This is a genomic window from Comamonas sp. UBA7840 (genome assembly GCF_002501455.1).
GTDB lineage: Bacteria > Pseudomonadota > Gammaproteobacteria > Burkholderiales > Burkholderiaceae_C > Comamonas > Comamonas jiangduensis.
Genome location: NZ_DLTI01000016.1, coordinates 56,804 through 112,035, shown reverse-complemented (window position 1 = coordinate 112,035; position 55,232 = coordinate 56,804). Strand labels below are relative to the sequence as shown.

Annotated in this window: 40 protein-coding genes and 1 pseudogene (1 of these 41 cut by a window edge); 18 read left to right on the top strand and 23 right to left on the bottom strand. The window is 61.9% G+C overall.

The window, feature by feature from the left end; translation table 11 throughout:
• The first annotated feature begins 117 nt into the window (after positions 1 to 117).
• The 5 genes from recC (at position 118) to B3R00_RS05045 (ending at position 10,504) form a co-directional block, all read left to right on the top strand.
• Positions 118 to 3,651, top strand: a complete 3,534-nt coding sequence (recC, locus tag B3R00_RS05065; protein ID WP_286997816.1) for an exodeoxyribonuclease V subunit gamma — start codon at positions 118 to 120, stop codon at positions 3,649 to 3,651.
• Positions 3,648 to 7,349: an exodeoxyribonuclease V subunit beta gene (gene recB, locus B3R00_RS05060; protein ID WP_286997815.1), complete on the top strand. Its 3,702-nt coding sequence runs from the start codon at positions 3,648 to 3,650 to the stop codon at positions 7,347 to 7,349. The genes recC and recB overlap by 4 nt, the downstream gene beginning before the upstream one ends.
• Positions 7,346 to 9,427 (top strand): exodeoxyribonuclease V subunit alpha, encoded by a 2,082-nt coding sequence (gene recD, locus B3R00_RS05055; protein WP_286997814.1) that lies wholly within the window; start codon positions 7,346 to 7,348, stop codon positions 9,425 to 9,427. The genes recB and recD overlap by 4 nt, the downstream gene beginning before the upstream one ends.
• A gap of 107 nt (positions 9,428 to 9,534) precedes the next feature.
• Positions 9,535 to 9,921 carry a hypothetical protein gene (locus tag B3R00_RS05050; RefSeq protein ID WP_286997813.1) on the top strand — a complete coding sequence of 129 codons (387 nt, stop codon included), beginning with the start codon at positions 9,535 to 9,537 and terminating at the stop codon, positions 9,919 to 9,921.
• Between the two features lie 73 nt (positions 9,922 to 9,994).
• Positions 9,995 to 10,504 carry a copper chaperone PCu(A)C gene (locus B3R00_RS05045; RefSeq protein WP_284214361.1) on the top strand — a complete coding sequence of 170 codons (510 nt, stop codon included), beginning with the start codon at positions 9,995 to 9,997 and terminating at the stop codon, positions 10,502 to 10,504.
• 88 nt (positions 10,505 to 10,592) lie between these two features.
• Here B3R00_RS05045 and B3R00_RS05040 read toward each other — a convergent pair whose 3' ends face one another.
• The 3 genes from B3R00_RS05040 to B3R00_RS05030 all read right to left on the bottom strand — a co-directional run bounded on the left by B3R00_RS05040 (position 10,593) and on the right by B3R00_RS05030 (position 14,335).
• Positions 10,593 to 11,750, bottom strand: a complete 1,158-nt coding sequence (locus B3R00_RS05040) for a CMD domain-containing protein (RefSeq protein WP_286997812.1) — start codon at positions 11,748 to 11,750, stop codon at positions 10,593 to 10,595.
• A 12-nt stretch (positions 11,751 to 11,762) separates the two neighbouring features.
• Positions 11,763 to 13,226 carry an NAD(P)-binding domain-containing protein gene (locus B3R00_RS05035; protein ID WP_286997811.1) on the bottom strand — a complete coding sequence of 488 codons (1,464 nt, stop codon included), beginning with the start codon at positions 13,224 to 13,226 and terminating at the stop codon, positions 11,763 to 11,765.
• An 80-nt stretch (positions 13,227 to 13,306) separates the two neighbouring features.
• Entirely contained in the window at positions 13,307 to 14,335 is a 1,029-nt protein-coding gene (locus B3R00_RS05030; protein WP_286997809.1) for a Bug family tripartite tricarboxylate transporter substrate binding protein, read from the bottom strand.
• 249 nt (positions 14,336 to 14,584) lie between these two features.
• Here B3R00_RS05030 and B3R00_RS05025 point away from each other — a divergent pair, with 249 nt between their 5' ends.
• The 4 genes and pseudogenes from B3R00_RS05025 (at position 14,585) to B3R00_RS05010 (ending at position 19,261) form a co-directional block, all read left to right on the top strand.
• The gene (locus tag B3R00_RS05025) at positions 14,585 to 15,475 is read left to right on the top strand and encodes a PhaM family polyhydroxyalkanoate granule multifunctional regulatory protein (protein ID WP_286997807.1); all 891 of its coding nucleotides are present in this window, start codon (positions 14,585 to 14,587) and stop codon (positions 15,473 to 15,475) included.
• Between the two features lie 61 nt (positions 15,476 to 15,536).
• Complete coding sequence (locus tag B3R00_RS05020) at positions 15,537 to 16,805, top strand: FIST N-terminal domain-containing protein (protein ID WP_286997806.1); 1,269 nt, start codon at positions 15,537 to 15,539, stop codon at positions 16,803 to 16,805.
• A pseudogene (locus tag B3R00_RS05015) lies at positions 16,802 to 18,133 on the top strand (MFS transporter); the annotation flags it as partial. The gene B3R00_RS05020 and the pseudogene B3R00_RS05015, both read left to right, overlap by 4 nt.
• Positions 18,134 to 18,178: 45 nt before the next feature.
• On the top strand, positions 18,179 to 19,261 hold the full coding sequence (locus B3R00_RS05010) for a serine endopeptidase (RefSeq protein ID WP_286997804.1): 1,083 nt from the start codon (positions 18,179 to 18,181) through the stop codon (positions 19,259 to 19,261).
• Positions 19,262 to 19,349: 88 nt separating this feature from the next.
• On the opposite strand, the gene B3R00_RS05005 is transcribed toward B3R00_RS05010, so the two are convergent.
• Both B3R00_RS05005 and tgt read right to left on the bottom strand, forming a co-directional pair.
• Positions 19,350 to 20,786, bottom strand: a complete 1,437-nt coding sequence (locus B3R00_RS05005; RefSeq protein ID WP_286997802.1) for a GGDEF domain-containing protein — start codon at positions 20,784 to 20,786, stop codon at positions 19,350 to 19,352.
• 177 nt (positions 20,787 to 20,963) lie between these two features.
• Positions 20,964 to 22,136 (bottom strand): tRNA guanosine(34) transglycosylase Tgt, encoded by a 1,173-nt coding sequence (gene tgt / locus B3R00_RS05000; RefSeq protein WP_286997834.1) that lies wholly within the window; start codon positions 22,134 to 22,136, stop codon positions 20,964 to 20,966.
• Positions 22,137 to 22,249: 113 nt separating this feature from the next.
• On the opposite strand from tgt, the gene B3R00_RS04995 reads away from it, so the two are divergent.
• Complete coding sequence (locus tag B3R00_RS04995; protein ID WP_286997800.1) at positions 22,250 to 22,726, top strand: universal stress protein; 477 nt, start codon at positions 22,250 to 22,252, stop codon at positions 22,724 to 22,726.
• 14 nt (positions 22,727 to 22,740) lie between these two features.
• On the opposite strand, the gene B3R00_RS04990 is transcribed toward B3R00_RS04995, so the two are convergent.
• The 3 genes from B3R00_RS04990 to B3R00_RS04980 all read right to left on the bottom strand — a co-directional run bounded on the left by B3R00_RS04990 (position 22,741) and on the right by B3R00_RS04980 (position 26,864).
• Positions 22,741 to 23,166: a hypothetical protein gene (locus tag B3R00_RS04990; protein ID WP_219163570.1), complete on the bottom strand. Its 426-nt coding sequence runs from the start codon at positions 23,164 to 23,166 to the stop codon at positions 22,741 to 22,743.
• Positions 23,167 to 23,425: 259 nt separating this feature from the next.
• Positions 23,426 to 24,619, bottom strand: a complete 1,194-nt coding sequence (locus B3R00_RS04985; protein WP_376747658.1) for a phospholipase A — start codon at positions 24,617 to 24,619, stop codon at positions 23,426 to 23,428.
• A 163-nt stretch (positions 24,620 to 24,782) separates the two neighbouring features.
• Positions 24,783 to 26,864, bottom strand: a complete 2,082-nt coding sequence (locus B3R00_RS04980; RefSeq protein WP_286997797.1) for an ATP-dependent helicase — start codon at positions 26,862 to 26,864, stop codon at positions 24,783 to 24,785.
• Positions 26,865 to 27,088: 224 nt separating this feature from the next.
• Here B3R00_RS04980 and B3R00_RS04975 point away from each other — a divergent pair, with 224 nt between their 5' ends.
• The 6 genes from B3R00_RS04975 (at position 27,089) to B3R00_RS04950 (ending at position 33,814) form a co-directional block, all read left to right on the top strand.
• Positions 27,089 to 28,036, top strand: a complete 948-nt coding sequence (locus B3R00_RS04975) for an AEC family transporter (RefSeq protein WP_286997795.1) — start codon at positions 27,089 to 27,091, stop codon at positions 28,034 to 28,036.
• Between the two features lie 147 nt (positions 28,037 to 28,183).
• Positions 28,184 to 29,716, top strand: coding sequence for a glycosyltransferase family 39 protein (locus B3R00_RS04970; RefSeq protein WP_286997794.1), 1,533 nt, complete (start codon positions 28,184 to 28,186; stop codon positions 29,714 to 29,716).
• Between the two features lie 142 nt (positions 29,717 to 29,858).
• Positions 29,859 to 30,869, top strand: coding sequence for a glycosyltransferase family 2 protein (locus B3R00_RS04965; protein WP_286997792.1), 1,011 nt, complete (start codon positions 29,859 to 29,861; stop codon positions 30,867 to 30,869).
• Entirely contained in the window at positions 30,866 to 31,285 is a 420-nt protein-coding gene (locus B3R00_RS04960) for a GtrA family protein (RefSeq protein WP_286997790.1), read from the top strand. The genes B3R00_RS04965 and B3R00_RS04960 overlap by 4 nt, the downstream gene beginning before the upstream one ends.
• Positions 31,282 to 32,118, top strand: a complete 837-nt coding sequence (locus B3R00_RS04955) for a ChbG/HpnK family deacetylase (protein WP_286997789.1) — start codon at positions 31,282 to 31,284, stop codon at positions 32,116 to 32,118. Before B3R00_RS04960 ends, B3R00_RS04955 begins: the two co-directional genes overlap by 4 nt.
• 175 nt (positions 32,119 to 32,293) lie before the next feature.
• A complete protein-coding gene (locus B3R00_RS04950; protein ID WP_286997788.1) occupies positions 32,294 to 33,814 on the top strand; it encodes a sulfatase-like hydrolase/transferase in 1,521 nt (506 codons plus the stop codon).
• A 160-nt stretch (positions 33,815 to 33,974) separates the two neighbouring features.
• Here B3R00_RS04950 and priA read toward each other — a convergent pair whose 3' ends face one another.
• Both priA and hemE read right to left on the bottom strand, forming a co-directional pair.
• Positions 33,975 to 36,143 carry a replication restart helicase PriA gene (priA, locus tag B3R00_RS04945; protein ID WP_286997787.1) on the bottom strand — a complete coding sequence of 723 codons (2,169 nt, stop codon included), beginning with the start codon at positions 36,141 to 36,143 and terminating at the stop codon, positions 33,975 to 33,977.
• A 414-nt stretch (positions 36,144 to 36,557) separates the two neighbouring features.
• On the bottom strand, positions 36,558 to 37,673 hold the full coding sequence (hemE, locus tag B3R00_RS04940) for a uroporphyrinogen decarboxylase (RefSeq protein WP_286997786.1): 1,116 nt from the start codon (positions 37,671 to 37,673) through the stop codon (positions 36,558 to 36,560).
• A gap of 278 nt (positions 37,674 to 37,951) precedes the next feature.
• Between hemE and gltS the strand changes: the two genes are divergently transcribed.
• On the top strand, positions 37,952 to 39,172 hold the full coding sequence (gene gltS, locus B3R00_RS04935) for a sodium/glutamate symporter (RefSeq protein ID WP_286997785.1): 1,221 nt from the start codon (positions 37,952 to 37,954) through the stop codon (positions 39,170 to 39,172).
• A 117-nt stretch (positions 39,173 to 39,289) separates the two neighbouring features.
• On the opposite strand, the gene B3R00_RS04930 is transcribed toward gltS, so the two are convergent.
• The 3 genes from B3R00_RS04930 to B3R00_RS04920 are packed head-to-tail and all read right to left on the bottom strand — an operon-like array spanning position 39,290 to position 43,350.
• Positions 39,290 to 39,445, bottom strand: a complete 156-nt coding sequence (locus B3R00_RS04930; protein ID WP_286997783.1) for a hypothetical protein — start codon at positions 39,443 to 39,445, stop codon at positions 39,290 to 39,292.
• Between the two features lie 50 nt (positions 39,446 to 39,495).
• Positions 39,496 to 41,781 (bottom strand): protein-disulfide reductase DsbD family protein, encoded by a 2,286-nt coding sequence (locus tag B3R00_RS04925; RefSeq protein WP_286997781.1) that lies wholly within the window; start codon positions 41,779 to 41,781, stop codon positions 39,496 to 39,498.
• Between the two features lie 60 nt (positions 41,782 to 41,841).
• Positions 41,842 to 43,350: an MATE family efflux transporter gene (locus B3R00_RS04920; protein ID WP_286997779.1), complete on the bottom strand. Its 1,509-nt coding sequence runs from the start codon at positions 43,348 to 43,350 to the stop codon at positions 41,842 to 41,844.
• 58 nt (positions 43,351 to 43,408) lie between these two features.
• Between B3R00_RS04920 and B3R00_RS04915 the strand changes: the two genes are divergently transcribed.
• Complete coding sequence (locus B3R00_RS04915; protein ID WP_286997778.1) at positions 43,409 to 44,305, top strand: creatininase family protein; 897 nt, start codon at positions 43,409 to 43,411, stop codon at positions 44,303 to 44,305.
• On the opposite strand, the gene B3R00_RS04910 is transcribed toward B3R00_RS04915, so the two are convergent.
• From B3R00_RS04910 to B3R00_RS04865, 10 genes are all read right to left on the bottom strand, one after another.
• Entirely contained in the window at positions 44,287 to 44,913 is a 627-nt protein-coding gene (locus tag B3R00_RS04910; protein ID WP_286997777.1) for a hypothetical protein, read from the bottom strand. The genes B3R00_RS04915 and B3R00_RS04910 overlap by 19 nt on opposite strands.
• A gap of 108 nt (positions 44,914 to 45,021) precedes the next feature.
• The gene (locus B3R00_RS04905; RefSeq protein ID WP_286997776.1) at positions 45,022 to 45,693 is read right to left on the bottom strand and encodes a histidine phosphatase family protein; all 672 of its coding nucleotides are present in this window, start codon (positions 45,691 to 45,693) and stop codon (positions 45,022 to 45,024) included.
• A gap of 273 nt (positions 45,694 to 45,966) precedes the next feature.
• Positions 45,967 to 46,902 carry a PhzF family phenazine biosynthesis protein gene (locus tag B3R00_RS04900; protein ID WP_286997775.1) on the bottom strand — a complete coding sequence of 312 codons (936 nt, stop codon included), beginning with the start codon at positions 46,900 to 46,902 and terminating at the stop codon, positions 45,967 to 45,969.
• Between the two features lie 105 nt (positions 46,903 to 47,007).
• Positions 47,008 to 48,192 (bottom strand): PLP-dependent aminotransferase family protein, encoded by a 1,185-nt coding sequence (locus B3R00_RS04895; RefSeq protein WP_286997774.1) that lies wholly within the window; start codon positions 48,190 to 48,192, stop codon positions 47,008 to 47,010.
• Between the two features lie 223 nt (positions 48,193 to 48,415).
• The gene (locus B3R00_RS04890; RefSeq protein WP_286997773.1) at positions 48,416 to 49,015 is read right to left on the bottom strand and encodes a LysE family translocator; all 600 of its coding nucleotides are present in this window, start codon (positions 49,013 to 49,015) and stop codon (positions 48,416 to 48,418) included.
• Positions 49,016 to 49,274: 259 nt separating this feature from the next.
• Positions 49,275 to 50,501 (bottom strand): HDOD domain-containing protein, encoded by a 1,227-nt coding sequence (locus B3R00_RS04885; RefSeq protein ID WP_286997772.1) that lies wholly within the window; start codon positions 50,499 to 50,501, stop codon positions 49,275 to 49,277.
• 34 nt (positions 50,502 to 50,535) lie between these two features.
• Positions 50,536 to 51,741: a flagellar hook-associated protein FlgL gene (flgL, locus tag B3R00_RS04880; protein ID WP_286997771.1), complete on the bottom strand. Its 1,206-nt coding sequence runs from the start codon at positions 51,739 to 51,741 to the stop codon at positions 50,536 to 50,538.
• Positions 51,742 to 51,762: 21 nt separating this feature from the next.
• Positions 51,763 to 53,739 carry a flagellar hook-associated protein FlgK gene (flgK, locus tag B3R00_RS04875; protein ID WP_286997770.1) on the bottom strand — a complete coding sequence of 659 codons (1,977 nt, stop codon included), beginning with the start codon at positions 53,737 to 53,739 and terminating at the stop codon, positions 51,763 to 51,765.
• 20 nt (positions 53,740 to 53,759) lie between these two features.
• Entirely contained in the window at positions 53,760 to 54,713 is a 954-nt protein-coding gene (gene flgJ / locus B3R00_RS04870; RefSeq protein WP_286997768.1) for a flagellar assembly peptidoglycan hydrolase FlgJ, read from the bottom strand.
• Positions 54,710 to 55,232 carry the end of a flagellar basal body P-ring protein FlgI gene (locus B3R00_RS04865; protein ID WP_219163588.1) on the bottom strand. 623 nt of this gene lie beyond the right edge of the window, so only the last 523 of its 1,146 coding nucleotides appear in the window; its start codon lies off the right edge, out of view; the stop codon is at positions 54,710 to 54,712. Before B3R00_RS04865 ends, flgJ begins: the two co-directional genes overlap by 4 nt.

Genomic DNA, 55,232 nt, shown 5'->3' with positions numbered 1-55,232 from the left:
CGCTACATGCTCATTTTTTTATTTGTCTGTGGGTGTGCATTACGCTTGCTGGTCTGTGGCTGCCGTGGCAGTCTTGGCAACTTCACGCAAGCAACGACATTCTGAGGGAGAGCCTTCTTGGCAAGCTCAATCGCACCGGGTCTGGTGGCCCTGCATGGCAACTGCACCGAAACCCTGGCTGACACACTGATGGCATGGATGCGCGCGCATCCGCTGGCGCCGCTGGAGCAAGAAATCGTGCTGGTGCAAAGCAATGGCACGGCCGAGTGGTTCAAGATGCGCATGGCCGAGCAACTGGGTGTGTGTGCTGCCGCTAAGGTGGAGTTGCCTGCGCGCTTTATCTGGCGCACCTACCGGCAGATTTTGGGCAAGCAGGCGGTGCCACCAGCGTCACCCCTGGAGAAAGTGCCGCTGACGTGGCGCCTTATGCGCTTGCTGCCTGCTTGCCTGCACGAGCCCGCCTTTGCCCCGATTGCGAATTACTTGCGTGCCGAGGAGCCAGAGCGTTTGTTGCAACTGGCAGAGCGGCTGGCCGACCTGTTCGACCAGTACCAAATCTACCGTGCAGACTGGTTGCAGGCGTGGGAGGCCGGGCATGATGTGCTGCCCCAACTGGGCAAGCCGGAGCAAGCCCTGCCCGCTGGGCAGCAGTGGCAACCCTTGCTGTGGCGCGCGATTGTGCAAGACCTGACGGAGTCGGAAAAAGCCGCAACGCGCACCGCCTTGCAAGCCTTGGTACTGCGCACCTTGCGCGAGGCGCCGCCCGCCAGTGTGCAGGTGGCTTCGCGCGTGGTGCTGTTTGGCCTCAGCCATGTGCCGCTGGCCATGCTGGGCTTTTTGGATGCACTGGCACGCCACACCCAAGTGGTGCTGGCCGTGCCCAACCCGTGCCGCTACCACTGGGCCGATGCCATTGACGGGCGCGAGTTGCTGCGCATGCAGCGCCGCCGCCAGCCGCTGAAGCACGGACGTGATTTGGCCCTGGTGCCGCTGGAGGCCATGCACGCCCATGCCCACCCGCTGCTGGCCGCCTGGGGCCGCCAAAGCCGCGACTATGTGCGGTTGCTGGATGAGTTCGATCAGACCTTGGATACCGTGCACCCGTCGGTGTGGCCCCGTGTAGATGTGTTTGACGATGCACCAGCCAACCAGGGCACGCTGCTGCAGCAGGTGCAGCGCAGCATGCGCGATTTGCTGCCGCTCCAGGAGCACCCGCGGGTTGCGCAGCCTGAACACCGCATTCCCGCCAGCGATGGCTCCATCGTTTTTCACATTGCCCACAGCCTGGTGCGTGAACTGGAGGTACTGCACGATCAACTGCTCAGTTTGCTGGCGCAGCCGCCCGCGCCGGGGCAAGCACCGCTGCAGCCGCGCGATGTCATCGTCATGCTGCCGGACATTCAAAAAGCCGCGCCCTCGATTCGGGCGGTGTTTGGTCAGTATGGCCGCACCGATGCACGTTTTATCCCGTTTGATATTGCTGACCTGAGCGCCCGCGCCGCCAGCCCCATGCTGGTGGCGCTGCAATGGCTGCTGCGCCTGCCACAGCAGCGCTGCCGCCTGAGTGAGCTGTGCGATTTGCTGGATGTGCCTGCCGTGGCGGCCCGCTTTGGGCTGGCCGCGCAAGATGTACCCCAACTCACGCAGTGGATGGCGGGTGCCGGTATTCGCTGGGGCCTCAGTGACGCACAGCGCAGCAGTTTGGGGCTGGCGGCGTGTGGCGACCACAACAGCGCATGGTTTGGCCTGCGCCGCATGCTGCTGGGCTATGCCACAGGTGGTCGCAGCATTACCGCTGACAACGGCATGCAGCAAACCCCAGCGTGGGGAACGATTGAGCCGTATGACGAAGTCGGCGGACTGGATGCCGAGTTGGCCGGTGTGCTGGCCGCCGTGCTGGAGCGCCTGATGCGCTGGTGGAGCGATGCGCTGCAAGACGCGCAGCCCGATGTGTGGGTCCAGCGCCTGCGCCAGCTGGCGCAGGACATGTTTGCGCCGCAAGACGATGTGGAGCAGGCCTTGCTCGACGGGTTGGAGCAATCGCTGGCCCGCTGGCAAGAAGCCTGCGACCAAGCTGGCTACGCGCAGCCAATTCCACTGGCTGTGGCGCAGGAAGCCTGGTTGCAGGCGCTGGAGCAGCCGTCGCTGGAGCAGCGTTTTCGCGCAGGCGGTGTGACCTTTGCCACCCCCATGCCCATGCGGGCGATTCCGTTTGAAGTGGTGTGTTTGCTGGGCATGAACGATGGCGACTACCCGCGCCGCGCCACACGCAATGACTTTGACCTGATGCAGCAAAGCGGGCAGTACCGCCCCGGTGACCGTGCGCGGCGTGACCACGACCGCCAATTGATGCTGGAGGCCGTGCTGTCAGCGCGGCGCACGCTCTATATCAGCTGGGCCGGTCACCATGTGCGCGACAACAGCGAACAACCGCCGTCGGTGCTGGTGTCGCAGTTGCGCGAGTATCTTGCCGCGGGTTGGCAAGGCGAGGAAGATTTGCTGCAAGAGCGCACCTGGAGCCATCCGCTGCAGCCCTTCAGCCGCCGCTACTTTGAGGCAGATTCCAAGGTGCACACCTATGCCCGCGAGTGGCGTGCCGCGCATGCGCAGATGCAGGCGCAGCCCGGTGATGTGCTGGCCGCTGTGCCCAAGGTGCCACCGTTTGTGCCCGATGCCCAAGTCCCTCTGACGGTGGCGCAGCTCACGCAGTTTGTGCGCAACCCCGCCAAGTCTTTTTTCCGCCAGCGATTGAGCGTCTACTTTGAAGAAGACGACAGCGCGGTGCCCGATGACGAGGTCTTTCAGCTCGAAGGCCTGCAAGCCTATGGACTGGTGCAGACGCTGCAGCAGCAGTTTGTGGCCGATTGGGAGGCCCGTGCAGGCCAGCGCGCCGATGGCGATGTGGCCGTGCAACTGCTGCAACAACGCATTCACAGCCTGCAGCGCGCAGGCCAGCTGCCTTTGGCCGGTCTGGGCCAGCGTGAGGCGCAGCAGTTGCAGGACAGCGTACTACCCGGCCTGCAGGCGTGGCAACGTGTGCGCGCCGCGTACCCCCAAGCCGCGCCGCGCCAGCGCCTGCACTTTGTGCACGGCGGCGCAGTTCTGGAAGACTGGCTGGATCCACTGTGGCTGCCCGCCAGCCCTGTGCCGGGGGTGCTGCCGCTGTGGCTGCTGCTGGATCCGCGTGATGTGCGGGACAGCAAAGGGCAGGTACGCCGCGATCGACTGCTGCCGGTGTATATCCGCAGCGTGGTCGCTGCAGCCTGTGGTGTAGAGGTGCAGGGCACCGTGATTGGGCGCGATGCCAGCGTGCACGTGCAGGCCATGCCGCAAGCACTGGCGCAGCAGGCGCTGCAAGACTTGCTGGCCTTGTGGCAGCAAGGCATGAACCAGCCGCTGCCGCTGCCCTACAAAACGGGCTTGGCCTTGGCAGCCCCCATGGGCGATATGCAAGCCGCTGCCAGTGCTTATGAGGGAGGTTTTAAACACCATGGTGAGTGTGAAGATATGAGCTGGCAGCGCTTGTTTGCGGACTTCGCCGCGCTGACCGAGGACGGTCAGCTGCCCGGTTTGGCACAGACGGTGTATGTGCCCCTGCATGCATGGTGCGACAGCTGCGTACAAGTGGTGTGCGAAGGGCAAGTCGTATGAGCACGCGCCACCGCTTGGATGCCGCCACGTTCCCCCTGCATGGCAGCCGTTTGATTGAAGCCAGCGCAGGCACCGGCAAGACCTGGACGATTGCGGCCCTGTACCTGCGCTTGGTGCTGGGACACGGGGGGGAGCAAGGCTTTAGCCGGCCGCTGATGCCCGCTGAGATTTTGGTGATGACCTTCACGCGTGCCGCCACGCGGGAGTTGTCAGACCGTATTCGTGCACGGCTGGTAGACGCCGTGGCTTGCTTTCGAGGGCAGCAGCCCGTGGCCGCCCATGATGCGCTATTGCAGACACTAATGGCGGCCTACCCCGAAGGGGTGCAACGCGAACAAGCTGCATGGCGCCTGGCCAGGGCGGCGGAGAGCATGGACGATGCCGCCATCTTCACCATCGATGCCTGGTGCCAGCGCATGCTGCGTGAGCATGCGTTTGACAGTGGCAACCTGTTTGAAGAAACGCTGGAAAGCGATGAAAGCCAGCGCCTGCTGGATGCCGTACACGACTACTGGCGCCAGCAGTGCTACCCCTTGAACGGCGCGCAGCTGGAAGTGGTGCTGGGAGTGTGGAAAAACGTCGATGCCTTGCTGGCGGATATGCAGCGGCTGGGGCAAGACAGGGTGCCCGCAGCGCATGGCGCCGGCAGTTTGGCCGAATGTGTAGAACGCGCGCAGCATGACTATGACGCGGCTGTGCAAGCCCTGGCCCAAGGCTGGGAGGCCAAGGCCCAGCGGTTGCAGCATTGGCTGGACGCGCAGTTGGATGGCGCAGCGTATTTGTGGGACAAGCGCAAGCTACAACCTGCGCGCTACACAGGCTGGCTGCGCGACGTGGCTGCGTGGGCGCAAGACCCGCAGCACACGCCCCTGAAGTTGAGTGATGCCGCCGCGCACCGCCTCAGCCCCGAAGGCATGGCCGAGGCTTGCAAGGGCTCCTCCATGGATGTGCTGTTGCCCGAGGAGTTTGCACAACTGCAGCAGTTGCTGGTGCAACTGCAGAATGTGCAGCAGCCTGCGATTGCCCTGCGCCTGCATGCGGCTGCGCAGGTGCAAGCCCGCCTGCAATGGCTCAAACGCCAAGCGGGCACCTTTGGCTTTGCCGACATGCTGCAGCGCCTGGATACGGCGCTGGGCAGTGACAACGGTGCCAATTTGCGCAGCGGCATCGTGGCGCAATACCCAGTGGCGCTGATTGATGAATTCCAAGACACCTCGCCGCTGCAATACCGGCTGTTTGACCGCGTTTACCGCACGTCCGACAACGACCCGGCCAGTGCACTGCTGCTGATTGGTGACCCCAAACAATCCATTTACGGTTTTCGGGGCGCAGACATTTACAGCTACTTGCGCGCCCGCGAGGCCACCGAAGGCCGTCACTATGTGCTGGATGTGAACTACCGCTCCACGCAGGGCGTGGTGCAGGCAGTGAACGAATGGTTTGTGCAGGCTGAGCAGCGCGCGGGCGAGGGTGCCTTCATGTTCCGCGAGTGGGAAGACGGCAAGGTGCGCAACCCCTTGCCGTTTGACCCGGTGCGTGCGCATGGGCGCAAGGAAGTGCTGCAAAGCCATGGCGAGGTATTGCCCGCCTTGCAGATGTGGTGGTACGACACACAGGGGGACAACGACAGCCGTGCGCCGGTCAGCAGCGATGCGCTGCGCCAGCACATAGCCGCAGCCTGTGCCGAGCAGATCGTGCAGTGGCTCAGCGATGCCCACGTGGGTTTTGCGCAGACAGGACAGCCTTTGCAGCGGCTGCGCCCGCGCGATATGGCGGTGCTGGTGCGCACAGGCAAGGAAGCGACGGCAGTGCGCCAGCAACTGCAGCGTCGGGGTGTGGCCTCGGTGTACTTGTCGGACCAAGATTCGGTGTTTGCCAGCGCTGAGGCGCAAGACCTGCAGCTGTGGCTGCGTGCCGTGGCAGCGCCCTTGGAAGTGCGCGGTGTGCGCGCTGGACTGGCCACGCGCATGATGGGCCTGAGCCTGGACGAGCTGGCGTGGCTTGCCAGCAATGATGAAGCCTTTGACGGCTACAGCGAGCAACTGCGCAAGCTGCACGGTGTCTGGCAGCGCCAGGGCGTTCTTGCCATGCTGCGCCAGACGCTGCATAGCATGCAATTGCCCGCGCGCTGGCTGGCCGAGGCCGGTGGTGAGCGCCGCTTGACCAATTTTTTGCACCTGGCGGAATTGCTGCAAAACGCGGCCGCAACGCTGGAGGGCGAGCAGGCGCTGATCCGCTGGCTGGCCACGCAGATCGAAACACCAGGCAAAGGCGTGGACGAGCAGGTGGTGCGGCTGGAAAGCGATGCGGACCTGGTGAAAATTGTGACCGTGCACAAAAGCAAGGGGCTGGAATATCCGGTCGTGTTTTTGCCATTCGCGTCGGACTTTCGGGCCTACGGCGATGACCTGGTGCGCGTGCCGCAAAGCGATGGCAGCCGCCATTTGGAGCTTTCGCCCAGTGATGCCGAACTGGCGCAGGCGGATACCGAGCGTTTGCGTGAAGACCTGCGCCTGCTGTATGTGGCGCTGACCCGCCCGCGCCATCTTCTGTGGATGGGCTTGGGGGCGCTGCGCAAAGGCAATAGCAAGCATTGCGTCAACCATGAAAGCGCCAGCGGCTATTTGCTCAATGGGGGCGAGGCAGCTACCGCACAACAGTGGTGGCAGGCGCTGGAAGTGCTGGCCCAATCGTGCCCCGACATGCAACTGCAGCGGCTGCCGCAGGAGATCACGCGCAGCCTGTGGCGCTCGCAAGAATCAGAGCAGCCACTGCAGGCAGCATCTGCGTATACGGCAGATTTTGATCGCAACTGGGGCATTGCCAGCTTCTCTGCGCTGGTGCGTGGAGCCACAGGCAAGGCTCAGGTCGTGCTGCCCGTGGCTGCGATGCGACCTGCCGATGATGAACGCATGGCCGGTGAGGTGCTGGCCAGCAAGCCCAGTTTGCACAAGGCCGCCGCCGATGCACCCGTGTGGCACCGCTTCAAGCGCGGGGAACTGGTTGGTAATTTCATCCATGACCAGCTCGAGTGGCTGGAGGGCGAAGACTTTGCCCTGCCTGCCGATGGCCAAGGGCCGCTGGCCCAGCGCTTGCTGCGCCGCTGTGAGCGTGCAGGCCGCAGTGATGAGGCGCAAGACGTAGTCAGCTGGCTGGCTGCCGTGGTGCACCACCGCTTGCCCCTTTTGGAGTGCAGCTTGGCGCAGCTGGCGTTGCGCCTGCCTGAAATGGAGTTTTGGCTGCCCTTGGCACAGTTGCCTGCCGACCGCGTCGATGCCTTGTGCCGTGAACATATCTTGCCCGGGCAAGACCGCCCGGCCTTGCCCGGGCAGCGCAGCCTGCACGGTATGTTGATGGGCTTTGCGGACTTGGTGTTTACGCACCAGGGGCGGTATTGGGTGCTGGATTACAAAACCAACCACTTGGGGGTGGAGGCCGCAGCGTATACCGATGCCGCGCTGGCGCAGGCCATGCTGCAGCACCGCTATGACGTGCAGGCTGCGCTGTACATGCTGGCCCTGCACCGGCTGCTGCAAAGCCGCCTGGGGCAAGGCTATGAACCTGCGCAGCATTTGGGTGGTGCGGTGTACTACTTTTTGCGTGGGCTGGATGGCCCTGCGCAGGCCGTGCACCATGTGCCCCCTGTGCTGGCGCTGTTGCATGCCCTGGAAGCTTTGTTGGAAGAGGTGAGCGCATGAGTCGCAAACGCACACGCGATACCACCACGCTGGATATGTTTGCGGAAGCTGTGGCGCATCAACCGTTGACACCAGCGCTGACCTTGGACGTGCTGCGCGACTGGGCCGATGCGGGCATGCTGCGCCGCTTGGATGTGGCACTGGCTGCCTGGGTGCAGGAGCAAGATACACAGGCAACGCCTTGCACCTTGGTGGCAGTCGCTGTGCTGGCGCAGATGGAGGGGCGGGGCCACAGTTGCTTGCCACTGGTGCAACTGGTGAACGCCCCCAACGCCGTGTTGGGCTGGGAGGCGCAAGAGCAGCCTGCGCTGCAGGCTCTGTGGGCGCAACTGCCCGTGCACTGCCACGACTGGCTGGTGGCGCTGCAAGCCAGCCCCTTGGTGCGGGTGGTGGGCAGGCACGCCGACCACGGTCAGCCCCTGGTACTGGCCGCCAGCGACAGTGCGCAGCCCCTGCTGTATTTGCGCCGCTACTGGGACCATGAACGCACCGTAGCCAGCCACATCCTGCAGCGCAGCCAGGCACACCCTGTGGCGCTGGATGCAACGGCTGCGCGCAAGTGGCTGGATGCGTTCTTTCCCCCTTCGGGCGCCGAAGACTGCAATTGGCAGAAAGTGGCTTGCGCGCTGGCGCTGCGAGGACATTTCTCGGTCATCACCGGCGGCCCCGGTACCGGCAAAACCTATACCGCCGCGCGCTTGCTGGCGCTGCTGTTTGCCACGGCGCCGAATGCCGCCCAGCTGCGGGTGGCGCTGGCTGCGCCCACGGGCAAAGCGGCTGCGCGCCTGAAGCAATCGATTGAATCGGCCTTGCACGGCTTGCAAGCCAGTGTGGGCGATGCGCTGGACTTGCCCGGGCTGGTGCAGCGCGTGGGCGCAGCGCGCACGCTGCATGCCTTGCTGGGCGCGCGGCCCGATACGCGCCACTGGGGCTACCACGCAGGCCGCCCGCTGGATGTGGATGTGCTGATCGTGGACGAAGCATCCATGGTGCACCTGGAAATGATGTCAGCCCTGCTCGAAGCCTTGCCGCCCACCGCACGGCTGATTTTGCTGGGAGACAAAGACCAGCTGGCCTCAGTGGAAGCCGGTGCAGTGCTGGGCGATCTGTGCCGTGATGCAGCAGCAGGCCGCTATGGCGCAGACACCGTGGATTTTGTCGAGCGTGTGGCGGGTGAACGCATTCCTGCGGATTTCCATGCGCCAGCGGCGGCCCCCGCCTTGGCGCAGCACACCGCCATGCTGCGTGCCAGCCGCCGTTTTGCGGGGCCGATTGCGGCCTTGGCCACGGCCGTCAATTCCGGTGATGCCGCTGCCAGCGTGCAGGTGCTGCAGACAGAAATGGCTGCGCAGGGTGATGCAGCGCGCATTGCCATGCGGGAAGATGGCCGGCTGCCTTTTGTGCATGCGCTTGCCTGGCATGGCCGGGGTGATGCGCCCGGTTACAGCGCCTACGCACAGGCTTTGCAGCGCTGGGCACAGGTGCAGCCAAGGAGCGACCTTGCCACCGCCCACCCCCTGTGGGTGCGCGAGGTGTTGCAGGCCTTTGACCGCTTTCGCCTGCTGTGCGCCGTGCGCGAAGGTGCGTGGGGCGTGGCAGGCCTGAACCAGGCGGTGGTGGCTACGCTGCGCGCACAAGGCGTGATTGCCGCTGAGGGCGAGTGGTATGCCGGGCGGCCGGTGATGGTGCAGCGCAATGACGCAGCGCTGGGCGTGTTCAACGGTGACATTGGCATGGCCCTGCCAAGTGCAGCGCCGGGCCATGGGCTGCGGGTGTACTTCTTGCAGGGGGAGGAACTGCGCTCTGTCAGCGTGGCGCGGCTGGCCCATGTGGAAACGGCGTTTGCCATGACGGTGCACAAAAGCCAGGGCTCAGAGTTTGAGCACACGGCGCTGGTACTGTCTGCGCAAGCGGGTGGTGTGCTGGGGCGTGAGCTGGTCTACACCGGCATCACACGCGCACGCCAGCACTTCACGCTGATGGCAGAGCGCCCCGGCCTGCTGGCGGCGGCCATTGCCAGCCCCACCCGCCGCTCCAGCGGATTGTTGCGTTTTCTGGAAGGGGAATTCAATTCCTGAAATGAGAGCTTGTAGCGCTTGCTGCATAAGCGTTAGAGCCTTATTTTGCATAAATTCATGGGGTGCTACTTGCTGCGGCAAGGGGTGGCGTGCCTAGAATGCGCACCATGTTGTCTCAGCCTGCATCGCCCCCAGCACGCAGCGCCATCACTGCGGTGTTGGTGCTGTGGCTGTGCGTGCTGGCTGCGGGCGTCTGGGCCCCTGTGGCGCGGGCGCAGCTGGCCGCCCAAGGGGTGGAGCGCTTGTGCTCTGGGGAGATGGCGCCGCAATGGGCGCCTAGCCCGGCAACCCATGCGGGTCACGGTGACGCCCTGGGCACGGCGCTGCACCACCAGATTGACTGCCCTTTGTGCATGCCCGTGCTGGCGCCACCCACCAGCGCACAGACCAGTTGCGTGCACAGCCTGCCAGCGCAAGCCCCGGTTGCGCTGGCGCAGGTGCGGCTTTCGCACCTGGCCTTTCACTGGCCGCCGCCGCGTGGCCCGCCGCTGTAAACATCCTGCTTTTCTTGCCCCTTCTCACCGCCAAGCGCGGTGGAGCTTGTGTATTTTGTGAAAGAAATTTGAGATGTTGAAAGCCAGCAACTGGATCTTGGGCGCGCTGATGGGCGCCACTGTCATCACTTCTGCCTGGGCGCACCCCGAGGCCGCGCACGTCGAGGCGCACAACGTCTGGGCGCGCGCCAGCGTTCCAGGCCAGCAGGCCAGCGGCGCCTTTATGCAACTGACCGCGCGCGAGCCGTTGCGTTTGGTGGGGGTGGAGACGCCTGCCGCTGCATCGGGCGAGATCCATGAAATGAAAATGGAAGGCGATGTGATGCGCATGCGCCAGATTGAGGGGCTGGACTTGCCCCAAGGCCAGATGGTGGAACTCAAACCCGGTGGCTATCACCTGATGTTCCAGCAGCTCAAAGCGCCTTTGCAAGACGGCAGTGAAGTGCCTGTCACGCTGGTGTTTACCGATGCCAAGGGCGAGACTTCGCGCTTGCACCTGCAAGTGCCGGTCAAGCGCCTGGCACCCAAACCCGCACATGGCGCGGCAGCGGCCCCCGGCCACGGCGCAGCGCACAACCACTAAGGGTGTGAAGCCCTGAAAAAAACAAGCCCTGCACTGCAGGGCTTGTTTTTTTGCGGGGCACAGCGTGCGGCTGGCGCTGCGTGTGGCCTCAGGCGGCGGCTTGGGGCCAGATTTCCACACCCAGGTTGAGCATCAGCCGGTTGGCCCAGCCAAACAGCGCTGCGGAGTGCAGCATGTCCAGTACCTCCAAATCGCTCAAGCCTGCGTCGCGCAGCGCTTGGATATGGCCGGCACCCAGCTGGGCCGGGGTGCGCGTGAGCACCAGGCTGGCTTGGATGATGGCGCGCTCACGGGCGTTGGTGCCTGCGGTGTCGGGGTCATCGAACAGCTGGGCCATCACGTCATTGCGCTTGGCCAGTTGTTCAAAACGCTGGGCGTGTACCGAGGCGCAGTACACGCAGCGGTTGCTGCGCGAAACAGCGGTGGCAGCCACCTCACGCTCCGCCCGCGACAAGCCGCCGGGCGCATACATGATGGCGTTGAAGGCTTGCGAGCGCTCCAGCAAGACCTCGGGTTGGCGGCCCAGCAGCAGGTAAAAGTCCATGGTTTTGGCCTTGGGGTGGCTGACTTCCAGTACTTTTTGTTGCGCGGGTGTGGCTGTGGCGGGGTCGAGCACGGGCAGCCATGCTTTCCAGTCCAGCGTTTCGCTTGTAAAGCCATTGCGGCGCAAAGGCTCGCCAGGGGCGGGCAAGTTGGCGGGGTGCACAAACGGGGCTGCTTCTGTGGTTGCAGCCATGTGCTGTGCCACACCGCCCAAGGTCACCATAGCCTGCACACCTGCCAGCAAACGTGCCTGGTAGGCCACAAAGCCAATTAGTTGTGCCAGCAGCACGGTGCCATCCACCGACAGGCCTGCCGCAGGAATTGCCAGCAAGGTGGCTTGATCGCTGTGGGCTGGGTTGAGTGCCAGGGTGCGCACAAAGTGCAGCATGGCATCCAGACGGGTGTTGCCGGTGGTGCTGCCGGCGGTCTCCAGAATGCGGCGCAAGGCAGGCGATACTGCATCACCCAACGCGATGGCGCGGGCGCGGTACTCTGCTTCCAGTGCGGGAATGCCGCTGACTCGGGCTTGCTCGGCCGCGAAGACCAGGCGCTCGGCTTGGGACAGGTCTCCCGCCAGGGAGTCGCCCAGCAACAGGTCTTCGCAAGCCTGGGTGGCGAGGGCCACTTTGCTGCGTTCGTGGCGGGTGGCAAACAGGGGGGTGTCGGCGCGCAGCCCCGCCAGGCGGTCAATGGTGTCGGTCATGGAAAACTCTTTTCAAGATTGCAGTTGGCGGATACGGGCGCTGCTGTCGGCGGGCTGCCATTCATGGCCTTCCAGTTCAGGCTCTGCATAGCGTTGCAGCTGGGCAAAGTGCTGCGCAATATCGGCTTGGTAGAACAGCGCGGCCAGCCCTTGGGCCAGCTTGCGTGCACCATCGCTGATGGCGGGAATATCGCCCGATACCGTGCCGTGCGAGAGGGCTGCGGGGTAGCAAAAGCAGTGGATATGCTGCAGGCCGGGCAGGTCGCCCTGGAATTCGAACAACGGGCCCAGATCGGGAGATGCGGACAGCTCGGCATCTTCTTGCCCGGCTTCGGGTGTGAAGCGTTGGCCCCACAGGCGCACATGGGGTGCAATGTCGGCAAATTCGGGGCGCAGGCGCCAGTCAATCGCAAAGCCGGTGGAGACAATCAAAAAGTCCAGCACGAACACACCCTGCGTGGTGTGGACATGCAGCTTGTCTTGCACCGGCTCCACACGTTGTACGGCGCAGCCCAAGTTAAAGTGGGCATTGGCGTGGCGCGACACCCGCAGGGTGCTGCCTTGCGGCGGCGGCACTTGCTGGGCATTGATGTAGTGGCGGATGCGCCATTTCCAGTCGTCGGGCAGCAGGTACTGTCCGTGCGTCAGCCCGGGGGTGCCTGAGCCTTTGGATTTGTTGATGCGCGGCAAATCGGTGCGGCGCACCAGCAGGTCGACGCTGGCGGCCCCGTTTTCAAGCGCAGTGGCGGCGCTGTCCATGGCGGAAGCGCCTGCGCCCACCACGCCGACATGCTGGCCCGCGAGCTGGGCGTAATCCATGGCGTCTGAAGAGTGCGCCCAGAACTGGGGGGGCACGCCTTGCAAAAAAGCGGGAAGCTGCGCGCCACCCAGTCCGTCGCGGCCCGTGGCCACAACCAGGCGGCGGGTATACCAGGTGGTGGTGCTGCCGTGGGCCTGCACATCCACTTCAACGATACCGCTGGCTTGCGGGCGCACGGCCAGCACGGCGTGGTTGTTGCGCACATCTGCACCAGTGACGCGGCGGTACCAGCGCAGATAGCCCATCCATTGCAGGCGCGGTATTTTGTCCAATGCAGCCCATGCGGCGTTGCCAAACTGGGCGATAAACCATGCGCGAAAGCTCAGCGAGGGAATGCCCATGGCTGGGCCCGTCAGCTCTTTGGGGGAGCGCAAGGTTTCCATGCGCGCGGTGGTGGCCCAAGGCCCTTCAAAGTCCTGGGGCGCGCGGTCCAGCAGTACGGGGCGGATGCCCACCTGCCCCAAGGCCACATGCAGTGCCAGGCCGGCTTGCCCTGCCCCGATGATGAGTACATCGTGCACTGCGTGGCCCTGGTGCGAGGTGGCGGGAATCCACGCCTTGGCAGGCCAGCCTAGGGTGATGAAATCATCTTGCAGGCGTTCTTCCAAGGCCTGCAAGCCTGGTGCTTGTGGGGTTTGAGGGGCAGTCGTGGACATAAACAAAACTTCAAAAAACCAAAAGCGCCTACCAGCAAAGGGCTAGCAGGCGCCGCAACCGGAGTAGCCAGAGTGCCAGATCAATCGATCTTGATCTGCGCATCCTTCACCACTTGTGCCCACTTTTTGCGATCGGTGTGCACGGTTTGCTTGAACTGCTCGGGCGATTCGATGCGCAGCGTATTGCCCTGTGACACAAACCGCTCTCGCACTTCAGGCAGTTGCTGGGCTTCGTGGATGGCTTGGCTTAGCTTCTGGATGATGGGAGCGGGAGTGCCCTTGGGGGCAAAAATGCCAAACCAGATGGAGCTGTTAAAGCCTGCAGTGCCGGGGATGCCACTGGATGCAATCGTGGGCACTTCTTTGACAGCATCCACCGGGGTTGAAGTGGTGACGCCCAGCAACCGTACCTTGTCAGCCTTGTAGTGCGGCAGCACGCTTTGCACCTGGTTCATGATGCAGCAAGTCTCGCCGCGCACGACCGAACCAATCGCCTCGGGGCCACCTTTATAGGGCACATGCACCATCTCCAAGCCCAATCGGGCATTGAGTTCTGCAAATGCCATGTGCGTACCCGCACCATTGCCGGTGGAGGCGTAGTTGTACTTGCCCGGATGGGCTTTAACCTCGGCCACGAACTCTTGCAGGTTCTTCACGTCAATCACCTTGGGATTGATGGTCAGCACGTTGGCCACGTCGATGATCGGCGCCACGGGGACAAAGTCGGCCTCCACATCAAAAGGCAGGTTTTTGTACAGGGCCGCGTTGCTGCCGTGGGTGGCAGCGGTGCCGAAGTAGAAGGTATAGCCGTCAGGTTTGGCACGGGCGACGTATTCGCTGCCGATGTTGCCAGCGGCACCGGGCTTGTAATCAATGATGACAGGCTGACCCAAACGCTTGGACAGGGGCTCTTGCACCTGGCGCCCCACCATGTCCACCCCCGAGCCTGCGTTAAAGCCCATGATCAGGCTGATGGGCTGTTGAGGCCATGCCTTGGCATCGGCGGCTGTGGCGCTGCTCAAAGGCAGTGCGCAGAAACTGGCCACGGCCGCCATCGCGACCGCGGTGGACAATGAAATGCCAGGCAAAGAACGGGGCAGCAAACGCATGGTGTGGGTACTCAAAAAGCCTTGAATTTCTTTATTGTGGTTTAAAAATAATTACGGACTTTTATATGCTTATATCGAATAAAGAAGTGGCGTTGTGGGCAGCCAGTCCGGGTGTGTAGCGCAGAGGCACGCCAGTGTGCGATGCAAATGACAAGCGCTTTGTCATGCGGTGCATTAAGCTGCGTCTTACGTCGCCCAAGCTTTGCGTGGCTTGGGTTTTTTAGGGGTTTTGACTGCACAGGGGTGGGTATGACTGATTCATCAGCTTTTGGGTTTGGTAAATTCATTCCGGGGTTCGACTTTCTGCAAAACCTGGGTAAATCAGGGGCGACACCTTCGGGCTTGCCGCCGTTTTCGCACTGGGTGGCTCCCACGGTCAGCGTAGAAGAAATTGACAAGCGCATTGAGGAGTTGAAAGCGGTGCACTTTTGGCTGGAGCAAAACAGCAAGGCCTTGGCTGCCACCGTGCAGGCGCTGGAAGTGCAAAAGATGACGCTGTCCACGCTCAAGGGCATGAACGTGAACCTCTCCGAAATGGCCAAGGCATTTCCGTTTGCGGCGGCAGCCACGGCGCCCGCCAAGAATCCGCTGACTGACTGGCCGATGTCTGCCGCAGCGCAGCCTGCAGAACCAGTGGCGCAGCCCTCCCAACCTCAGCCTCAGCAAGCGCCAGAAACACCCAAGGCACAGGCCGCATCGTCCAGCGCGGAAACGGCAGAAGGCCCCAGCGATGCTGCACAAACCGCCAATATGGCAACGGCAATGCAGTGGTGGGGCGCTTTGACCCAGCAGTTTCAGCATATTGCGCAACAGGCCATGCAAGACCCTGCCCAGCAGCAAGCCATGCTCAAGGCCACGCAGATGTCCACAGACTTTGCGAAAACGGCGGTAAAAACCACCAGCGACTTGGTGCGCCAAGCCGTGGCGCAGGCCAAGCCACAAAAATCTGCGGCAGCCCCGGCCAGCAAAGCGGCTGCCACTGCCCGTCAAAGCGCACCAGCCAAGAAAAAGCCAGCTGCATCCCCACCAGCGGCGGGCAAAAAAGTGGCATCTGCTGCCACGAAAGCGCTCGCCCCAGCCGCCAAGACGCAGCGCGTAGCCGCGAAGAAACCCACGGTGCGCAAACCCCGCACCGCTTGAGTTCCCGAAAGCAGGTGCTGCGCCAACGCATGTGCAAGCTGGGACAAGGAGCTGCTGCTTGATGCCATTTTTCCCCTGTGCCCACGCCGGCCATGCGGTGTGGCAACAAGCCGTCCAGCAGGTCGTGGTGCAACTGCATGCGCAGATCAGCATGCAAAAGCTGCAGGCGCAATGCCCGCTCGGGGTGATTTATGTGTCTGCGTGCTATGCCAGCCACGCGCGTGAAATTGTGGCCATGCTGTCGCAGGCTTTGCCGCAGGTGCAGGACTGGGTCGGCTGCGCTGCCCATACGGTGCTGGCCGGTGACATGGATTACGGGCAGACCGGCGCAGTGGCAGTCATGTTGCCTCGGTTGCAAACGCATGAGTACCAAGTGTTTTCCGGGGTGACGCCGTGGCATACCAGGCAGTTGGTGCCGCATTCAGTCTTGGTCCATGGCGATGCCACCGCCGCGCTGCACACTGCGGATATGCAACTGCTGCGAGATCAACTGGGCGATGCCTGTCTGACCGGTGGTCTGTGTGATCTGCAGGGCCACCACGCGCAGTGGGCATGGAGCGCTGGTGAAGCACAGCATATGCCGCGCAGCATTGGGGGCGGCGGTGTCCAAGTGGGCGGTTTTTCCGGGGTGGCTTTTGCTGCCGGTGTGGAATGTATCGCTGTGGGCATGCAGGGCTGCAAGCCCATAGGGGCCAGCCACACCATCACCAGCGTGGATGGTGATGTGGTGCTGGAGCTGGATGGTCAACCAGCGTTGGAAGTGTTTTTCAGCCATGTGGATTGGGGCGATGTGTTTGCACAGCGCAACCCGGATGCGGATGCGATTTGGCGCAAGGTGCAGCAGACGATGATTGCCATGGCTGCGCCCGGAGACTATGTACAGGGCGCATGCATTGCTGCCCAGGCCCGTGTGATGCGCGTGGCAGGCATTGATCTGCTGCGCCAAGGAGTGGTGGTGCAGGGCACGCCCCTGCTTGGCGAGACCATGACGCCCTGCCAGGCCGATGAGCAGGCAATGCGCACGGACATGCGCCGCGCATGTGCGCAGCTGTGGGAGCTGCTCACGGCTGCGGCGTTGCAGCCAGCAGCGTCAGACGCGGTGGCGCCGATGGGGCGCAGCATCTGCGGTGCCGTTTACATTCGCAACCAACGCCGCCATGCCCCAGCGCGACTGCCGCAGGTGGATGCCGAGTTGCAGCTGATTCGCCATGCACTGGGCCCCATTCCTTTGCTGGGTTTTACGTCCAGCTATGAAATTGATGCTGGCCAGTTGCAAGATATGAGTGCGCAACTGCTCGTTTTTACCCAGCCGCTACAGGCTTTGATATGAGTGACTCCAGTCCGCAGTTTGCCTTGCTGCGTCAACAACGATTTGGCCCATTTTTTTGGACCCAGTTTCTGGGGGCAGCAAACGACAACCTGTTCAAGTTCGCCCTGACGGTGTTGGTGACCTACCAGTTGCAGGTGGCATGGTTGCCAGCGCCGGTGGCGGGCTTGGTGATCGGCGCGCTGTTCATTACGCCCTTTGTGCTGCTGTCTGCAACGGCTGGGCAACTGGCAGATCGCATGGACAAAACGGTGCTGATGCGCCGTGTCAAAGACTGCGAAATCGCCATCATGGCCGTGGCTTTGCTGGGGTTGGTCATGCAGTGGCCTGCGTTGCTGCTGCTGTGTCTGGTGGGCATGGGGGTGCATTCCACCTTTTTTGGGCCGGCGAAGTTTGCGTACCTGCCGCAAGTGCTCAAACCTTCGGAGCTGACGGGTGGCAACGGCATGGTGGAGATGGGCACGTTTGTCGCGATCTTGCTGGGCAATGTGGCGGGAGGCTTGCTGATTGCCACACCCCAAGTCGGGCGCATTCATGTGGGCGTGGTGTGCCTGTTGCTGGCCTTGCTGGGGCGTTGGAAGGCGCATGCGATTCCGGCCCAGGGCCACCCCCCAATGCGCCATCAGATGAACTGGAATCCATGGAGTGAAACCATGGCCAATTTGCGGCTGGCACGTACCGACGGCATGGTGTTTCGGGGGCTGCTGGGCATCAGCTGGATGTGGTTTTTTGGCGCGGTGTTTTTGGCGGAATTTCCAGTGTTGGCCAAGGATGTGCTGCATGGCAACGAGCAAGTGGCCGCCTTGCTGCTGGTGGTGTTTTCTTTAGGGGTGGGGGTCGGTGCGCTGTTGTGCGAGTCGCTCTCGCGCGGACGTGTAGAGCCGGGATTGGTGCCCTTGGGGGCCGTGGGCATGACGGTGTTTGCCGTGGATTTGTGGTGGACGCTGGAGAGCCTGCCGCCCGTTGCACAGCTGTTGGGCCTGGGTGATTTCCTGCATGCACCGGGGCGCTGGCATGTGTTGCTGGACTTGTGGGGCCTGTCGCTGTCTGCGGGGGTGTACAGCGTGCCCTTGTATGCCCTGATTCAGCAGCGCAGCCCGGTCACACACCGGGCGCGCATTATTGCGGCCAACAATATTTTGAATGCCTTGTTCATGGTGTCTTCGGCGCTGCTGGCGGGCGCCTTGCTGGCGGCGGGGCTGAATGTGCCGCAGCTGTTTTTGAGCATGGGTATTGCCAATGCCTTGTGGCTGGCGTTGATGTGCTGGCGTGATCCGCAGTATCTGCGTCGCAGTAAAAACTGGTTACTACGGATTGTGGGCCGTATCCGCACGCCTTCCGCATAATGCGCGCACAGCAGCAAAGGGAGGTTTTTCATGGCTAAGTCAGCGCGTTGGTCGGAAACATGGTTTCGCCGCGGTCTGTGGCTGGTGGCGGTAGTGTTTGCCAGCTTTTTGATCGGATTGGGTTCTTCGGTGGTGGACGATCTGCCGCGCGTGGAGCAGCGGCTGGAGACCGATGATTTTTTGGATCTGGCCCAGGTGCAGCCTTTGCGTGCCCAGCAACAGCGTTTGCAAACCGCACAGCGCCAGGCCATTGAGGCGCGCGATCAGGCGCAGCTGCAATGGCAGCAAGCGCGCAGCGACACGCAGGTGGCGCGGGACAGCTTTAATAGCTGGATTGCCACGCGTTCTGCCACGCAGCGCAGCGAGCAAGACCCCGAGGTGATGCAGCGCAACCAGGCGCTAGAGCAGTTGCGCCAGGCTGAGCGCACAGCCCAGCAGGCGCTGCAGGATCAGGAGCAGGCGCTGCTCAATGCGCGCCAGCAGGCGGCGCGGGTCAGCCAGCAACTGGTCGAAATGGAAGATGCGGCACGGCAAAAGCTGCACCAGGCGGAACGTGCGCAAGAGCTGCGTGTGTTTTTGTACCGCCTGGCAATCACGCTGCCCTTGCTGGTGCTGGCAGGCTGGCTGTTTGTGAAGAAGCGCAAGAGCACCTGGTGGCCTTTTGTCTGGGGCTTCATCTTCTTTGCGCTGTTCGCATTTTTTGTCGAGCTGGTGCCCTACCTGCCCAGCTATGGCGGCTATGTGCGCTCGCTGGTCGGGATTGTGCTGACGGTACTGGTGGGGCGCTGGGCCATTGGGGCGCTGCAACGCTATCTGGAGCGCCAGCGCCAGGCCGAATCCTTACCCGCCAATCAGCGCCGCACCCAGCTGACCTACGACAAGGCCTGGGCGTACCTGAGCAAAGGCGTGTGCCCCGGGTGCGAGCGTGCGGTGGATTTGAAAGACGGCGTGACGGACTATTGCCCGCACTGCGGCATTGGCCTGTTTGAAAAATGCTCCGCCTGCCAGGCACGCACCAGCAGTTTTGCCAAGTTCTGCTACCGCTGTGGCGCTGCGGCCCCCGCACCTGTTGCGCTGGAACCAGAAGCACCTCCGGCATCTGCAGACCGATAAAACAGGAGCGATAGGCGTACGTATTTTCTGGGTTTCCAATGCTTTTCTGTCGAAAACCATTGTTAAACAAGCACCGCTAGCTATGGTTTTAAATGGATGACGGGGCCAGCTCCGGCCCGTACTGGCGCACTTGGTTGCGGCCGCTGCGCTTGGCCAAGTACAGCGCAGCGTCGGCCTTGGACAGCAGCTGCTCAATGCTGTCCTGCTTGCCAATTGACATCACAGCGTGCAGGCCGATGCTCAGCGTGACCTGGAAGGGGGCACCGTCCTCCAGCGGAAAGCGGTAATCGCGCAGGCGCTCACAGATGCGCTGGCCCACAGCCAGGGCCTGTTCGCGCTGGGTGCGCGGCAGCAAGATGGCGAATTCCTCGCCGCCCAGGCGGCCCAGCAGGTCGTCGGGGCGCAGCGCCTCGCTGGCCAGCTGGGCAAAGGTCTGCAGCACCACATCACCCTGGGCATGCCCGTAGTGGTCGTTGACCTGCTTGAAATGGTCAAGGTCCAGCATCAGCACGGCGACGGACTGACCTTCTTCCTCCAGGCGCGAGAGCAGCTTCTGGCCACGCTCCAGCAGCGCACTGCGTGCTAGCACCCCGGTCAGAGAATCATGGTGCACTGCGTGGTGCAGCTTCTGCAGGGCCTGCATGCGCAGCGTGTAGGCACAGGCCACCGCCAGGGGCGCCAGCGACAGCATGGCCAGCCCGGTGCGGTAGGACAGCACATCGTCCAGGTGCTCCGGGACAAAGTCGAAGGAGCTGACGGCCAGCAGCCCGGTTTTCCACAGACAGACCAGCAAGCTCAGCACGGTGATCGGAAAGACGCCGTAGCTCATGGCGCACCAGACCATGGCGGGCATGCTGAAGGCCATGGCGCCGTTGCCCCCGATCAGCTGGCTGAAGGCCTCGCTGAGAATCAGGGCCAGCAGGGGCAGTGCGTCGTTCCAGGAGCGCTGCTGCTTGGGCAACTGCCAGGTCCAGGGCCAGCCGCTGGGGGCGGCCAGGAACACCGGCAGGATCAGCACGTAGTTGTAGAACTCGGCTGACAGCCACAGCAGTGCTGACTGCCACAACGGCAGGTGGAAGGCGAGGGCGCTGGGCCAGGCCCCCGCCAGCGTGCAGACCGTGGATGCCAGCAGGCAAGCCAGAAAGACGGTCATCACCGAGCGCTGGTGCTTAAACCCCAGCACCTGGTTGCGCACGCGCGCCAGGAACAGCCAGCCGGCCAGCACCCCGATCAGATTCGCCAGGTTCAGCGAGAAGGCCGCGAATGGGGTGGAGCCGGTCAGCAGGTCGGCGGCGATGTAGGCCAGCAGGGCGTACAGCCAGCTGCCCGGACGGCGTGCCAGCTCGGGGTGGCGCAGCAGCAGGCCCAGCAAGATGGCATTCGCCGGCCAGAAGGCCGCCATGAACCCCAGCGGGCGGCTGTAGATGCCCAGCAGGCAGGCCACCAGGATGCTGGCGGACAGCGCAGCCTGCCCGCGCCAGACGGACGGGGGCTGGACAGAAGGGGGGGAGACATCCAGGGGCACGGTGGGCGCAGGGGCTGCAGGAGTAGGGACGCTCTCATTCTCAGCGTTTCATGCAGCGCCCAAGTAGGACACCGGACCGGCCTGCTGCCGTTCGTCGACCTGTGCAGGGCGCGTACCCCGCCGGAGGGCAGTAAAAAGCCTCCTGCAGGAGGCTGGGGAGGATAGCGCGCAGCGCGCTCAGACGCCGCGTGCGCGGTCGGCCTTGAACTGGGCGCGGAACTGCGCGAAGGTGCCGGCGTCCAGCGCGTTGCGCACTTCCTGCATCAGGTTCAGGTAGTAGTGCAGGTTATGGATGGTGGTCAGCATGGGGCCGAGCATCTCGCCGCAACGGTCCAGGTGGTGCAGGTAGGCACGGCTGAAACCGTCGCGCCCGCCGTTGTCCCAGCTCACGCCGCTGGCGCCAGCGCAGGCGTGGCAGGTGCAGGTGGTATCCAGCGGCTGGTGGTCGCTCTTGTGGCGGGCGTTGCGCAGCTTCAGGTCGCCATAGCGGGTGAACACCGTGCCGTTGCGCGCATTGCGCGTGGGCATCACGCAGTCGAACATGTCTACACCGTCGGCCACGCCTTGCACCAGGTCTTCGGGCGTGCCCACGCCCATCAGGTAACGCGGCTTGTTGGCGGGCAGCAGGTGGGGCGTGTGCGCCATGATTTCCTGCATCTCGTCCTTGGGCTCACCCACCGAGACACCGCCCACGGCGTAGCCGGGGAAATCCATCTCCACCAGCGCCTGCAGCGACTCTTCACGCAGGTTGGTGAACATGCCGCCTTGCACGATGCCGAACAGCGCGTTGGGGTTGCCCAGGCGCTCGAACTCGTCCTTGGAACGTTTCGCCCAGCGGCGGCTCATCTCCATGGACTTGCGCGCTTCGGCTTCCGTGGTCTTGTGGCCGTTGGTCTCGTACGGGGTGCACTCGTCTAGCTGCATCACGATGTCGGAGTTCAGCACCGTCTGGATCTGCATGCTCACTTCAGGCGACATGAACAGCTTGTCGCCGTTCACGGGGCTCTGGAAGTGCACGCCTTCTTCGGTGATCTTGCGCATGGCGCCCAGGCTCCACACCTGGAAACCGCCGGAGTCCGTCAGGATGGGCTTGTTCCATTTCTCAAAGCCATGCAGCCCGCCAAAGGTCTTCATGATGTCCAGGCCGGGGCGCATCCACAGGTGAAAGGTGTTGCCCAGAATGATCTGCGCGCCCATCTCTTCGAGGCTGCGGGGCATCACGCCCTTGACGGTGCCATAGGTGCCCACGGGCATGAAGATGGGGGTCTGGACCTTGCCGTGGTTCAGGGTCAAGGTGCCACGGCGCGCGTGGCTGGTGGGGTCGGTGGTGAGAAGTTCGAACTGCAGCATGATGGCGCGCATTGTCCCAGAAGGCGGGTTGTGCTGCCGCAGATGTCAGCGTGCCGTGGTGGTCTATAGTGGAATCCAACCCACTGGGCTCACAAACACACAAGGAGAACACCATGTACACCAACATCATGATTGCCGTCGATGGCTCAAACGAATCGCTGGAAGCTGTACGCCAGGCCTTGTCGCTGGTGGCGCGCGGGCTGCGGGCAGAAATTGCTCTGGTGAATGTGCAAGAACCGGCCTCATTGCTGGAGCTGGCTACCCAGGATTCGGATGCCATTGCGGCCGCTGCGGTGGAGGCGGGCGAACACCTGATGGCAGCTGGCGCTGCCTTGCTGGATGCCGCAGGTGTGGGCTACTCCATGGAGGTGGTGCTGGGCGAGCCCAGCATCGTGCTGGTGGACATGGCCGAGCAGCTCAATGCGGATCTGGTGATGCTGGGCGCGCGCGGGATGGGAGCGATTGAGAGCGTGCTGGTCGGGTCGGTGTCCAAGGCTGTGATTCACCGCTGCACGCGTCCGGTGCTGATTGTGCGAGAGCCAGAACAGCCCGATGCCGATGTATCAGAGGAAGAAGACGAGGCCGCGTAATACGCAGCCGGGGCTTAGGCAGCTTGGCGCTGCCAGCCCTTTTGGCTGTTGTAGCTGCCGTAGCCCGTATGTGATGCGGGGCGCGCTTGAAGTTTGCCGTGGGGCAGCTTGGACAAACGCTGCAGCAGGCGGCGGCAGTAGCCTTTGATCCACAGGCATTTGTTGATTTCTTCCACCGGGAAGGGGCCGCTGATGACGATGATGTCTTCCGCCTCTTGCCACAGGCCCTTGGCGCGCAGGCGGCGGCGGGTGGTGGTGGCCCATGACTGGATGCGTGATGGGGTGCCGTGCTGGTGCACTTCGCCCGTGTAATTGTCGAAGGCAATGGCCAGCAAATCTGTTTTGAGCTTGAAGCGGCGCTCGCCTGTGACTGCGCTGGGTGTGTCGCGCATGTCGTACAGGTAGTAGCTGCCTGCTTTGAGCTGGTATTGCAAATTCATGGTCATTCTTGGAGCCGCATTGTCCGCGACCTTGGTGGCATCCAAACACATGAAATGGTGGGCCTGAGCCTGCCAGTTCTTGAGAGCGCTTGGAGCGTTTTGTCAGCGCCCCAACGTGGGAATGATTCTGAGCGAAGAACACTGCTGCCACAAGCGCTGATTGTGGACGAGTGTTAGCAATTGCAGTTTATGCATAAAAATAGCTTCTAGCGCTTAACCGGTAAGCGCTAGAAGCTATGAATTTTGATGATTGTGTGCCTTAAAAATCGAGCAGGCTCAAGCCGACAGAAAGTGAAGTTCGCTTGCGGTTGTAATCAATCAGGCTTTCTCCATAACCGCTAAAAAGCTGAACGTGCAGCCGCAAATTGCTTTTGGCGCCATTCCAGCCTTGGCCGATGGTGCGCATCCACTCCAGGCGGCCTGAGCCATAGCCTCGGCCCAGGCTGCCGCGTGCGGTCAGACCCAGCATGTTCTTCTCATTGGGCTGCCAAGCCAGTTTGATCTCGGCGCGGCCCCAGTAGTTTTGAATGCCGGGGTTGTCGTCAGCCGTGGTGCTTTCCGCCATGCGTTTCCACCACTTGGCGTGCAACTGCCAGCGGTGGTCAAGCTCTGCGCCTGCCATCACATACCAGCGGTTCCAGCTGCGCGAGAGCGGATCGCTTTGGCCGTTGGAGTGGTGCACCATGCCTGCACCGCTGTAGCGCAACTGCCAACCCCAGGGCAGCGCGGCCTGCGTGGGGTAGACGTAGAAAACCTCGGGCTCGTGGTCGGTGGTGCGGAAAGGCCGTGACAGGTCGGGGCTGAACACCTGCCAGTACGACTGCTGGGTGTAGCCCACCCACAGCGAGTCTTGCAGGCCTGAAGTGGGGCTGGTCAGCAGGCCCGAAGCCAGCTTGGTGCGGGCGGAGAGCTGTATGCGCAACTCTTGCTTGCGGTAGTCCTTGAAGTCGGCGGGCGCTTTGCCGGGGCTGCTGGGCTGCTGGTTCACGCTGTCGGCGGCGACGACAGAGACCGACAACGGCTTGTAGCCACGGAAGGTGAAGGTGCCGCAATCGGTGCCGTTTTCCAGCTCAAAAAAGCGGGAGATTTCGCTGTAGCGCGGATCGCGGCAGCCCCCATTGGTGGGCACCAGGCCTTGGCCTGCGACCACATCGGCCTGCACCATTGGTGCTTGGGCAGCTTGCTGCACCATGGCCTCAGGGCTGGCGCTGGTTGCCGAAGCCGCAGGGGCTTGCCATGCGGCGGCGGGCGGTGGCGTCAATGGCTGCTGGTGCTGTGCCCATGCGTCAAAGCAGGCCAGTCGGGCTGTGTTGTCGGTGGTGGCTGCACACTGGCGCCACGCGTCTTCAACGACCGGTGCCTGCGGGGGCATGCCCTGCGCCAGTGCCGTCGTCGCCATGGTGGCGGTGGTGGCGCTCAGCAGCCAGGTCAAACGAATTCGGGTTGTGTGCATGCTTGGTTCCTTCCCTCATCTGCACCGGCGCAGCGGTGCTTGGAGGCTTGCGCAGCTGAAGGGGTGCGTGGCAGCGACCGCATCAGTCCATAGTGCAAGCTGTTGCATGGTGATGATTTTTAGCGGCTAACGCTTGTCTGGCAAGCGCTGGCAGCTACTGAATTCATAATTTGTGGTTTTCCACCAGTTTGGGGGCTGCTTCCACTTTGCGTGCCAGTTGCTCGCGCAGCAGGCGCAGCTTTTCGCGCGGGTCTTCACGGGCGGTGCTGGCATCCAGATTCATCTCCTTGATGAAGCGGCTGGGCTGGCACTGCACCATCTCGCGGCCTTTCTTGCGCCGTTTTGTCCAACTGACCACCAGTGTGCGCTGGGCGCGGGTAATGCCCACGTACATCAGGCGGCGCTCTTCCTGCAGGCGGGCGGCAATGTCATCGCTCACCTTTTCCTGCTTGCCATCGTTGTCGTCCAGTTTGAAGGGCAGCATGCCCTCGGTCACGCCCACCAGCATCACATGCGGCCACTCAAGGCCCTTGGAGGCGTGCAGTGTGGACAGGATCACCATGTCCTGCTCTTTCTCGCGCTCGCTGATGGTGGACAGCAGCGCAATGTTCTGCGCCACTTCCAGCAGGCTTTTGACTTCGGTCTGCGTGGTGGTGCCTGCGGCATCTTCCACCTGGCCGCCGGCGCGCTGGCTCATCCAGTCGCAGAACTCCAGCACATTGGTCCAGCGCGCGGCGGCGACGGTTTCGCTGTCTTCGCTGTCGTACAGGTACTGCTCGTAGCCAATTTCCTTGAGCCAGTCGAGCATGAAGGTGCGTGAAGCTTCAGCCCCCAGCGTGTGGCGGGCGCGGTACTCCAGATCGTTGATGTAGCGGCCAAACTCCAACAGGCCCTCGTGCGCCTTTTTGGGCAGCACGGCGGCGAGCATGTGGGAAAACAGGGCGCCGAACATGGACAGCTTGTGCTGGCCCGAAAACTCGCCCAGTTTGCCCAGCGTGGTGTGGCCAATGCCGCGCTTGGGTGTGCCAATAGCACGCAGGAAGGCCGGATCGTCGTCGTTGTTGATCCACAGGCGAAACCACGCGCACAGGTCTTTGATTTCGGCGCGGTCAAAAAATGACGTGCCGCCCGAGACCTTGTACGGAATGTTGAGCTTGCGCAGCGCTTTTTCAAACGGCTTGGCCTGGTGGTTGGCGCGGTAGAGGATGGCAAAGTCTTTCCACGCGGGCTGCGGGTTCATGTTGGCGCGCAGGCTCTGGATGCGCATGGCTGCGCGTTCGGCCTCGTGCTCTTCGGTATCGCAGTCCTGAATGCGTACAGGCTCGCCCTCGCCCAGTTCCGAAAACAGCGTTTTGGGAAACAGCTTGGGGTTGGGGCCGATCACATTGTTGGCCGCGCGCAGGATGGCGCTGGTGGAGCGGTAGTTTTGCTCCAGCTTGATGAGCTTGAGGTGGGGGTACTCAATCGGCAGCTTTTTCAGGTTGTCCAGCGTGGCACCGCGCCAGCCGTAGATGGACTGGTCGTCGTCACCCACAGCGGTGAAATGGGCGCGCTCACCCACCAACAGTTTCAGCAGTTCGTACTGCGTGGCGTTGGTGTCCTGGTATTCGTCGACCAACACGTGGCCCAGCAGGCGCTGCCATTTCTCGCGCACCTCGGCGTGGTTTTTCAGCAGGCGCATGGGCATGCCGATCAAATCGTCAAAGTCCACGCTCTGGTAGGCGGTCAGGCGCTCTTCGTAGCGCTGCATGATCAGGGCAATGCTGCGCTCGTGGTCGTCCTGGGCCATGGCCAGGGCCTTGCGGCTGTCCCAGCCCGCGTTCTTCCAGTTGCTGATGGTCCACTGCCACTGGCGCGCGGTGGCCACGTCCGTGGTGCCGCCGGCACAGTCTTTGAGGATGCCGGTGACATCGTCCGAATCCAGAATGCTGAAGCTGGGTTTGAGGCCCAGCACATGCCCGTCCTCGCGCACCATGCGCACGCCCAGCGAGTGGAAGGTGCAGATCATCACGTCTTTGGCGGGCTTGCCGATCAGACCCTTGGCACGCTCGCGCATTTCGGCGGCGGCCTTGTTGGTGAAGGTGATGGCTGCAATGCGTTTGGGGGCCAGGCCGTTGTCGATCAGCTTGCCAATCTTGTGCGTGATGACGCGGGTTTTGCCCGAGCCCGCGCCCGCCAGCACCAGACACGGGCCTTCGGTGTAATGGACAGCTTGGAGTTGGGCAAGGTTCAGACCAGCAGACATGGGTAGGCAACAAAGAGCAAAAAGAAGAGCAAAAACAACGAACGCCTGACCAACGAAGTGAAACTGGCAGGCAGGCGTGAGCCAATCATACGCAAGCTGCGTGGCTGCCACCGCCCGCTGCGCGCTTGCCCGTGTGGGCAGCGAGTTTGCCCATCGCAACAGTTGTCGCCTGCGCGTAAGCGGTGTAGTGGAAAGTAGCATTGCCACTGCCACAATCGCGCACCGTGCTGTCCATACTTGCTGTCACCTTCCCGTTTTTTGCCTTGGTGCTCTGCGGCTTTGTTGCCACGCGCAGGGGAGTACTGCCGCTGGCTGCCATTCCTGGGCTCAACACCTTTGTGCTGTACTTTGCGCTGCCGTGCATGCTGTACCGCTTTGGTGCGCAAACGCCGATTGCGCAGTTGATCGATCCGGCGGTGGGCCTTGTGTATCTGGCATGTGGTCTGCTGGTGGTGGCCGGCACGGTGGCGGCTACCCGCCAGCGTTGGGGCTGGAACGACGCTGCATTTGGCGCGTTGGTGGCGGCCTTTCCCAACTCTGGATTTATGGGGGTGCCACTGCTGGTTGCCCTGCTGGGCGAGGCCAGTGCCGGGCCAGTCATTTTGACCATGGCGATTGATATGGTCATTACCACTTCGCTGTGTATTGCGCTCTCGCGCCTCGGGCAGGGTGAAGGGGGTGCGGTGCAGGCGCTGCGCAAGGCCCTGGGCGGCATGCTGACCAACCCCATGCCGTGGTCGATCGTGCTGGGGGCGCTGGCATCGGCGTGGGCGTTTGCGCTACCTGGGCCGGTGGAGAAAACCGTGGCCATGTTGGCAGGTGCTGCTTCGCCGGTGGCCTTGTTCACCATTGGTGCGGTATTGGCACGCTCGCAAATCAACCTGCACGAGCAGGTGCAGCCGCGCCACTACGTGCCGATTGCCCTGGTCAAGTTGCTGCTGCACCCGCTGCTGGTGTGGCTGGCCTGTCAGGCAGCGATGGCCGCTGGTGTCGTGATGGCGCCGCTGACGGTGACGGCCTTGGTGTTGGTGGCTGCATTGCCGAGCGCCAGCAATGTCTCGCTGCTGACGGAGCGCTTTGGCGCCCACGGCGGTCGTGTGGCACGCATTATTTTGGTCAGCACGGCGCTGGCATTTGTGACGTTCTCGGGCGCCGTGGCGCTGCTGGTGTAAGCTTTCGCACTATTTTTATAAGTAAATAAGTGCAACCGCTGTGTCTAGTTCCATGACAGCGTCTTTTTTGGCCATTTCTGCGTGAAATAGGTGCTGGACTAGGCCGAGGTGATGGAGCCAATCTGGGCGCAGGGTTGCAACTGGTCCATGCACGAATCCATATCGCGCCCCGGTTCGGCACATCCCTTGCCGCGCCTTCTTGCCTTTGCACTGGTCTATTTTCTAGCGTGGAGCACTTTGCCTGCACTGCTTGGGCATAGCTTCCCTTTGGATGTGGTCGAGAGTCTTTCGTGGGGCAAGGAATGGCAATGGGGGTATTACAAACACCCGCCATTGGCACCAATCGTTTTAAATATTTTTTATGAAGGCTTGGGCAAGTTTGGCCCTTATGTGCTCAGTCAACTGTGCATTGCCTTAACGCTGACGCTGGTGTGGCTGACTGGAAGACGCCTGATGGATGCGCAGCGCGCTGTGTTGGGAGTCGTGCTTACTATGGGAGTGGCTTATTACAACTTCCCGGCGATTGAGTTCAACCACAACATTGCCCAAATGCCGATCTGGGCCGCTTTGGGGTATCTGTTCGTTGCAGCGCTGCAAGAGAATAAGTTGCGCTATTGGATCGGCTTAGGGGTAGTGGCCGGCCTTGGGATGCTGACCAAGTACTCGATTGCGGTTCTTTTACTGACTTTAGGTCTCTATCTACTCGGCAGTGCGCAATATCGCAAAGTTTTGCTGCGGCCAGGGCCTTGGCTGGCTGTGTGCTTGATGGCGCTGATATTTGCGCCACATATGCTTTGGCTGAAAGCTTCGCAATGGCTACCATTTGCATATGCCAGTGGGCGGGCACTGTCTGAAACTGGCGACCCTCGCCTTGAAGCATTCGGTTTTCCGTTGACACAATTGGCGGCTCATTTGCCTTTGCTGGGCGTGCTGGCATGGGCATGGTGGCGCAGCCGCCGCGAATCGCTAGGAGGTGTCGTGGCCGCAGAGCGTCGTTGGCATGCTTCCAGTCCTTCTTTGCTGCTCGTGTTAACCCTGTTGCCTGGGCTGATCGTAATGTTGCTCGGCGTGCTGCTGGGTTTGCGCTTGCGAGATATGTGGGGATCTCCGATGTGGGCTTTTAGTGGTTTGCTGGTGATGGCGCTGCTGCCTGATGTACGCCTACCCTCCCTGCAGCCTAAATTGTTGCGTGGCATTGCTGTCTGGCTGGTTCTGGTGAGTATTTTTATGGTGCTTTATATGAGCCATGGCGCTCAACTGCGCAACCGTCCGGGGCGTGTGGATTGGCCTGCTGCCGCTATCGCACAACAGGCTGAGCAAGCATGGGGTATGCACAGCACCTGTCGCTTGGATACGGTGGCTGGTGACTACTGGTTGGCGGGCTTGCTTTCTGCTTATAGCGCAGCACGCCCTTCGGTACTGATTGATGGTGATCCCCGGTTTTCGCCTTGGGTCGATGTGCGCCGGTTGAAGCAGCATGGCGCTTTATGGGTCTGGCAGGAGAAGACGCAGAACGAGCACCCACAACCTCCGGAACCCTTGAAAAGCTTGAGCCGTGATGAAACCTTGCACACGGTAGAAGGGGCTTGGAAGATCACATGGCCCCATGCACCATCTTCCGCTCCCCTTGAGCTGAAATGGCGCGCTTATGTGCCGGAGCACTGTGTACTTGTGAAGTAATGCAGCAAGGGCCGATAGGCTTGGTAGCCACTCACCGGACTTGATTTGCTGGATGGTTAAGGCTTGCTACTACAACTTCCTGAGCATAAGCAGTGAAAATTCATCCCGGTTTTAGCTCCTGTATAGATAAGGCAGACTTTCTGTGAAAAGCGATTTCTACGCTGAATATGCACCTGCAGCCCCCTTGGCTGCTACGCCACGGGCGTCTTTGCAACTGTCATGTGTGGTTCCAGCCTACAACGAACAAGAGAACCTAGAGAAATTCGTTCGTGCGTTGATTCCTGTCGTACAAGGTTTGACGCAAGACTTTGAGATTCTCATCGTGAACGACGGCAGTCGTGATGACACGCACGATGTAGCCATGCGTTTGGTGGCACAGGGGCTGCCGGTGCGCTATTTGGCGCTGTCACGCAACTTTGGCAAGGAGGCGGCCATGTCCGCGGGGATTGACCATGCGCGCGGTAACGTGGTGTTGCTGATTGATGCTGACTTTCAGCATCCGCTGGAATTGCTGCCTGATATGCATCAGCTGTGGCAAAACGGCTATGAAATGGTCTATGGCGTGATTGCGGATCGCGGTGCAGAAAGTGGTGCCAAGCGGCTGGGTACCGATTTGTTCTACCGCCTGATGAATACTGGCAGCAGTGTGCAAGTCCCACCGAATGCGGGTGATTACCGCTGGATGGATCGCAAGGTGGTCGATGCCCTCAAGGCCTTGCCTGAGCGCCATCGATTCATGAAGGGTTTGTACGCGTGGGTTGGCTTTAAAACGGCTGCACTGCCGTTTGTGCCCCAAGACCGCGCTGCGGGTGAATCCAGTTTCAACTTGCGCCGATTGGGGTCTTTGGCCCTGCTGGGTTTGACTTCGTTTACCACGCTGCCACTGCGCATATGGAGTGTCATTGGAGGCGGGGTAGCGTTGTTGGCGCTGCTGTATGGTGCCTGGATCATCGCAGACACCTTGATTTTTGGCACAGACTTGGCTGGGTGGCCCACGTTGTCCGCTGGCATCATGTTGTTTTCTGGCGTGCAACTGATGTCGATTGGTATTTTGGGTGAGTACATTGGCCGCATCTATGACGAGGTCAAACAGCGCCCCACTTACCTGATCGCCCGTGACGAGGATCGCAGCCCCCTGCGTGAGCCGCAATGAGTGTAGGGCGTGTGGTGCTGCAGCGCCTGCAGGCTTTGCCCCAGGGGCTGCAGTTTGTGTTGGTGGGCGGTAGTGCAGCGGCAACCCATTTGGCGGTGGTTGGGCTTTTGGTCGCTTTGTGGGGGCTGCCACCCCTGGGGGCGAACGTGCTGGGCTTTTTAGTGGCGTTTATCGTCAGCTACAACGGCCATGCATGGTTGACGTTTGCGGTAGCCCAGGCCCGTGGGTGGGGAACTGTGGCACGTTTTTTTGCCGTGGCCTGCCTGTCGTTTGTGGCCAACGAGCTGCTGTATGCCGCTGCCTTGCATTGGTTGGATTGGCATTATTTTTGGAGCCTGGCCGCCGTGCTGGTGCTCGTGGCGATAGGCACTTTTGTGCTGAGCAAGTTTTGGGCGTTTAAGGCGCGTGCTGCATGACCTCTCCCACCGCGCCCCGTGCGCTGATTTTGTGTGCCGATGATTACGCCTTGCACCCTGCAGTGGATGCGGCGGTGGAGCAACTGACCATGGCAGGGCGCTTGTCGGCCACCAGTTGCATGACCACGTCGCCCCGCTGGGCCGAGGCAGCCCCACGTTTGCAAGCGCTGCGCCCGCGGCTGTCTGTGGGCCTGCACTTCAATCTGACCGAAAGCCACGGGGGAGCGGCTGCGGCTCAGCCCCTGGCCACGGTGATTCGCCACGCCTACACCGGTATGTGGAGTGCCGATGCCATGCGCCGCATGTGGGCCCAGCAGCTTGACGCATTTGAAGCGGCCCTGGGCTCGCCGCCGGACTTTATTGATGGGCACCAGCATGTGCACCAGTTGCCAGGGTTTGCCGATGCCATGCTGCACGTGCTGCGTCAGCGCTATACGGCGCAACAGATGCCGTGGGTGCGCTCCACAGCACCGATGGGCACGTTGTGGCGCAGTCCCAAGGCGGCCATCATTGCCTTGCTGGGCGGTTGGCAAACCACGCGCCGCTTGCGCCAAGCGGGTGTGGCTATCAACCAAGGTTTTGGCGGGGTATATGGTTTTGATGCGCCCACCCCTGAGAGGTATGGCACGCAAATGGCGCAGTGGCTGGCGCAGGTGCAAAACGGCAGTTTGCTAATGTGCCACCCCGCCACCACCGAAGTGGTAGGTGATGCGATTGGTGCGCAGCGACCAGTGGAGTTTGCGTATTTGATGTCTGACGCCTTTGGTGCTTTGCTGCAGGCCCAGCAGTGCCAGATTCAGCAAGGGCCTTTAATGCCTTTGTTGAAGCTTTGATTCGCGATGCACTGCAACATTACCGCAAACCATTCAAGTCGCCGTATACGCGCAAATTGCTGGGGAGAGATCGCTGTGACAGCGGGGATGGTGATTTGCAAATTGGGCGATGTTCACAGCTTCATCGGCCACTTTTTCACATCCAGTACGCTGCGCGGCCCACAAAGGCTTTGATATGCATTCTGATAACAACAAACATCTGCTTTGGCGCGGCCTCCTTGGCTGGGCATTTCTTTTTTTACCCGCCCTGCTGGAAGGTATTTCTGCTCCAGCCATAGGCTTATGGCTGGCTTCTGTATTTTTGTTCTGGGCATTCATGCTGTGGCGTCCAGCATTAGTGCTTGCACTGCTTTTTTTGCTGACCGTCGGAACGGTCAATGTGGTTCATATTGGTTTTTTTGGTAATTTGGCGGACCAAATTTTTTTAGCTACCGCACAGAGAACCAATTGGGAAGAAACGCGCGAATTTATCGGTGTTCTACCTTGGAAGTGGGTGACTGTAGCGGCACTGTGGCTGGTTGCCGGGATCTTTGCCGCGGCTCAAGTTTGGAAGCTTGCACCGCTGCTGAAGCGGTCATCGTGGCCGTGGAAAGTAGCACTGCTTGGATTGACGATCTGGGTGGTTTTTATTGCATTTGCGCTGGCAAAACGTTACAGCTTTGAAGAGGTCACACGCAAACTCAAAACCATCTATCCCATGCATATCGTACGTGCCTGGACTGCGCAGCAGCAATTGACGGAGCAGCTGTTTTACACCCCCAAGTTGCCATCCACCACGGCACAGGCACCGCAGGTGGATACCTTGGTGGTGGTGATCGGTGAAAGTGCTTCTGCGGAGCGTTGGTCGCTTCTTGGCTACCAGCAGGCCGATACCAACGGTGCCCTGGCACAAATGCAAAACTTGCAAGTTGTGAGAGCGATGGCGCACGGCCTGAATACTGCCGCAGCGTTGCCCTATCTATTGACCGGTATGTCTGCACAACAAAGTGTGGAGGATCTGGCACCGTCGTTTCTGGATATTGCGCAACATGCGGGCTACAAAACATTTGTTTTGAGTAATTCGCGCTATCACAGTTCTGTGGAAGATTTTTACGGTGTGACCTTCCGGCGCGCAGCTGATAGTTTTGTGAAAGTGGGTAATGGCGATTGGGATGGTGTTTTGACCGCACCTCTCGAAGCAGCATTGCATGACCCGGCACCCAAGAAGCTGATTGTTTTGCATACGTATGGCAGCCACTTTCAAGTGCAAGAGCGCTACCCCCGCAGCGCTGCACGCTTTGCGGATGTCTATGACAATTCTTTGCGCTACACCAGTGATTTGTTGGTGCAGTGGATTCAACGTATCGAGCAAAGCACAACGCAGCAGCAGACAGCGATGCTCATTTACTCCAGCGACCATGGAGTGGCGATGCCTCCTTGCGCCGATCATTACCGCACAGGCAGCGGCTTGAGCAGTTTGCAGGTGCCTTTGCTGGTCTGGAGCAGCCTCACCTTGTCGGCGCAGAGGGCTGCGCTGCCACAGTTTGCAGACCATGAACGTGAGCATCTTGTGCGCAGCAACGCCGAAGTGGCGGATATTGCAGTGGCGGCACTGGGATTCCCGGATGCTTTAAAACCTTCGCACCGCCGTGAGCTTTCTTTCAATGGCCTTGGTTGGACTGAGCTTCAACAACGCGATGCATGCAGCTTGCAGTAGGGGGGGGACTCAATGGTTCCAGGGTCGCAGTAGCGAAAAAAGGCCAGGGCAGGGAGAGTCGATCCAACAGCCGCTGGCAGCGCATTTTTTCGGTATTTGTGGTGCGGTTGCCTCGAACCTCTTCGCGACTCCTTAAGCTGCAAGCACTGAAAAATACGTTTCACAAAGTCAGCGGGTCTACATCGACCAGCCAGCGCACGATGCTTTTGTGCGGGGGGTGGCCGCGCACCCAGTGCAGCCAGGGTTGCCAGGCATGCAAAAACCTTTGCAGAGCGCGGCGGTCGGTGGCCTCAATCAGCATTTGGGCGCGCTCGACATTGGCCACGCGCTGCACGGTCATGGGTATGGGTGGGTAGAGAAACACCTCGTCCAGATGCGGCAACTGGCCTTGGCGGGCGGCATCGGTGGCAGCACGCAAAAAGGCCTGGGCGGCGTCTTGGGTTTTGGCATCGGCACGCACCAGTGCCTGGAAGGCAAAGGGCGGCATTGCGGCGTCTTGGCGTTCACGCAGTTGCTGTTGGGCAAAACTGGGGTAGTCGTGCTGGCGCAGGGCCTGGTAGACCATGTGCTGCGGCTCAAAGCTTTGTATCCACATCTCGGGGTGGCTGCCTTGTGCGCTGATGTAGCTGGCGTCGCGCCCAGCACGGCCTGCGGCTTGCATCAGCAGGCAAAACAGGCGCTCGGGCGCGCGAAAGTCGCTGCTGAACAGCGCGCCGTCGGGCTGTACGGCAGCCACCAGGGTGATACGGCGAAAGTCATGCCCTTTGGCCACCATTTGCGTGCCCACCAGCACATCGACCTCGCCGCTGTGCACCAGCGCCAGCTGCTCTTCAAGCGCGCCTTTGTGCTTGGTGGTGTCGGCATCAATACGGCCAATGCGTGCGGGCCTGCCGTCGGGGCGCTGCACATTGCGCAGCAAGCGTTCCAGTTCTTCTTCGAGCTGCTCCGTGCCCTTGCCCAGCGGCAGGATGTCGGGGTTGCCGCATGCGGGGCAGGCGTGGGGCACGCGGCGCGTGTCGCCGCAGTGGTGGCAGCGCAGGGTGCGGTCGCCCTTGTGAAAGACTTGGTGGGCGCTGCAGTGCGGGCAGTCACTTTTCCAGTTGCATTCGGCGCAAAACAGCACGGGCGCAAAGCCACGGCGGTTAAGCAAAATCAGGCTTTGCTCGCCTTTTTGAACGCGTTCGGTAATAGCGGCCAGCAGCGGCGGAGAAAACACCGTCTTCTTGGGTTGTTGCGTCATGTCCACCATGCGCAGGCGGGGCAATGCACCGGCCCCAATGCGGCTGGGCATGTGCAGGCGCAGGTAACGGCCCACGGCCGGGTCGCTGGCGTGCCAGCTCTCCAGTGAGGGGGTGGCGCTGCCCAAGATGACTTTGGCGCCGCAGTCATGGCCGCGCCACAGTGCCAGATCACGGGCAGAGTAGCGGGCGCCTTCTTGCTGCTTGTAGCTGGGGTCGTGCTCTTCGTCGACCACGATCACCTTCAGCCCCGGCAGGCTGGCAAACACCGACATGCGGGTGCCCAGCACGATGCGGGCTTGCCCGGTGTGGGCCGCCAGCCAGCTTTTGAGGCGTTGCACATCCGTCATACCGCTGTGCATGCTGACCACGGCTTGGGCGCCGTACATAGGGGTGAAGCGTGCTTCAAAGCGCTCTTGCAGCTGGGGCGTGAGGTTGATCTCCGGCACCATCACCAGCGCTTGGGCCTGCGGGTCGGCATCCAGTGCCTGCTGCACCACGCGCATGTAGACCTCGGTCTTGCCGCTGCCGGTACTGCCGTACAGCAAAAAGGGGCCGGGGTTTTGCGCAATTTGGCTGCAAACGCTTTGCTGCTCAGCGCTGAGTGCTATCAATGCTGGCGGTGCTGGTGCCGCCGCAGGTACTGCTGTTTCATGGGTAGCAGCTTCCAGCGCGGCGGCGGCTTTTTTGCTGAGTTTCTTGGGTTTTGGCGGCTGCAACCGCTTGGCCAGTTGCTCGGCCGTCATATCGCGCAGGGCGGGCGGCAGGCCGGCCATGGCGATCTCGCCCACGCTGCGTTGGTAATAGCGGGCGGCAAAGCTGACCAAGCGCTGCCAATGACCGTTCATCGGCTCCAATCCCTCCATGACGGCCTCGATGGGGCGCAACTTGGCCGTGTCGACTGGGGTTGCATCCTTTGGGGCTGCCCACACCACGCCCAGCAAATGGCGGGTGCCCAAAGGCACCCGCACCAACGTGCCGGCGGGCACGTTGGTGCTGTGGATGTAGCTCAAAGGGGTGCCTACGCCGCTGTGAACCGGCGTGTGGACGGCCACATGAACGACGTGGAATGTAGGAGCCTGCTCGGGCATGGGCGTCAGATCTAGCGAAAGCGCTACTTATTCAAGTTTCTGTGGATAACTTTGTGGGGATTGTTTACCACAGCCAGTGTGGCTCAAAGCGCACATCCACACTTTTATTTTGATATGACAGACTTGTCATAAAAAACATCAAGTAAAAACAATGACTTGCTACATTGCTTCGTCATATTTTGCTATAGCCTTCGTGGTGCGGTGAAACCCTGCCCGCATGCACGAAGTTGTGCATAAGTTCAAAGCCGTGCACATGTCAAGTGCGTAGAAGTAAGCAGTAGATGCGCGCGCCTTGCGCGGATTTGTTGTTTTTTGCGCGAATTCAGTCGTTTTTTCACCACGCCATGAACGACACAGCCCGTAGTCCAAGGCCTACGGGCTGATGTGAGTGGGCGCTAATTAATGCGCGGTGCGTTAAACCGCTTGGCGCAGCTGGCGCGAGTAGCTGTGCACGGTTTCCACCAGTGCGGCGACATGCTCGGGTGGCGTGAACTGGCTGATGCCGTGGCCCAGGTTGAAAATATGGGTGGGACCGTTCGTCGTGGTGTCGGTGTGCGGACGGCCAAAGCTGTCCAGCACCGCGCGTGCCTGGGCGGCTACTTGCTCGGGTGGTGCAAACAGCACGTTGGGGTCGATATTGCCCTGCAGGGCCTTGCCGGGGCCGCCTGCTTCACCACCGACGATGGCGCGGGCTTTGCCCAAGTTGGCGGTCCAGTCCAGGCCCAGCACTTCGCAGTCGATGTCTTTCATCTCAGGCAGCCAGATGCCGCCGCCCTTGGTGAAGACGATGCGCGGCACGTCGGTGCCATCCACGCCGGTGCGCTTGAGCTGTGCCAGCACGCGCTTGGTGTAAGCCAAGCTGAATTCCTGGAACATGCCGTCGGCCAGCACGCCGCCCCAGCTGTCAAAAATCATCACGGCCTGGGCGCCCGCGTCGATCTGGGCGTTCAGGTAGGCGGCTACGCTGTCGGCGTTGATCTGCAAGATCTTGTGCATCAGGTCGGGGCGCGCGTACATCAGGCTCTTAACCTGGCGGTAGTCGTCGCTGCCCTTGCCTTCGACCATGTAGCAGGCCAGTGTCCATGGGCTGCCAGAGAAGCCAATCAGCGGCACGCGGCCGTTCAGCGCCTTGCGGATGCTGGTGACGGCGTCAAACACGTAGCGCAGCTTGTCCATGTCGGGCACGGCCAGCTCGGCCACGGCGGCTTCGTCGCGCACGATCTTGGCAAAGCGCGGGCCTTCGCCTTCGGCGAACGACAGGCCCAAGCCCATGGCATCAGGCACTGTGAGGATGTCGCTGAACAAAATGGCAGCGTCCAGCGGGAAGCGTTCCAGCGGCTGCAGCGTCACTTCGGTGGCGTACTGGACATTGGTGGCCAGGCCCATGAAGCTGCCGGCTTGCGCACGGGTGGCTTTGTACTCAGGCAGGTAGCGGCCAGCCTGGCGCATCAGCCACAGGGGCGTGTAGTCGGTGGCCTGACGACGGCAGGCGCGCAGGAAGGTGTCGTTCAAAAGGGGGGCAAAAGACATGGCGCTCACACTGAGAAAGGGCATGCCCCGCAGCGAAGGCTGGGAGGCGACAGCTCGGTTCTTGGGAACTGACCAGTTTAACGGATGGGCTGCAACTTGCCTTGCGTCAAGGGCTAGTTGCGGGCTGTAGCTGCCCTTGTCCTGATGCAGCGCAAGTCCTTGCCGGCCTGGCTGGCGGTTGCGAACAGGGGCGGGCCACTCGGTTATAGGACACAGCCAAGAGCGGGCAGGGCACAATCGCCCGCTTTGTTGGAACCACCCTGACCACGCCCGTGACCATGCCTGACTCCTTGCACATTCCCGCCTTCCAAAGCTTTACTTTGGCCATCTTGCTGTTCTTTGCCGGCCAGAAACTGGCCGAACACTGGAGCGTGGTGCGCCGCTACAGCATTCCAGAACCGGTGGTCGGGGGCTTTTTGTGCGCCTGTGTGGTGGGGCTGGCTTATATGGTGCTGGGCACCAAGATCACGTTTGATCTGGATGTGCGCGACACCTTGCTGCTGTACTTTTTTGCGGCGATTGGTTTGCGCTCGGACCTGATGACGCTCAAGGAAGGTGGCAAACCGCTGCTGGTGCTGCTGGCGCTGGCCACCGTGTTCATCGTGCTGCAGAACATGCTGGGCATGGGCGTGGCCGAGCTGTTCGGGCTGGATGCGCGGGCGGGCTTGATGACGGGCTCCATTTCACTCACGGGCGGCGTGGGCACCACGCTGGCGTGGGGGCCGATTTTTGTCGAGCAACTGGGTATTGCCAATGCGGTGGAGCTGGGCATGGCCAGCAATATGGTGGGCATGATTGCCGCCTGCACGATTGGCGGCCCGATTGCCAGCTACCTGCTGCGCCGCCACGCCATTCACGGCAGCGGTGCGCGCCCGCTGGATGTGGGCGTGCCCAACAAGCAGATGGTGGTGACGCTGGACTACTTTGGTGTGCTGCGCGCGTGGCTATGGCTGAACATGGCGCTGATGATTGGCGGCGTGATTACGCCGCTGTTCCACCAAGCGGGGCTGCAGCTGCCGATGTTTGTGGGCTGCTTGCTGGGCGGCATTATTTTGCGCAACACCTTGGGGCAGTGGATGCTCTCGCGCAAGCGCCGCAAGCTGGGGCAGTTCCACTGGACGAGCATGCGGCAGGGCCTGTCCATGATTTCCGATATCTGCCTGGGCATGTTCCTGACCATGGCGCTGATGGGGCTGCAGCTGTGGGTGCTGCAAGGTGTGATGGGCTTTGTGCTGACGGTGCTGGCGCTGCAAATTGGCATGACGGTGCTGTTTGCACGGTTTGTGGTGTTTCGCAGCATGGGCAAAGACTATGAGGCGGCCGTCATCACCGCAGGCTTTGGCGGGATTGCGCTGGGCTCTACCGCCACCGCTGTGGCCAATATGACCGCCGTGGCGCGCAGCCACGGGGCAGCGCACCGGGCGTTCATTGTGGTGCCGCTGGTGTGCGGCTTTTTTGTGGACATCGTGAACGCGCTCATCATCCAGCTGCTGATTTAGCCGCTGGGCGGTTGCGCCGCAGCGGGTGGCGCCAGCGTCACATGGCTGTCATTTGCGCCCTGCACAATACCGTTTGTGGGCTGATGAAGAATCTCGGGTAAGGCTGGTTGATCCTCTTTACAAGCAAACGAGCCTTGGTCCACGCCAATTCCCGGCCGCTGTTGGTGCCTGTGCCAGCAGCGGCTTTGCTTTTTGCGGTGGATAAAAAAGTAGCTGCCAGCGCTCAAAAAATAAGGACTTCAGATGTTTTTCTATCTGAAGTCCTTTTTTCATCAGCGCTGCAAGCTATCTTTTTTCTGTGCAGCCCTCAAGGCTTTACTGTCTTACAGCGTTTGCAGAGCGTTCAGCACCTCTTGCGTGCTGAGCAATTCACTGAGCACCACTGGCGCTTGGCCCGGCGCCAGCAGCACATACACGGGCACGCCGCTGCGGCCCAGCTTGGTCAGCTCAGCGGTGATGGCGGGGTCGCGCCGTGTCCAGTCGGCGCGCAGCAAGGCCACGTTGCGCTGGGCAAAAGCTGCCAGCACGTCGCCCTCCGCCAAGGTGGTGCGCTTGTTGTACTGGCAGGTCACGCACCAGGCAGCGGTGTAGTCCACAAACACGGGGCGGCCTTGGGCCAGCAACTCGGCTTGCGCGCTGGCAGACCACGCTTGCCAGCCTGTGCCGGTGGTTGCGCTGCTGCTGGCACTGGCCACAGGCAGCGGCTCCACCACATTGCGGCCAAAGCTGCTGGTCAGCCAGCCCGCCAGTGCCAGCACCAGCACGCTGAGCACCACGCGGGTTTTGCCTTGCAGCGTCAGCGCCCACGCGAGTGCGGCCAGGCACAGCAGCAACGCCAGCAAGGTGGCGGCGCCGTCAATACCGCTTTGCTGGCCCAGCACCCACACCAGCCAGATGACGGTGGCAAACATCGGAAAAGCCATGGCGCGGCGGAAGGTGTCCATCCACGCGCCGGGGCGCGGCAGCCAGCGCAGCAGCGCAGGCACCCAGCTCAGTAGGACGTAAGGGATGGCCATGCCGACGCCCAGCGCCGCAAAAACTGCCAGGGCTTGCGCCGCAGGCATGCCTACGGCAAAGCCCAGCGATGCACCCATGAAGGGCGCGGTGCAGGGTGATGCAATGGCCACCGCCACCACACCGGAGATAAAAGCATCGGCCAGCGGGTGGCGGGCATGCAAATTGGCGATGCGGCTGGGCACCATCTGGGTCAACTCAAAAACGCCCGCCAAGTTCAGACCAATCAAGGTGAACAGCGCGGCCAGGCCTGCCACCACCGCCGGCGACTGCAGCTGAAAGCCCCAGCCCAGCTGTTCGCCTGCAGCGCGCAGCGCCAGCAGCACACCGCCCAGCGCCATGAAGCTCAGCACCACGCCCGCGGCATAAGCCAGCCCGTTGGCACGCTGGGCGCGCACATCCGCGCCATGGCGCGCAAAGCCCATGAGCTTGATGGCCAGCACCGGAAAGACGCAGGGCATGAGGTTGAGCAGCAGGCCGCCAATCAGGCCACCGATCAAGGCCGCCACCCAGCTGCTGGTGCTGATGCTGCTGGCCGGAGCGGCGGGTGCGGTGCTGGAGGCTGCTTGCTGGTTGGCCGCCAATGCCGCTGCCAGTGCGGGGGAGACCTGGGCCAGGTCGGCCGCCGTCCAAGTGCCTTCGACCGGGGCGGTGATGCGCCATGACTGGGGCGGCGGTGCATGCGCCACATCGGCACCTGCCGCAGGCAGGCCCAGCACAAAGCTCAGTTGCGCGGGCGTTTCCCCGCGCATGGCGGACAGGGGCAGCTCGGCCGTCCAGACATCGCCTTCCCAGGCTTGTTGCCAGTCTTTGCCCAGCACGGCGGCGTGGTGAAAGGTGTCGGCAGATTCGGGGTAGAAGGCCAGTGTCTGGCCGTGGGCTGCAGCGGGCAGGCCTTGCACACGCAGGCTGACACGGTCGCCGCTGGGCAGCGCGCGAAAGACGGAGGGTGCCGCTTCGAGGGCTTGCGGTGCCTGGGCATGGGCCTGGGCAAAGTCGCTGGCCCACAGGGTGTCTGCCACCTGGGTGGGCAGGCTCAGGGCAAACTGCCCTTCTTCGGGAATGCATTCCACGCGGCACACCAGCCAGGAGGCGTTCAGGCGAATGTCTACCGTGCCGTCGGCGCGGGGCTGAAAGTCGGGGCCGACCTGCACGGTCACCGGCAGCAGCGCCGTGCCTTCATAGCCGTAGTTGAGCATGTCGCCCACGCGGATTTGCTGGGGCGTGGGCCACGCAATGTCTGCAGCCTGCATGCCGGTTGGCAGCTGCCAGTCCAGTTGCGTGGGCAGGCCGGAGTCGCCTGCATTCTTCCAGTAGGTGTGCCAGTCAGGCTGGTGCTGGATGCGCAAGCCCAGTTCCAGCGGCTGGCCGGGGGCAATGCCTTGTGGGGCCAGCGCTACCAGTTGCGCCTGCACGCGGGGGGTGGTGACGGTGTCTGACACCGCGGCGGCACTGGACGCGCCGCCCATCTTGAGCTGGATTTGCGCACGGGCAAGCGTGGGCAGCAAAGCGGAACACAGCGTCACAAGGCTGAGCACCATGAGCAGCGCAGCAGCCCGCGCGCGGCGGAAAGAGGTGGGGGCAGAAATCGGCATGACAGAGCTTGGATGCAGAAACCGCATTGTGGTTCCTGTATGCGTTGTCGTGCTCGGATTTCAGGGGGTGTCCGCAGTGGTGGCTGGTGTTTGCGAGGGTAAACGTTGACGCAGCGCACAGACCGGGGCAGGGGGCTGGCCTGCCACTTCGGCCGGGGTGGCCACGGTTTCCTCGTCTGCGGTGGGTTGACTGAGCATGCGTGCCTGGCGCCAGCGGCCCCAGCGGTAGTAGGCCACGCTCATGAGCATGGCGCAGACCGAGCTGGCAGGAAAGCTCCACCAGATGGCGTCTACGCCCAACCACGGTTGCAGCAGCTTGGCCACAGGTACGCGCACGCCCCACAGGGCAATGCCCAGAATAACCAGCGGAGGCATCACCGCACCCGTGGACCGCACCACGCCCGACAGTACAAAGGTGACGCCAAAGAACAGGAAGGAGCCCACGGCAATGTGGTTCAGGTGGCGGGCGGTGGCCAGGGCCTCGCTGCCTGCGGGCAAAAACAGCCCCAGTACCTGCCGGTCCAGCAACACGATCAGCGCGGCGAGGGCACCGGTCATCAGCACATTGCCCCACACGCCGGCCTTGGCGGTGCCGTCCACCCGGTGCCACTGGCCCGCGCCCACGTTCTGTGCGGCCATGGTGGAGCAGGCCGCTCCAATGGCCATGGCGGGCATTTGCACATAAGTCCACAGCTGCAAGGCGGCACCGTACGCAGACGAGGTTTCCACGCCATAGCCATTCACCATGGTCATGACCATCAGCATGGCCAAGGAAATCATGACCATTTGCGCGCCCATGGGTAGGCCTTTGATGACCAGTGCCTGCAGGATGCGCGCCTGGGGCAGGAAGAAATGCAGCTCATGGCTGCCAATCCACAGTGGGTGTTTGCGCCAGTACAGCCACAGCAGCATGGCCACAAAGCTGATGGCGTTGGAGACCAGGGTGGCGGTGGCTGCCCCCGTGATGCCCATTTGTGGGAAGGGGCCGAGGCCAAAAATCAGCACCGGGTTGAGGATGACGTCGAGCACCACCACGATCAGCAAGAAGATAAAGGGCGTGCGCGTATCGCCCGCGCCGCGCAAGATGGCGGAGATGAAGGCAAACAGATACAGCAGGGGCATGGCCAGAAAGATCACGCGCAAATAGCTTTCTGCCAGGGGCAAGGCCTGCTCGGGGGTGCCCATCCATTGCAAGATGTAACGCGATAGCGGGTAGCCAATCAGTGCGATAACCAAAGAGACAATGCCAAAAAACGTAGCGCTAGACCCAATCACAGTGCGCGCTTGCGTGAGATTTTTTGCTCCAATGCTTTGGGCCACCAAGATGGTGGCTGCCATGCCTACCCCAAAGATCAGGCCAATCAGCAAGAACATGATGTTGTTGGCATTGGCCGTAGCAGTGAGTGCTGCTTCCCCCAAGTACTTGCCCACCCACATGGCGTTCACGGAGCCGTTGAGGGACTGCAGCACGTTGCCCGCCAAGATGGGCAGTGAGAAAACGAGCAAGGTGCGGGCGATGGGGCCTTGGGTGAGGTCGCGCGTAGGCGTGCGCGCTGGGGCAGTAGACATAGGGGGATTGTGGTGGGGCGGATGCGCCAGTCTGCCGGACAGCGCCTAAGATTGCAGCATGTGCCAAACCCCTGATACCCCTTCTTCCTCGGAATTGTCTACACAGCCCGCGTTGCGGCAATGGCCTTCGCGCCGCTGGGCCGAGGTGTCTGCGCGTGATTTTGCGCTGGCGCAGCATAGTGGGCTGGTGGAACAGACGGTGGCGGTCTTGCCCGTGGGCGCGGTAGAGCAGCATGGCCCCCACTTGCCCTTGAGCGTAGACACGGCGCTGGCAGAAGGCATTTTGGATGCTGCCTTGGCACAGGTGCCCCCCGAGGTGCCTGTGCTGGCGCTGCCTACCCAGTCGGTGGGCCTGAGCCTGGAGCACCAGGATTACGCCGGCACCTTGGGTTTATCGCCCGCCACGCTGCTGGCCGTATGGACCGAATTGGGCGTCTGCGTGGCGCGCGCCGGGGTCAAGAAGCTGCTGATCTTCAATGCCCACGGCGGTAATGTGAGCAGCATGGACATCGTGGCCCGGCAATTGCGCATGCAATGTGGCCTGCTGGTCTATCACAGCAGCTGGTTCAACCTGCCCCAGCCTGCGGGGGTGAATGAGGCGTTCAGCGCCCATGAGCACCGTTTTGGGGTGCATGGCGGGGAGACCGAAACTTCCATGATGCTGCATGTGGCCCCGGATCTGGTGCGTATGCAGCATGCGCAAAACTTTGCCAGCACTTCAGAGCTGCGTGCCCAGAATTTTCCTATTTTGGGCAATGGCAAAAGTGCCAAGTTGGGCTGGGCCATGCAGGACTACAACCCCCAAGGCGCAGCGGGTAATGCGGCGGCTGCAGATGCGCAGCGCGGGCAGGCCTTGGTGGAGGGGGCTGCGGCCAGCTTGGCGCAATTGCTGGCGGAAATCCATGCCTTGCCCGCCGATACGGTGGGTGCCAAGCCTCAGCCTTTGGGCGATTGATGCAGCCCACCAGGCAACAAACGTACGGCACCCAATTGCCAGTGGTGCAGGATTTCTCGCAAAAACAAGAGTGCAGCCGCCCAACGTGGCGACTGCGGCAGATCCCCTAGCGGCAGATGGGGGTGCGCGGCTTGGCGCGCGAGCATATCGAACTGCCCTTCCACGGCTTCGCGGCTGAGCATGGGCAAGCGACCGCTAGCTTTCCACGCAGTGGCCACATCGCGCACCCCCAAAGCCTGTTGCCCCACTTCCAGCAAATACGGATCGCGTGTGACAAAGACGTTGCTCGGCGGAATCAACCGTGCCATCGGCATGGCCGCATCTTCCACCAGCATGATGCCGTGCTCCAGTTGGGCCTCGGTAGGCATGTGCTGCTTGAAGGTGCGCGTGGCGAGCTGGTCTATACCCACGTCCATGTGGTGAAACACCGGCTGTGGGTGGCCGCCTTCGCCCTCGCTGATGAGCAGGCGGCTGCGGTGCTCGCCCAGATCCAGCATGGCAATTGCCTGGTGTGGCTGAATGGCATCGCCCAGTAATTCGCGCAGGGCAGCCATGTCAGCCACTGTTAGCTTGGGTTCCAGGGCGTCATCGGCAAAAGGTGCAAACATACAAGCTCCCAGGCACAGGGTGTGCCCTACAGCGTTGTACACCCCCGAGGAAAAACGTGCCAAACCGCACGTTCTTTCTAAGCCGCTCGAGGACTCGCTTGCGGGCAGTCAGGCGAAGGTGATCCAGTCTCGGGTCTGCGCGGAATCGAGGTGGTTGAGCGTGTTGAACGTTTGTAGCATCAGGCGCTTGGCGCTCATGCTCAGTTCGGTGACTGCAGTGTTGCGGATGCGCATATTGAGGGCAATCGACACCTCGGGTGTGGCGCCCAGCACCAAGCTGGATGCGCACGAGATGGGGCCGCCGCTGCTGACGATCAGCACATTGCCTGCATGGTGTTGGTGGCGAATGTGCTCCAGCGTTTGCCTGATTCCGCCGGAAAAATCTTCCCACGCAGGCATGCCCTCCGGGCTGATGACGCCTGCCATCCACTGTGCAATCGCATCGCACAGCAGTCGAAAGTGCGCGCGGTAAGCCTCAGGCGTGTCCACGGGGCCTAGCGGCTCCGGATGCACACTGCGAATCAGGGCATGGCTGTCATATTCATTGAGTGCTGGCAAGGCCTGCGCGTCGGGCATGCTCGGAAGTGTGTCGCGGATGCCCGCCAGCGTTTGCACATGGCGCTTGAGCGTGCCGGTGTACACGGCGTCAAAGCACATGTCGCGTTCTTGCCAATAGCGGCCGAGCTGCTGCGCCTGCTGCGTGCCCAAGGGGCTGAGCTGGTCATAGTCGTCGGCCCCAAACGATGCCTGGCCGTGGCGTACGAGGTAGATGGTTCCCATGGCCGGCATTTTTGAGTGCCTACCAGCGCTTGGGTTGTCTTGTGGGTGACCTTCCAGGATTGGAATGTCACTTCTGGGACTGATGGTCAATCCGCGCTGCGGTCATCCGCCTCTTGGATTGGGATTGCGGCAAGGGGCATAACGTGCACTTTGCTGGTCGATGCGTACCTGCATTGCCACAACGCGCGATGAGGGATGCATGAACTGCCGCTGCAGCCCGTAATTTCGCGTGTGGGATGCGGATGAGTACCTGCTTGGGGCAGCACTCTGCCGCTACAGCAGTACCGTGCCCTGCACACAGGTCACGCAGTGACCGCCCACCCACACTTGGGCCTGTGCGTCTTGGGTGATGGCAATCCAGCCATCGCGGCCCACACAAGCGCCTTGGTTGGCCATGTAGGGCGCCTGCACATGACCCTGGGTGATCAGCCACTGGGCCAAGCTGCCGTTCAGGCTGCCGGTAACAGGGTCTTCCACCCCCGTGGTGCTGAAGGCGCGCACTTCCAGCTGGGCTGACTGGGGCATCCCCGTGCGCAACCCGGTGGCAAATGCCTCGGCCTCTCGGCACGCACGGCCAATGAGGGGCGTGGCATCTTCGGCCTGGTACAGCGCTGCAACGCCCACTTTGTGGCCCAAGGCTTTGAGGCGGGCCAGATCGGGCTCCAGACTCAGCACCGTGTCCGGGCTGTCGAGCAGCAGGCACAGCCAGTGGGGGCCGTTGTCTATGTACGCCGCGTCCATGACCTGCTGGGTGGTGATGCCCAGGGCGGCATAGATTTCATGCAGATTGGCGGGCAAAGGCAGGGCCTGCGTGCTGGGGTTGGCAAATGCCAGACCGTGGTCGCCGCGCGCAATGGTGATCAAACCCTTGGCGCACTCTTGCACCACCAGCTCACGCGTCTGGGGCTGGCCGCCATGCTGCAGCCATGCGTGGCAGGTGCCCAGCGTGGGGTGGCCTGCAAACAGCATCTCTGCTGCGGGGGTGAAAATGCGTACGCGGTAGTCCGCACCCTGGGCTCGCCCCGCTGTGGTGGGCGGCAGCACAAAAGTGGTTTCTGACAGATTGGTCCAGCGGGCAAAAGCCTGCATCTGCGCGGTATCCAGCCCATCAGCATCCAGCACCACTGCCACGGGGTTGCCTTTGTAAGGCGTTGCGGTGAAGACATCGACCGTCATCAGGGGGCGCTGCTGGGGGGCAAAGGGGATCATGGGTACAAGCAAGGTGAAGGCCAAAAGAAAAAGCGCACCGTTTGCCAGAAACGGTGCGCTTGGAACGATACGCCACTTCATGTGGCATGCCGTGGGCAGCTGGAATTATTTCGCCAGCTGCGCGCGGATGGCTGCTGCCAACGCCGCAATACCCTTGCGGATTTGCTCGGGAGACACGGTGACGTAAGACAGGCGCAGGGTGTTGGTCTCGGGCTCACCGGCGAAAAACGGGGCGCCGGGCACAAAAGCCATGCCGCGTTCAACAGCTTCGGGCAGCAGGTCTTGGGCGTTCATGCCTTGGGGCAGGCGCACCCACAGGAACATGCCACCCACTGGGCGGGTCCAGCGTACGTCCAGACCTTCCATCTCCGACTCCAGCGCCATCAGCATCACGTCGCGCTGGGCCTTGTACATGGCACGGATGGTGGGGATGTGGTTCTTGAGGAAGTCGTGCTTCATCACCTCCGCCACTACGCGCTGGTTGAAGCTGGGGCTGTGCAGGTCTGCGGCTTGCTTGGCTTGGGTCAACTTCCCGTACACCGACTTGGGTGCCACGATGAAGCCCACGCGCAGACCGGGTGCCAGCACCTTGGAGAACGAACCCATGTAGATCACGCCCTCAGGGTTGCGCGCTGCCAGTGGCAGTGGCGGCTCTTGCTCGTACCACAGGTCACCGTAGGGGTTGTCTTCAATCAGGGGGATGTCCAGTTCCTTGGCCTTTTCCACCAGGGCCTGGCGGCGTGCCTCGCTCATGGTGCGGCCGGTGGGGTTCTGGAAGTTGGGCAGCACGTAGGCGATGCGGGCCTTGTCGGCACCAGTGCCGACCTTGGCTGCAAAGTCCTCGACCAGCATGCCTTCGTCGTCGCTGTCCACGCCGACGGCCACGGGCTCCATGGGGGTGAAGGCCTGCAGAGCGCCCAGGTAGGTGGGTTTTTCCACCAGGATGCGGCTGTCCTTGTCCATGAAAATCTTGGCGATCAGGTCCAGCGCCTGCTGGCTGCCGGTGGTGATCAGCACCTGCTCGGGGTTGACGTCCCAAGGCAGAAAGTCGGCGATCGCCTGGCGCAACTCAGGGAAGCCTTCGGTGGTGGAGTACTGCAGCGCCGCGGCGCCGTCACGCTCCATCACGGTGTTGCAGGCTGCCGTGAACGCGGGGATGGGGAAGGCCGCAGGCGAAGGAAGACCACCTGCCATGCTGATGATGCCGGGGCGATCGGTCAGCTTCAGGATCTCGCGGATTGCGGAGGAATTCATCTTGGCAGCACGCGCAGCCAGGGTCCAGTTCGTCATAACTACTCAATCTTCAATACGCCGCACGCGCACTGTGCGCGTGCTGGCAAAGCTTGTTGCAAAGAGCATACCGTTGTGCAGCATGGCCAGCAGCCCCGGAAACTACGCATAGCTGGGGGCGTGGCTATTGGCGTCGCAGCGCCGGTAGGCGGCGACGTCGGTATACCTATTGTGGAGCTTTGCGCACCGGCTTGCAGGCGCTGTTTAGAAAAAAATACACGGCTTAGGCCCTCAGCATCCACAGCGCCGTCAGCACCAGCAGGGCAGCCATGCCGCGGTTAAACCACAGCAGACGGCGCCCGGTGGCCAGCCATTGGCGCAAAGCGGCGCCAATACAGGCGTACAGCAGATTGCTGCTCAGCGCGTAGAAGGCCATCACGGGTAGTACCACCAGCATGCGCGCCGTGAAATCGGCCTGGCCTGCCACCCAACCTGCGACGATGGTCAACGCCAAAAGCCATGCCTTGATGTTGACGAACTGCAGCAAAACCCCTTGCACAAAGCCCACGCGCAGCTGCGCGGGCTGGGCTTGGGCCAGCTGCCCGCTGCCCGATAGTTTGAAGGCCAGCCACAGCAGGTAGGCAATGCCCAGTGCCTTGATGCCCCAGCGCAGCGCAGGCATGCCGGTGATGAGCGCGCCAATGCCCACAGCGCACAGTATCAGCAGCAGCGACCAGCCCACGGGCACGGCGGCCACAAAGCGCAGGCTGTGGCGCAGGCCGTGGTTGGCTGCCATGGCGGTGGACAGCGTGGTGTTGGGGCCAGGGGAAAAGCTCATGGCGGTGGCCAAAATGAGCAAGGCGGTGAATTCGTGGAGTGGCATGACAGGCGTGGAGAATGCAGCCGCCAATGTTGGCGGCTTGCGTGGCACTTGTCAGCAGGTTTTGTACCAACGGCAGCATGGGCGCCGGCGTGGTGAGCAGCGCAATGCGGGTGCAAAAGAGGGGTGCAGCAATAAAAAAACGAAGCTGCCAGCGCTGGCGTAGCTTCGTTTTTAGATAGTTTTGGCTGATAAACGCTTTAACCATAAGCGCAAGCAGCTATTTTTTTGATAACGCCGATGCTGCCGCTGTTGGCTGCTGTTACCAGTGGGGGCGCTGGTTGTGCCATTCGCAGGCCAGGCGCAGCAAGGTGCGGTTGACGTGTTCCAGCGAAATATCGTGTTCTTCGCACACTGCGCGGATGGTGGCGGCGCCGTTTTCGCGCTCCAGGGCAAAGGCCAGCTGCAAGCTGGGGGCATAGGGCCCCTCGCCGCGAATGGCTGCATCGGGAATGCGCTCGGACAGCGGCAGGCGGGTGAGCGTGGTTTCCAGGGGCTCGTCCAGTACATCGTTCAGTCGCGCAAACAGGCCGCACAGGTAGACCTCGCTGCGCAGCTCCTGGCTCACGCCGGCATCCAGCAAGTGCGAGGTCATTTGCGCGCGCATCACGGTGCTCAGGCGAATGGGTTGCAAATCCTTGTCGTGGCTGGCGTGGGTCAGCTGGGTTGCCAGCCATTCCTTGAGCGTGCCGTAGCCCAGCATGACCAGCGCGCGGCGCAGCGAGTTGATGGGGTTGCGCGCGCCCAGCGCTGCCGAGTTGGCGTACAGCATGAAGCGGTAGGCCAGCAGCGGATCTTCGCTGAGGATTTCTTCAAAGGTTTCCAGCGACTGGTCGGCATCCACCGCTTTCATCAGGCGCAGCACATGCTCATGCGTGGGGTGCAGCACCCGTGCACCACGCACGCGGTGCAGCACGTCGTCGGTGGGCCAGCCGGCAATCGCGCTGGCGTGGTAATGCTCCAGACAGCGGCGCGCCAGCGTCTGGCTGTGGATTTCCTCGTACATCTGGCCTTCCAGCAAGGCCAGGCGTTGGGGTACCGGCTGGTCGACCGCCGCGCGCATCAAAATCAGCGCGTCCTGGGGCTCCAGGTGCAGCAAGCTGCACGCGTAGTGGTTGGCCTCTTCGGTGGATGGCAGCTGGTTCATGCTGCCGCGCCACACCAAGCGCACACCGCGCTGGGCCGCCAGCGTAACGCTGGTGTGCAGCTCAGGGTGGTCTGCCAGCCACTCGGCACGCACTTCCAACGCCCACGCGGGATTGGGTGTGATGTGCGAGAGCAATCCCTGCAGTAGGCGCACCGACTGGGGCGAGAGCAAGAGCAGCGGCGACGACGGCGCCCACATCTCCCGCAAGATACGCAGCAAGTGGGCTGTGTCTACCTGCGTGTCGGGATCGTCGTGCAAAAACAATTGCACGCCGCCCAGATTGCGCTCGGCATTCCACAGCGGGCGGTAGCCCATCACCAATGCATTGAGAACAAATTCCACGGTGCTTGCCTAAAGGTTCTGTGATGCGTGAAGCTTAGTTGATGTAGTTGAACAACGATAGCTTTTGGATGGAGGCATAAGACTGCAGCGCGGCAGACACGGCAGTTTCCTGCGTCTTGAGCTGCGACAGTGCTTTGACCATACCTTCGGCATCGTAGTCTTCGGCGGCTACACGCTGTGCTTCCACCTGTTCATTGCGGGCCAGCAGGGTGTTGCCCATGCGCTCGGCCTGGTTGAGCAGGTCACCAGCGACGCCACGCACGGTGGAGACGCGGTTGAGCTGGGTGTCGATCTCTGCCAAAGATTTGGCCAGGCCGTGCGCCAAGGCGCCGTGATCGGTGGTTCCGTCCGAGTTGCCACTGTTTTTGACCGTGGCAATTGCTTGGCTCAAGGTGTCGAAAATCGACATGCTTTCGCTGGGCTTGACGGTGAAAGTGTCGCCAGCCTTGGGCTCACCAGTGATCACCAGATCCATGCCTGCCACGGATATGGCATCGCCAGACTTGTAGCTAGCCCAGGTGGTGCCTCCATCGGTGCTGTACTCCATGCCATTGGCACCAGCCTGGAAGGTGATATCAATGGGGGTGGTCAAGGCCGTGGCCGCGGCGGGGTCGCGGATAGTTCCTGCATCTGCCCACGCAGCACCCGTATTGCCGGCACCAATTTCTACGGCCAATACACCGTTACCCGTCTTTCCGCTGAAGAACGCCAAGGCACCATCCAGCGAGTTGGTGATGGTGTATTCGCTGCTGTTGGGCTGGCCCGACTGAATGCCTTGCCCGCCGTTGGGGAAGGGCATGCTGGATTCGGTATCCAGGCCGCGGAACAGGGGCAGGCCGTTGCTGTCGGTGCGGTTGCTGTACTTGAGTATCTGGTCGCGCAAGCTGGTGAGTTGTTCCACCAAGGTGTCGCGCTGGGTCTGGTTGTACGTGCCATTGCCCGCTTGCACCAGCAGCGAGCGAAACTCTTGCACTGCAGCATTGATTTCGCCCAGCGTCGATTCGCCGTATTTGATGGTGGCAGTTTGCGCATCCAGCATGCGCTGATCGGTCTCCATGCGCGTCAGGCGCGTGCGTGCGCGCTCGGCCTGCGCGGCGGCCACCGGGTCATCGCTGGCGCGCAGCACGCGCTTGCCAGCAGAGGCGTGTTCCATCTGGCTGGCCAGCTCGGCTTGCTGCTTGCTGATGTTGCTGATGGTGCGGTCATACATGTTGGCAGTGCCCAGTCGGCTAATGCTCATGGTGAACTCCTGATTCGGTGATTAACGGCCGCCCACGGCGCTGAGCACGCTGTCAAACAAAGACTGCGCGGTGGAAATGATCTTGGCAGAGGCTTGGTAGGCTTGCTGGTACTGCAGCAGGCGTGCAGCCTCTTCGTCCAGGTTCACGCCCGATACCGCTGTGCGATCTGCGTTGAGGTTGTTTGCCACGGTTTCGGACAACTCTGCCGCGTATTTGGCACTCTGAGTGCGCGTGCCAATCACTGCCATGGCAGAGGAGAAACCGTCACTCAACGAAGTGCCATTGTCGAAAATGGCCGCGTCGCGCAGCGCCAAGAATGCGGAGGCATTGCCGGCGTTGAGTTTGTAACCATCGCCCAGATCTTTGGCGTTGCCCACGTTGACGCTGTCTCCGTTGCCGGGGGTGCCGGTCAGCGTGATGTTCCAGCCGTTGATCTGGATGGCCTGGCCCGAGGTGTAGGGCGCGGCGGCCGAGGCGGCACTCCAGTTGCTGGTGGCCGGGTCGTAGGTTTGGTAGCTGTAGTTGCCGGAGCCATCGAAGGTGATGCGCACCGGGGCGTTCTGGACCGGAATGCCGGTCAGGTCCGTGGCACGCAAGCTGCTCAGCTGCAAGGTGCCTGCATTGGAGCTGGTGATGTTTGCCGTGACCGCATTGGAGACGGCCAAGTCTGCCGCGTTGTGTACCAGAGGTTGAATTTCGTCGGCGGCCTTGCTGAAAGGCTGGAACAAAATGCTCTGGCCTTTTTGTGCAGCATTGGTCACCGCACCTGGCACGGTGAACTGCAGGCCGTCGACGGTCTGACTGATGTCACCCGTGACGGGGTCTACGCTCAGGTCCGTGAGCTTGCCGTCAGACAGGCGTACCAGTTGTGCCCCGCCTGCGCCATTGAATTGGATGCGGTAATCAGACGCGACCAGTGCATGGGTGTCGGTCACAGCTGCTTGTGCGCTTTGTGCGGCATTGCCAGCGTCGTAGCCAGCGATATTGCTCCAGCCGGTGGTGGACGTGGTCAGCTTGAACAAGTCGGTGCCAAAGTTGCCTGACAGGGTCAAGCCCAGCTTGTTTTGCTGGTTGAGCTCGGTGCCAATCGACAGCGCCAGGCGGCCCAGCAGATTGCGGCCCGTCACCAGATCGTCGTTGTTGAACTTCAGCAGGCCTGCAATTTCACCACCGCCCACCATGTTGGCGGTCAGCTCGACGCGCTCGCCATTGGGTTGGCTGAAGTACAGCGACAGTTTGCCGCTGCCGGGGTACTCGGCGGTCTCTGCCACACTGAGCTGGCCGGTGCTGCTGCCCAGCACCAGTGCCTGACTGCCGCCCACAAACAGGTTGATGGCGCCGCTGTCGGCATCCACTTGCGTGGTTTGCACGTACTGGTTGATTTCACGAATGATTTGGTCACGCGCGTCCAGCAGGTCATTGGGCTGGTGGCCAGAGGCCAGCGCACGGGCAATTTGCGTATTCAGCGAAGCGACTTGCCCAGCCAGGTTGTTGACCAGTGTCACGTTGTTGGTGACTTGCTGGTTGGTGGCGTAATCCATCTCCTGCAGCGTGGCCGAGGCCGCGCGAAAGCGCGCGGTCAACTCGCTCATGCGGGTCAGCACCACGTTGCGGGCGGTGCCGTCTGCAGGCGCGGCTTCCACGTCGGCAAACGCGTTCATCATGCTATTGATGGCGGCGCCCAGGCTGCTGTCACCGCCGGAGTACACGTCTTGCATCTGTACCAGCGACTGGTAGCGGATGGCGTCGGCGGCGCTGGCCGCATTGGCTGCGTTCGACTGCTTGCCCAGCAGCTCGTTGTAGTTGCGCATGATGGTGGCAACTTGCACCCCCTTGCCCACATAACCTGTGCCCATGTTCTGGCCCACCAAGGCCTTGGTGGCAATGGTCTGGCGCGAGTAGGCGGCCGAGTTGACGTTGGCAATGTTGTGACCGGTGGTGGTCAGGGCTTGCTGGTTGGCGATCAGTGCGGAAACGCCGACGTTCATTAAGCTCATGTGCGTATCTTTCTAAAGCTTTAACCTTGGGTGCCTTGCTGTGCCGCACGTGCGCTTTCAATGGCGCGTGACAGCTTGCTGGCGTAGAGGGGGTCGGTGGCATAACCTGCGTTTTGCAGCGCTGTGGCATAGGAGCGGGCGTTGCCCGTGTTTTCCATGGCTTTGGCGTAGCGCGGGTTTTCGGTGATCAGGCGTGCGTAATCGCGGAACGACTCTTCATACGAGTCGTAAGCGCGGAACTTGGCCTTGACCTTGCGGGGAATGCCGTCGACGTATTCGGTGGTGGTGATTTCGGCCACCTTGCCACTCCAGTTGCCCGTGGCCTTGATGCCAAACAGGTTGAACGAGTTGCTGCCGTTGTCACCACGGATTTCACTTTTGCCCCAGCCGGTTTCGTGGCCGGCCTGGCCCAGCATGTAGCTGGCGGGAATGCCGCTCTCACGCGCCACGCGCTGTGCGGCGGCGTTGTGGGATTGCACAAAGTTGTCACGCCCTTTGGGCGAGGGCGCGTAGGCATCCAAAAATGCGGTGCTGCCCACGGCGGTGTTGCCCGACAGACCGGGGTAGCGGGCGCTGCGGCCGGCAAAACTCACGGTGGAAGGAATGCTGAAATTGCGCTCGCCACTGCTCAGTGCCGCTGCAGGGTTGACGCCGGCGTCGGCAGGGTCGAGGCCCATGGAGCGGGCAATTTGCGCGGTGATGGCATCGGTCAGCCCACCAGGCATGCCTGCCATGGAGACGGACAGCTGCTGGTCCATCATGGAGTCGGCCAGCTTGGAGCTTTCGTTGTCCAGCAAGCCACTTTTCATGGTGGCCTGGCGCATGCTTTTGATCATCTCGTGCATGAACAGCGACTCCAACTGCTTGGCGGCTTCGCGGGCCGCTTGCGGGTTGTTCGCGCTGGCCTGGCTTTTCAGGCTGTTGAGCGAGTTGATGTCGGTCGCTAGCGCATTGCTGGTGTTCATCATGCTCATATCACCTCCAGCTCGGCATTCAAAGCACCTGCGGCCTTGATAGCTTGCAAGATGGCCAGCAAATCCTGGGGCGTAGCACCCAAGGCGTTGAGCGAGCGCACCACGTCGGACAGCTGGGGCGATGCGGGCACGCGAATGATCTTGCCGGGCTCTTGCGTGACGTTGATGTTGGTCTTTTCGGCCACCACGGTCTGGCCTTGTGAGAAGGCGCCGGGCTGGCTGATGACCGGGGTGGAATCGATGGTGATGGCCAGGTTGCCGTGGGCAATCGCGCAGGGGCCCAGCGTGACAGCCTGGTTCATCACAATCGAGCCGGTGCGGGCGTTGATCACCACCTTGGCAGCCGGCTTGTTGATGGGCAGGTTCAACTCCTGGATGTCGGCAATAAAGCCGACGCGGGCGCCGGGATTCACGGGGGCGCGTACTTCCACGGTGCGGCCGTCTAATGCCATGGCCGTGCCCAGGCCGTGGCGTCCGTTGATGGCCTTGACCACCTGGCTGGCGGTCTGGAAGTCGGTG

Excerpts from the sequence above, each read along its gene's own strand:
- recB (WP_286997815.1), top strand. The coding sequence starts at position 3,648 with ATGAGCACGCGCCACCGCTTGGATGCCGCCACGTTCCCCCTGCATGGC.
- recD (WP_286997814.1), top strand. The coding sequence starts at position 7,346 with ATGAGTCGCAAACGCACACGCGATACCACCACGCTGGATATGTTTGCG.
- B3R00_RS05050 (WP_286997813.1), top strand. The coding sequence starts at position 9,535 with ATGTTGTCTCAGCCTGCATCGCCCCCAGCACGCAGCGCCATCACTGCG.
- B3R00_RS05045 (WP_284214361.1), top strand. The coding sequence starts at position 9,995 with ATGTTGAAAGCCAGCAACTGGATCTTGGGCGCGCTGATGGGCGCCACT.
- B3R00_RS05040 (WP_286997812.1), bottom strand. The coding sequence starts at position 11,750 with ATGACCGACACCATTGACCGCCTGGCGGGGCTGCGCGCCGACACCCCC.
- B3R00_RS05035 (WP_286997811.1), bottom strand. The coding sequence starts at position 13,226 with ATGTCCACGACTGCCCCTCAAACCCCACAAGCACCAGGCTTGCAGGCC.
- B3R00_RS05030 (WP_286997809.1), bottom strand. The coding sequence starts at position 14,335 with ATGCGTTTGCTGCCCCGTTCTTTGCCTGGCATTTCATTGTCCACCGCG.
- B3R00_RS05025 (WP_286997807.1), top strand. The coding sequence starts at position 14,585 with ATGACTGATTCATCAGCTTTTGGGTTTGGTAAATTCATTCCGGGGTTC.
- B3R00_RS05020 (WP_286997806.1), top strand. The coding sequence starts at position 15,537 with ATGCCATTTTTCCCCTGTGCCCACGCCGGCCATGCGGTGTGGCAACAA.
- B3R00_RS05010 (WP_286997804.1), top strand. The coding sequence starts at position 18,179 with ATGGCTAAGTCAGCGCGTTGGTCGGAAACATGGTTTCGCCGCGGTCTG.
- tgt (WP_286997834.1), bottom strand. The coding sequence starts at position 22,136 with ATGCTGCAGTTCGAACTTCTCACCACCGACCCCACCAGCCACGCGCGC.
- B3R00_RS04995 (WP_286997800.1), top strand. The coding sequence starts at position 22,250 with ATGTACACCAACATCATGATTGCCGTCGATGGCTCAAACGAATCGCTG.
- B3R00_RS04990 (WP_219163570.1), bottom strand. The coding sequence starts at position 23,166 with ATGAATTTGCAATACCAGCTCAAAGCAGGCAGCTACTACCTGTACGAC.
- B3R00_RS04985 (WP_376747658.1), bottom strand. The coding sequence starts at position 24,619 with ATGCACACAACCCGAATTCGTTTGACCTGGCTGCTGAGCGCCACCACC.
- B3R00_RS04980 (WP_286997797.1), bottom strand. The coding sequence starts at position 26,864 with ATGTCTGCTGGTCTGAACCTTGCCCAACTCCAAGCTGTCCATTACACC.
- B3R00_RS04970 (WP_286997794.1), top strand. The coding sequence starts at position 28,184 with ATGCACGAATCCATATCGCGCCCCGGTTCGGCACATCCCTTGCCGCGC.
- B3R00_RS04960 (WP_286997790.1), top strand. The coding sequence starts at position 30,866 with ATGAGTGTAGGGCGTGTGGTGCTGCAGCGCCTGCAGGCTTTGCCCCAG.
- B3R00_RS04955 (WP_286997789.1), top strand. The coding sequence starts at position 31,282 with ATGACCTCTCCCACCGCGCCCCGTGCGCTGATTTTGTGTGCCGATGAT.
- B3R00_RS04950 (WP_286997788.1), top strand. The coding sequence starts at position 32,294 with ATGCATTCTGATAACAACAAACATCTGCTTTGGCGCGGCCTCCTTGGC.
- priA (WP_286997787.1), bottom strand. The coding sequence starts at position 36,143 with ATGCCCGAGCAGGCTCCTACATTCCACGTCGTTCATGTGGCCGTCCAC.
- hemE (WP_286997786.1), bottom strand. The coding sequence starts at position 37,673 with ATGTCTTTTGCCCCCCTTTTGAACGACACCTTCCTGCGCGCCTGCCGT.
- gltS (WP_286997785.1), top strand. The coding sequence starts at position 37,952 with ATGCCTGACTCCTTGCACATTCCCGCCTTCCAAAGCTTTACTTTGGCC.
- B3R00_RS04930 (WP_286997783.1), bottom strand. The coding sequence starts at position 39,445 with ATGAAAAAAGGACTTCAGATAGAAAAACATCTGAAGTCCTTATTTTTT.
- B3R00_RS04925 (WP_286997781.1), bottom strand. The coding sequence starts at position 41,781 with ATGCCGATTTCTGCCCCCACCTCTTTCCGCCGCGCGCGGGCTGCTGCG.
- B3R00_RS04920 (WP_286997779.1), bottom strand. The coding sequence starts at position 43,350 with ATGTCTACTGCCCCAGCGCGCACGCCTACGCGCGACCTCACCCAAGGC.
- B3R00_RS04915 (WP_286997778.1), top strand. The coding sequence starts at position 43,409 with ATGTGCCAAACCCCTGATACCCCTTCTTCCTCGGAATTGTCTACACAG.
- B3R00_RS04910 (WP_286997777.1), bottom strand. The coding sequence starts at position 44,913 with ATGTTTGCACCTTTTGCCGATGACGCCCTGGAACCCAAGCTAACAGTG.
- B3R00_RS04905 (WP_286997776.1), bottom strand. The coding sequence starts at position 45,693 with ATGGGAACCATCTACCTCGTACGCCACGGCCAGGCATCGTTTGGGGCC.
- B3R00_RS04900 (WP_286997775.1), bottom strand. The coding sequence starts at position 46,902 with ATGATCCCCTTTGCCCCCCAGCAGCGCCCCCTGATGACGGTCGATGTC.
- B3R00_RS04895 (WP_286997774.1), bottom strand. The coding sequence starts at position 48,192 with ATGACGAACTGGACCCTGGCTGCGCGTGCTGCCAAGATGAATTCCTCC.
- B3R00_RS04890 (WP_286997773.1), bottom strand. The coding sequence starts at position 49,015 with ATGCCACTCCACGAATTCACCGCCTTGCTCATTTTGGCCACCGCCATG.
- flgL (WP_286997771.1), bottom strand. The coding sequence starts at position 51,741 with ATGAGCATTAGCCGACTGGGCACTGCCAACATGTATGACCGCACCATC.
- flgK (WP_286997770.1), bottom strand. The coding sequence starts at position 53,739 with ATGAGCTTAATGAACGTCGGCGTTTCCGCACTGATCGCCAACCAGCAA.
- flgJ (WP_286997768.1), bottom strand. The coding sequence starts at position 54,713 with ATGAGCATGATGAACACCAGCAATGCGCTAGCGACCGACATCAACTCG.